Origin of the sequence: Streptomyces sp. AC550_RSS872, assembly GCF_019049285.1 — a bacterium.
Lineage (GTDB): Bacteria > Actinomycetota > Actinomycetes > Streptomycetales > Streptomycetaceae > Streptomyces.
Genome location: NZ_JAGMUL010000091.1, coordinates 93,958 through 151,628, shown reverse-complemented (window position 1 = coordinate 151,628; position 57,671 = coordinate 93,958). Strand labels below are relative to the sequence as shown.

Below are 57,671 nucleotides of genomic sequence, written 5' to 3'. Positions count from 1 at the left end.
CCGGGATCGTCGAGGAGGGGGCAGCCCCTGTCGTCGTACCGCCCGCCGCCGCACCCGTCCTCCCCACCCTCCCCGCCCAGCCCGTCACCGGCGGCCGTACTCCGCGCGGCGCCCGATTCGCCGGAGCCGAGGCGGAGGCCCAACCGGTCGCGGTCACGGTCACCCCCGCGCAGCCGCAGGCCGGGCAGATGGACGTGGCGGATCGGATGGAGGTCATCGAGACCGTGGAGACGCTGGTGCGGCTGCGCGGTCAGGGGCGCAGCGGTGAGGCGCACGCGCTGCTCGTCGAGGCCGCGTACTGGCCCGCCGTACGCATCCCCCTGCTCGCCGCCGAGATGCAGCGCGCCGGGCTTGGGGCCGACTGGGCGACCCTGCTGTGGGAGGCCGCCTCACTGCCGGCCGAGCGGCTCGTGGCCGCCGCCGACGCGCTCACCGCGGCGGGGCGGGCCGAGGACGGGGAGCAGATCCTGCGGCAGGGTGTGGGACGGCCCGCGCACGAGATCGGGCAGGCCGTCGTCGCGCTGGCGGGCGACGGACGGCACCGCGAGGTCCGCGCCCTGCTCGACGCCTACGTCCGCGTCCGCACCCCGGAGGAGGCCGCCCGCAGCGCCGCACCCGACCCGAGGACGCTCGTACCGCTGCTGCTGGCGGCGGCCCAGGGAGTCTCGGACGAGTGCCAGTGGGACCTCGTCCACGCCCTGCGGGTGGCGGGCCACACGGCCTGAGACTCCGGGTGCACCGGGCGTCACACCCCTCCCACCGGCCCCATCAGTCACCCACAGGAGTGTGAAACGCGATCGACTCTGCGGGTTAACGACGATGGTCTTGGCAAGGCTGTTCCAGGGGCTTACTTTCGAGCCTCTACGGCCCCCTCTACGGGCGTAGAGGCTCTGACGTCCCGTCGAAGGAGCAGCTCATGGCCAACGTCGTTCGTGCCGCTCTGGTTCAGGCCACCTGGACCGGCGACACCGAGTCCATGGTGGCGAAGCACGAGGAGCACGCCCGCGAGGCGGCCCGTCAGGGTGCCAGGATCATCGGGTTCCAGGAAGTCTTCAACGCGCCCTACTTCTGTCAGGTCCAGGAACCCCAGCACTACGACTGGGCCGAGCCGGTCCCCGACGGGCCGACCGTGCGGCGGATGCGGGAGCTGGCCCGCGAGACGGGCATGGTGATCGTCGTCCCCGTCTTCGAGGTCGAGCAGCCCGGCTTCTACTACAACACCGCCGCTGTGATCGACGCCGACGGCACCTTCCTCGGCAAGTACCGCAAGCACCACATCCCGCAGGTCAAAGGCTTCTGGGAGAAGTACTACTTCAGGCCGGGCAACGTCGGCTGGCCCGTCTTCGACACCGCCGTGGGCAAGGTCGGCGTCTACATCTGCTACGACCGCCACTTCCCGGAGGGCTGGCGGCAACTCGGCCTGAACGGCGCCCAGCTCGTCTACAACCCCTCCGCCACCCACCGAGGCCTCTCCTCCTACCTCTGGCGCCTGGAGCAGCCGGCCGCCGCCGTCGCCAACGAGTACTTCGTCGCCGCGATCAACCGGGTCGGCGTCGAGGAGTACGGCGACAACGACTTCTACGGCACCTCGTACTTCGTCGACCCGCGCGGCCAGTTCGTCGGCGAGGTCGCCAGCGACAAGACGGAGGAACTGATCGTCCGCGACCTCGACTTCGACCTCATCGACGAAGTGCGGCAGCAATGGGCCTTCTACCGCGACCGCCGCCCTGACGCCTACGAAGGACTGGTGCAGCCGTGACCAAGGATCTGCTGGGACGCCACCGCGCCGTCATGCCCGACTGGCTCGCCCTCTACTACGAGGAGCCGCTGGAGATCACCCACGGCGAGGGCCGCCATGTGTGGGACGCCGAGGGCAACCGCTACCTCGACTTCTTCGGCGGCATCCTGACGACGATGACCGCGCACGCGCTGCCCGAGGTGACGAAGGCGGTGAGTGAGCAGGCCGGGCGGATCATCCACTCCTCCACCCTGTACCTCAACCGGCCGATGGTCGAACTCGCCGAGCGCATCGCCCAGTTGAGCGGAATCCCGGACGCCCGCGTCTTCTTCACCACCTCCGGCACCGAGGCCAACGACACTGCCCTGCTGCTCGCGACGACCCACCGCCGGAGCAACACGATCCTCGCGATGCGCAACAGCTACCACGGGCGCTCCTTCAGCGCGGTCGGTATCACCGGCAACCGCGGCTGGTCCCCGACCTCGCTGTCGCCGCTCCAGACGCTGTACGTCCACGGCGGGGTGCGCACGCGTGGGCCGTACGCGCACCTGAGCGACGAGGACTTCATCGCCGCCTGCGTCGAGGACCTGCGGGACATCCTCGGTCACACCCGTCCGCCGGCCGCGCTGATCGCGGAGCCGGTCCAGGGCGTCGGCGGCTTCACGTCCGGGCCGGACGGGCTGTACGCCGCCTTTCGCGAGGTCCTCGCCGAGCAGGGCATCCTGTGGATCGCCGACGAGGTGCAGACCGGCTGGGGCCGCACCGGCGACCACTTCTGGGGCTGGCAGGCGCACGCGCGGTCCGGTCCGCCGGACATCCTCACCTTCGCCAAGGGCATCGGCAACGGCATGTCCATCGGCGGGGTCGTCGCCCGCGCCGACATCATGAACTGCCTGGACTCCAACAGCATCTCCACCTTCGGCGGCACCCAGATCACCATGGCGGCCGGCCTCGCCAACCTGTCGTACCTGCTGGAACACGACCTCCAGGGCAACGCCCGCCGGGTCGGCGGGCTGCTCGTGGAACGGCTGCGGGCCGTCGCGACGCATGTGCCGCACGTACGGGAGGTGCGCGGCCGGGGCCTGATGCTGGGCGTCGAGATCACCCGGCCCGGCACCGACGAGGCCGACCCGGCCGCCGCGTCGGCCGTGCTGGAGGCGGCCCGCGAGGGCGGCCTCCTCATCGGCAAGGGCGGCGGCCACAACACCACGTCCCTGCGTATCGCCCCGCCCCTGTCCCTCACCGTCGCGGAGGCCGAGGAAGGCGCCGCGATCCTCGAGAGCGCTCTGAGGAGCATCTAGGCATCCAGCAGGACCCGTTCGAGTACCCGAGTTAGGGAACGTCGCCATGGTCACCACCTCCGAGCCCCTGGAGCCTTCGGAAGCCTCGGAACCCGCCCTGTCGGTCCGGCAGGTCCTCACCCTGGAGCGGGTGCTCGCCGGGGAGCCCGAGGTGGTGGCCGGCGCCGGTCAGCTGGACCGGCCGGTGCGCTGGGTGCATGTCGCCGAGGCACCGGACGTCGGAGTGATGCTCAGCGGCGGCGAGATGGTGCTGACCACCGGGGTGCTGCTCGCCGGGGACGAGGACAAGCAGGCCGAGTACATCCGGTCCCTGCACCGGGCGGAGGCCGCGGCCGTCGTCCTGGGCCTCGGCCGGGCGTTTCCCGCGCCGCCGGACGTGATGCGCCGGGCCGCCGAGCGGTGCGGGCTGCCCATGGTCGTCCTGCACCGGCCGTTCCCTTTCGCGGAGCTGACCGAGGAGGTCCAGTGCCGGCTCGTGCGGCGGAAGTTCGCCGCCGTGAGCCTTTCGGAGTCCGTACGGACCGCGCTCACCGGACTGATCACCGCGGGCGCCCCGCTCCAGCGGCTCCTCGACGAGATCGCCTCGCACAGCGCCTGCCCCGTGGTCGTCACCAACCTCGCCCACCGCGTCCTCGCCACGGCGGGCGAGCGGTCGGCCGTGGACGACGTGCTGCGCGACTGGGAGCGCATCGCCCGGCAGGCCGGCGGCCGTGAGGGCGACGGCTGGATCCGCGCCGAACTCGGCGGACGCGGGGAGCGGTGGGGCCAGATCATGCTGTGCGGATACCGCGGCGACACCGCCACCGGACGGCTGCTCGCCGACCGCGCCGCCGAGGCCCTGGTCCTGCACCGCATGCTCGGCGGCACCTCCGCGCACACCTGGGAGGAACAGTCCGCGCAGAGCCTGCTGACCGACCTGGTCAGCGGGGTCGTTCCGGCGCGGCAACTCCTGCCACGCGCGCGTGCCGCCGGACTGCCGGTGAACCGGCGCACCTTCGTGCCGCTGGTCGTGCGGGACGGCGAGGCGGACCGACTGGAGCGTGTGCTGCGGCTGTTGGGGCTGTCCGGGATCGTCGCCGAGCTCGCCGACGGAGCCACCGCGGTGCTGCTCAGCCTCGCCCGGGACCAGGACGCCGCCGTGCTCGCCGCGAACTTCGCGGACCGGGTGCGTACCGAGTCGGGAAGCGCCCGGACCGTCGTGGCCGCCGCCGACGCCCGTACCGCCTGGGACGACGTGCCCGCCGGACTGCGCGAGGCCCAGCATGTCGCCGACGCTGTCGCCGACTCCTCGGCCGCCCTCGACCTCCCGGCCGTCGTACGCCTCAAGGACGTCCATCTGCGCGGCCTGATCCGCCTGTTGCGGGACGACCCGCAGGTGCAGTCGTTCGCGGAGCGCGAGCTGGACGGGCTGCTCTCCGGAGCGGACGAGGATCTGCTCGCCGTCCTGCGGACCTATCTCGCCTCCGGCCGCAACAAGTCCCGCACCGCCCAGCTCCACCACGTCTCACGGCCCGCGCTCTACCGCCGCCTGGAGGCGATACAGGGGCGGCTCGGCGTCGACCTCGACGACTTCGAGCAGGCCGCATCCGTCCACATCGCACTCCTCGCGCACGACGCGCAACAGGGCTGAAACCTGCCACGACCTGGGAAAACGGCGGTGAAACATGGGATCACGACAGGGTGACACCGTGGCACGCCACACGCCCTCAGACGTGACACCGTGCAACTCAAACCGCCGCTTTGGACTTCCTAGCCTTCTCGCACACCGAGCGACCGGAGGTCCCGATGAGCCGAGTGATTCGTGCCGCCCTCTTCCAGACCGCCTGGACCGGCGACAAGGAATCCATGATCCAGGTACACGAGCAGGCGGCCCGCGACGCGGCCGCCCAGGGTGCTCAAGTCCTATGTTTCCAGGAGCTGTTCTACGGGCCCTACTTCTGCCAGGTCCAGGACAAGGCGTTCTACGAGTACGCCGAGCAGATCCCCGAGGGCCCGACCGTCCGCCGCTTCCAGGCGCTCGCCAAGGAACTCGGCATCGTCCTCGTCCTGCCGATGTACGAGGAGGAGCAGCCGGGCGTCCTCTACAACACCGCCGCCGTGATCGACGCGGACGGCTCGTACCTCGGCAAGTACCGCAAGACCCACATCCCCCAAGTGCAGGGATTCTGGGAGAAGTTCTACTTCCGCCCGGGGAACAGCGGCTGGCCCGTCTTCGAGACGGCCGTCGGGAAGATCGGCGTCTACATCTGCTACGACCGTCACTTCCCGGAGGGCTGGCGGGCGCTGGGCCTGGCCGGTGCCGAGATCGTGTTCAACCCCTCGGCGACCTCCCGCGGCCTCTCCCGCTATCTGTGGCAGCTGGAGCAGCCGGCCGCGGCCGTCGCCAACGAGTACTTCGTGGGCGCGATCAACCGGGTCGGTGTGGAGGACCTCGGCGACAACGACTTCTACGGCACCACGTACTTCGTCGACCCGGAGGCCCAGTTCGTCGGCGAGGTGGCGAGCGACAAGGAGACCGAACTGGTCGTACGCGACCTGGACCTGGCCAAGCTGCGGGAGGTCCGCGACCGCTGGCAGTTCTACAGGGACCGCGCGCCGGGGGCGTACGGCCCGCTGACAGCACCTTGAGAAGGAGCCGTACGAGGCAACGCCGCCAGGGGCAACGCCGCCAGGGCGCGGGGAACTGCGCGACCAGCCCCACACGACCGCCACTTCGAACACCACGAGGAGCGACCACGACATGACCGGCCGAACAATCATCCGCGGCGGCCTCGTCATCACCGCGTCCGACGAGATCCACGCCGACGTCCTGATCGAGGACGGCCGCATCGCCGCCCTCGCGGCGACCGGCACCCCGGCTGCCGAGGCCTTCACCGCTGACCGGACCATCGACGCCACCGGAAAGTACGTCATCCCGGGCGGCGTAGACGCCCACACCCACATGGAGCTGCCGTTCGGCGGCACCTTCGCCTCCGACACCTTCGAGACCGGCACCCGGGCCGCCGCCTGGGGCGGCACCACCACGATCGTGGACTTCGCCGTGCAGAGCGTGGGCCACACCCTGCGCGAGGGCCTCGACGCCTGGCACGCCAAGGCCGAGGGCAACTGCGCGATCGACTACGGCTTCCACATGATCGTCTCCGATGTGAACCAGGAGACGCTCAAGGAGATGGACCTGCTGGTGGAGGAGGGGGTGACCTCCTTCAAGCAGTTCATGGCCTACCCCGGCGTCTTCTACTCCGACGACGGCCAGATCCTGCGTGCCATGCAGCGCTCCGCCGAGAACGGCGGCCTGATCATGATGCACGCCGAGAACGGCATCGCGATCGACGTGCTGGTCGAGCAGGCGCTGGCCCGCGGCGAGACCGACCCCCGCTACCACGGCGAGGTCCGCAAGGCGCTGCTGGAGGCCGAGGCCACCCACCGGGCCATCAAACTCGCCCAGGTCGCCGGCGCTCCCCTGTACGTCGTGCACGTCTCGGCCATGGAGGCAGTGGCCGAGCTGGCGCGGGCGCGTGACGAGGGGCTGAACGTCTTCGGCGAGACCTGCCCGCAGTATCTGTTCCTGTCCACCGACAACCTCGCCGAGCCGGACTTCGAGGGTGCGAAGTACGTGTGCTCGACGCCCCTGCGGCCCAAGGAGCACCAGGCCCAGCTGTGGAAGGGGCTCAGGACGAACGACCTCCAGGTCGTCTCCACCGACCACTGCCCCTTCTGCTTCGTGGGCCAGAAGGAGCTGGGCCGAGGGGACTTCTCGAAGATCCCCAACGGCCTTCCCGGTGTCGAGAACCGGATGGACCTGCTCCACCAGGCCGTCGTCGACGGTCACATCTCGCGCCGCCGCTGGATCGAGATCGCCTGTGCCACACCGGCCCGGATGTTCGGTATGTACCCGAAGAAGGGCACCATCGCGCCGGGCGCGGACGCCGACGTCGTGATCTACGACCCGCAGGCCGAGCAGGTCATGTCCGCCGTGACGCACCACATGAACGTCGACTACTCGGCGTACGAGGGCAAGCGGACCACCGGCCGGGTCGAGACGGTCCTCTCGCGCGGCGAACCCGTCATCACCGAGCGGGAGTACACCGGGCGCGCCGGGCACGGCGTCTACACCCCCCGCTCCACCTGTCAGTACCTCAACTAGGAGCGGAGCCCATGGACTTCGGACTCGTCCTGCAGACCGACCCGCCGGCCTCGCGGGTCGTCAGCCTGATGAAACGCGCCGAGCGCAGCGGGTTCAGCCACGGCTGGACCTTCGACTCGGCCGTGCTGTGGCAGGAACCGTTCGTCATCTACAGCCAGATCCTCGCCAACACCCAGAAGCTCAAGGTCGGCCCGATGGTGACCAACCCGGGCACCCGCACCTGGGAGGTCACCGCCTCCACCTTCGCCACCCTCAACGACATGTTCGGCAACCGCACGGTCTGCGGCATCGGCCGCGGCGACTCGGCCATGCGCGTCGCCGGCCGCAAGCCCAACACCCTGGCCCGCATCAGCGAGGCCATGAAGGTCATCCGCGCCCTCGGCAGCGGCCGGGAGGCCGACCTCGGCGGCGGCACGGTCGTCAGGTTCCCCTGGATCAAGCCCGGCGCCGAACTCCCCGTATGGATGGCGGCGTACGGCCCGAAGGCCCTGAAGATGACCGGCGAGGAGGCCGACGGGTTCATCCTCCAGCTCGCCGACCTCTATCTGACCGAGTACATGGTCAAGGCCGTGAAGGACGCGGCGGTCGCGGCCGGACGTGACCCGTCGGACGTGAAGATCTGTGTCGCCGCTCCCGCGTACGTCACCGAGGACGACTCGCCCGAGGCCCTGGCCCACGCCCGGGAGCAGTGCCGTTGGTTCGGCGGGATGGTCGGCAACCATGTGGCCGACCTGGTGTCCAAGTACGGCGAGCACTCCGCCGCCGTTCCCGACGAACTCACCGAGTACATCAAGGCGCGTGAGGGGTACGACTACTCCCACCACGGACGCGCCGACCATCCGGACACCCAGTTCGTGCCCGACGAGATCGTCGACCGGTTCTGTGTCATCGGCCCGGTCGAGAAGCACATCGAGAAGCTGAACGCGCTGCGGGAGCTGGGCGTCGACCAGTTCGCCGTCTACGACATGCACGACGCGCAGGAAGCGGTGATCGACGCGTACGGTTCGTCGGTCATTCCGGCCGTCAACAACTCCTAGCGTTCCAAAGCGAGTTCAGGCGCCGCACCACGCGGCGCCGCCCAACCCGACCCCCCACCTTGTCACCCTCCCCGCGGTCCCCGGCCTCCCCGCCACCCGCCCCGGGGAGGGAGGCGGGTCCGGGGAGGGGCGGGTGCGTTCCCGCACCGCCCCGCCCCGGACCCGCCCAAGGCCCCCGCACGGCCTATCCCTTCCGTCCCGTACGTCGATTGGCCTGCTCATGACCGACACAGTCCCCACGGGGTCACCGATAACCCAGTCCGCCGACACCGGCGGACGTATCGAACTCGCCCCCGAGGCCTTCCCCGCCGACAGCCCCTTCGCCAACGAGGACCTGCGTCCCGTCCCGGTCGCCGAGCGCAAGTGGACGACGTACAACTTCGCGGCCCTGTGGATCTCCATGGCCCACTGCATCCCCAGCTGGACCCTGGCCTCCGGCCTGGTCGCGCTCGGCATGGACTGGAAGCAGGCCGTCTTCACCATCGCCCTGGCCAACGTCATCGTGCTGCTGCCGATGCTGGCCACCGGGCACGCCGGGCCCAAGTACGGCATCCCGTTCCCGGTGCTGGCGCGGGCCTCCTTCGGGCTGCGGGGCGCCAACATCCCGGCGCTGATCCGGGCGGCCGTGGCCTGTGGCTGGTTCGGCATCCAGACCTGGATCGGCGGCAGCGGCATCTTCGCGCTGGGGTCCAAGCTCACCGGCGGCGGCTGGGAGAACGCCGGGAAGATCGCCGGAAACCCGTGGCCGCTGTGGCTGTGCTTCCTCCTGTTCTGGGCGTTGCAGATCGCGATCATCTACCGCGGAATGGACTTCCTGCGGCACTTCGAGAACTGGGCCGCGCCCTTCGTGATCGTCGGCGCGTTCGTGCTGCTGATCTGGATCGCGGTCAAGGCGGACGGGTTCGGCGCGCTGCTGGACCAGCCGTCGAAGCTGGGCTGGGGTGCCGACTTCTGGCCGGTCTTCTTCCCGTCCCTCATGGGAATGATCGGCTTTTGGGCCACTTTGTCGCTCAACATTCCCGACTTCACGCGCTTCGGTGCCAGCCAGAAGGCGCAGACCTGGGGCCAGTCCCTCGGCCTGCCCACGACGATGACGCTCTTCGCGATCCTCGCCGTGCTGGTCACCTCCGGCTCCGAGGTCGTCTACGGCGAGGCGATCTGGGACCCGGTCGCCCTCGCGGCCAAGACGGACAACGCCTTCGGGCTGCTCTTCGCGCTGATCATCGTCCTTGTCGCGACCGTTTCCGTGAACATCGCGGCCAATGTCGTCTCACCGGCGTACGATCTCGCGAACCTCGCGCCGAAACTCATCAACTTCCGTACGGGCGCGCTGATCACGGGGGTCGTCGGCATCCTGATCTTCCCGTGGAAGCTGATCTCGACGCCCGAGTTCTACATCTTCACCTGGCTCGGCGTGGTCGGCGGCCTGCTCGGCACCGTCGCGGGCATCCTCATCGCCGACTACTGGATCGTCCGCCGTACGGTGCTGCACCTGGCCGACCTGTACACGCCCGGCGGACGCTACTGGTACTCGTCCGGCTGGAACTGGCGCGCGATCCTCGCCTTCCTGGTCGGCGGCGTGCTCGCGGTCGGCGGCTCGTACTCGGGCGTCGGTGCCGACGGGGCGAAGACCGGGCCGTTCCCGACGGACGGGCTGATCCCGTTCCTCAAGCCGCTGGCCGACTACGGCTGGGCGGTGGGCCTGGGTGCCTCGCTGGTGCTGTACGTGGTGCTGATGGCCGGCCACCGCGAACGCGTCGCGGCCTGAACCGGACCGGCTGGGGAGGACGGTGAGGACGGTCAGCCCGTCTGGCCGTCCTCCAGGGCGGCCACCGCCTCCCGGGCCGCCTTGATCGCACCCTTGTTGATCTCGTCCGTGTCGGGCGCCTTCTTCGACTCGAAGTCACTGCCGCTGTACGTGATGGAGACCAGAGCGTTGGACACGCGGACCAGCACCATGCCCTCGCGGGTCTCCTGCTTGTCCTCGGTGGTGAGGTTCACGACCGAGTACCCCGCGTCGCCGATGCCGGGGACGTCGCCGCCGCCGCTGCGGTCCGCGACGCGCTCCTGGTAGGACTTCTGGGCCGCCTCGTCCGACTTGGTGATCTCGAAGGACACGTCCAGCCACCGGTAGTCGTAGCCCTTGAGCGCGTTCCACGAGCAGGTGCGGCGCAGCGTGGAGTCGGTCGACGGGATCTCCTTGCCGGCCGTCTTGGCGCCCGGGACGAGCGCCTTTATCGACTTCGAGCCCAGACTGCCACAGGGCGCGGGAGCGGCGGCATAGGTCTTCGACACGGCCGCCGTCGCGGGGGCCTTGGACGACTCGTCGCCGCTCTTCTGCGTCCGCTGGTCTTCGGCCGCCGGGGTCGCGGCGAACGGTCCGGACGACAGCGCCCAGCCCGCCGCGGCGAGCACGACGACGGGCGACAGACGCGCGGTGAGGGCGAGCGGCAAGGGCAGAGAACGCACGGCGCACTTCTCGTGGGGGACGGTGCGGAAGGAGTCCGCACTGCGGACGGGACGCCAGTGTCACATGACTCCCGGTGGGGCGGAAGTGCCAACTCACTCCGTGCTGACGCCATTACGGAAGGGCCGCAAGAGGGCGGCAATTACGGGGGTCCTGGGAGAGTTACGTGGCCTCCTGGATGATTTGGGCGCAGATAGCGCTTTCGATGCGATCCACCGCCACCAAGGCGCCGTACGCGACGAGATGCACCAGACAGTGGTCGGTGTGCTCCGGCCGACGCCACGCCGTCACGTCCTCGTCGGTGATGCGGTACGGCGCGAGGGCGGCCGGCAGCGCCAGGCGCGCCCCCGGACGCTCCCGGCGGTCCGGGAACCCGTCCCAGGCGAGCGGCGGATGCGACCCGTCCCAGTCCTGGAGGGTCTGCTCCACCAGGTCGTGGTCGTCGGCGTCCAGCGGACCCGCGCCCCGCATCGCCGCCCTGAGCAGCGCCGCGTACGCGATGCCGACGGGTGTGCCCTGCGCCCAGGCGGGGGCCTCGCCGGGGTCGACGGGGTCGAGCAGCTGGAGGGAGGTGCCGGGACGGGCAGGGCGGCGCACGGTGCGGGCGAGGGTGCGCCCCGCGAGGCTGCGGACCGCACGGAATCGCTGGGCGCCCGCCGGCAACAGGTTCTCGGTCAGCAGGGCCGACGCGGTCCGGTTGATGAAGTGGAAGGTGAGCGCGGTGCCGAGATAGGCGGGCGCGTGCTCGCGCGGGAAGGGATACGGCTCCAGGGCAGCGCCCGGCACACGCGTGTGCTGCCCCCACGCGAGCACCCGCGCGTGCTCCTCGGTCTCCGGCCGCTCCCCGCGGGCCAGGCGTTCGGCGAGCGTGTGGTCGCCGGTGGCGTGCAGGAGCACGGTGTGCGCGTCCACGCAGAACGGGCACTTGTTGGCCATGGACACCCCGAGGGCCGCAAGTTCCTTGCCGGTCCGGCTGCCTGCCCCCGCGATGAGCGACTCGCGCAGCAACGCCCAGGTGGGGGCGAGGAGTTCGGGGGCGGAGGACAGGACCACGAAGGTGACGGGTTCGGAGATGCCGAAGTCGAGGGCGATCTGGGCGTACACCTCGGCGACGGTGCCGGTGGCCGACCTGGGCGGGAGTGGTTCGGTGCAGCGGAAGGGTGTGGTCATGGGCAGCAGCGTGCGCCGCCGGGGCGGCCCGGGTCGTCGTACCGCCGAAGACAGTCGGCGCTGCGACGCCGGGGCGGGCCGGTGCCCGGCACTACTCCACCGGGAGTAGTCGCAGAGCCGTCCACAGGGCTGACGTCGCTGTCGGTGGGGCCGTCTACTGTGCGGGCATGAGCGGGTACCGGATCACACGTGAGCGGTTCGCCGACCTGACCGTCGCGGTCGTGGTCGGCGTGATCACCGTGCTCGCCGCCGTCGCGGACGACCGGGCGGGGCTCGTGGACTGCGCGCTGATCGTGGCCGGTTCGCTGGCCCTGGCCGCGCATCGCACCGCCCCGCTCGCGGTCCTCGCAGTCACCACCGCCTGCCTGCTCGCCGACGTCGTCCACGCCGGACCCGCCGCCGGGCTGGCCGTCCCGGTCGTGGGCGCGGTGCACACGGCGTCCCGGACCGGACACCGGGGCACGGCAGCGGCGGCGGCCGCCGTCTTCCTCGGCGGGTACGCGGCGGCGGGCTCGGCGACCTCGGGCATCGTCCGCGAAACACTGCTGCTCGCCGGCTGGTTCCTGTGCGCGGTGGTGACGGGCCTCGCCGACCGCAACTGGCAGGCGTATCTGCGCCAGACCGAACAGCGTGCCCTGGAGGCCGAACGCACCCGGGAGGAGGCGGCGTTGCGCCGGGCGGGCGAGGCCTCCGGATAGCGAGGGAGCTGTACGACTCCCTCACCCACAGCATCTCCATCGTCAAGCTCCCGGCGGGCGTGGCCGTGCATCTGGCCCGCAAACGCGGCGAGGAGGTGCCGCCCGCCCTGCTCGCCATCCAGGAGGCGAGCGGCGAGGCCATGCGCGAGCTGCGCGCCACCCTGGAGGTGCTGCGCACCGACGAGCCGACGGGCACTCCCGCGCTGCTGGTGGAGCGGGCGCGGGCGGCCGGACTGGCGGTCGATCTGACGGTGACGGGGGAGGAGCGCCCGCTGACGGCGACGGTGGACCGGGCGCGATGTATCGCATCGTCCAGGAGGCGCTCACGAACGCGGCACGGCACGCGGGACCGGCGAAGGTCAGCGTACGACTCGCTTACGGGGACGGTGACTTGACGGTACTTGTCGAGGACGACGGTGCCGCCGACCCGTCCCGTCCGCCCACGCCCGGCATCGGCCTGACCGGCATGCGCGAACGCGTCACGGCCCTCGGCGGCACCCTGGACGCCGCCCCGCGCGAGGAGGGAGGCTTCGCCGTACGGGCGCGGCTGCCGCTGGGGGAGGCGGGATGACGGACGGCGTGATCAGGGTGGCGCTCGTCGACGACCAGGCGTTGATGCGGGCGGGCTTCAGGGCCCTGCTGGAGGCCGAGGACGGCATCGAGGTGGTCGGCGAGGCGGCGGACGGCGAGCGGGGCCTGGCGCTGGTCCGCGCCCAGGTGCCCGACATCGCGCTGATCGACGTACAGATGCCGGTGATGACGGGCATCGAGGCGACCCGCCACATCGCCGCCGACCCGGCCCTGGCCGGCGTCCGCGTGGTGATCCTCACCAATTACGGGCACGACGAGTACGTCTTCGAGGCTCCCCCAGAGGGGGCACCCCCAGCGGGCCGGCGCGAGTGGCTTCCTGCTGAAGGACACCGATCCGGCCGACCTGCTCCAGGCGATCGAGGTGGTGGCGGGCGGCGAGGCACTCCTGTCCCCGGCGGTGACCCGCACCCTCATCGGCGAGTTCGTCTCCCGCCCACCCGACCGGGCAACCGCCCCCGGCCTGGAGTGTCTGACCCGCCGCGAACGCGAGGTGACGGCGCTGGCGGCGCGCGGACTGACCAACGAGGAGATCGCCGAGCACATGGTGATCAGCCCGTTCACCGCGAAGACCCACGTCAGCCGGGCGATGACGAAGCTGGGGGCGCGCGACCGCGCCCAACTCGTCGTGTTCGCCTACGAGTCGGGGCTGGTGGCGCCGCGCAGTACCGACGCGTCGGCGTGCTGAGGCCGTGCTCCGTGCCCGTCGCCGAACGCCGCGAGGATCCGCTCGGCGGCGAGCGTGGCCGTCAACTCACCGTCCCTGACCCGCTGTTCGAGCCCCGGGGTGACCGCCCGCACCGACGGGTCGGCGTGCAGCCGGCCGAGGAGTTCGTCGCGGACCATGGTCCAGGTCCAGTCGACCTGCTGGTCGCGACGCTTGGCGGCGAGGCGGCCCGTGGAGTCGAGGAGGGCCCGGTGCTGTTCGAGGCGGTCCCAGACGGTGTCCAGGCCGATCGACTCGCGACCGCTGCAATGCAGGACGGGCGGTGTCCAGGCGGCGTCCTTGCCGTGCATCAGCCGGAGCGCGCCCGACAGTTCGCGCGCGGCGGCCTGGGCGTCCCGCTCGTGCGGGCCGTCCGCCTTGTTGACGGCGAGCACGTCGGCGAGTTCCAGGACGCCCTTCTTGATGCCCTGGAGCTGGTCGCCGGTGCGGGCCAGCGTGAGCAGCAGGAAGGAGTCGACCATGTTCGCGACCGCGGTCTCCGACTGGCCGACCCCGACCGTCTCCACCAGCACCACGTCGTAGCCCGCGGCCTCCATCACCACGATCGACTCACGGGTGGCCTTCGCGACCCCGCCCAGCGTGCCGGCGGTGGGGGAGGGCCGGATGAAGGCGGCCGGGTCGACCGCCAGGCGCTCCATCCGCGTCTTGTCACCCAGGATCGACCCGCCCGTACGGCTGGACGAGGGGTCGACGGCCAGGACCGCGACCCGGTGGCCGAGCCCGGTGAGCATCGTGCCGAACGCGTCGATGAACGTCGACTTGCCGACCCCCGGCACCCCGCTGACGCCGATCCGCCGCGCATTCCCGCTGTGCGGCAGCAGCTCGGTCAGCAACCGCTGGGCCAGTGCCCGGTGCCCGGGCCGGGTGGACTCGACGAGGGTGATGGCGCGGGCGACGATCGCCCGCTTCCCGTCGAGTACACCCTTCACATACGTATCGAGTTCGATCGCCATGGGACTCAGATGCCGTGCCCGAGGTCGGCCGCCAGCCGCTTGACCAGGTCGTAGGCAGCGTCCGGGATCACCGTCCCGGGCGGGAAGACGGCCGCCGCACCCATCTCCAGCAGCGTCGCCACGTCCTGCGGCGGGATCACCCCGCCGACCACGATCATGATGTCCTCGCGGCCCTCCTCGGCCAGCGCCTCCTGGAGCGCCGGTACGAGGGTGAGGTGACCGGCGGCCAGCGACGACACCCCGACGATGTGCACGTCGGCCTCGACGGCCTGGCGGGCCACCTCGGCCGGGGTCTGGAACAGCGGGCCGACGTCGACGTCGAAACCGAGGTCGGCGAAGGCGGTGGCGATCACCTTCTGGCCGCGGTCGTGGCCGTCCTGGCCCATCTTGGCGACCAGGATGCGCGGACGGCGGCCCTCGCTCTCCTCGAAGGCGTCCACGAGGGTGCGGGTGCGGTCCACGGACGGGGACTGGCCTGCTTCGTTGCGGTACACGCCGGAGATCGTACGGATCTGGCTCGCGTGCCGCCCGTACACCTTCTCCAGGGCGTCGGAGATCTCCCCGACCGTCGCCTTCGCGCGGGCCGCGTCCACCGCCAGCTCCAGCAGGTTGCCGTCGCCGCCGGCCGCCCGGGTGAGCGCGTCCAGCGCGTCCCGGCAGGCGGTCTCGTCCCGCTCCTCGCGCAGCCGCCGCAGCTTGGCGATCTGCTGGGCGCGCACGGAGGAGTTGTCGACCTTGAGCACCTCGATCTGCTCGTCGCTGTCGACGCGGTACTTGTTCACACCGATCACCGGCTGGCGACCGGAGTCGATCCGGGCCTGGGTGCGGGCCGCGGCCTCCTCGATGCGCAGCTTGGGGATGCCGGCGTCGATCGCCTTGGCCATGCCGCCCGCCGCCTCCACCTCCTCGATGTGCTGCCAGGCGCGGCGCGCGAGGTCGTACGTCAGCTTCTCCACGTAGGCGCTGCCGCCCCACGGGTCGATGACCCGGGTGGTGCCGGACTCCTGCTGGAGCAGCAACTGCGTGTTGCGGGCGATGCGCGCCGAGAAGTCGGTCGGCAGGGCCAGCGCCTCGTCGAGGGCGTTGGTGTGCAGCGACTGGGTGTGGCCCTGCGTCGCCGCCATCGCCTCGACACACGTGCGGGTGACGTTGTTGAACACGTCCTGCGCGGTCAGTGACCAGCCCGAGGTCTGCGAATGGGTGCGCAGGGAAAGCGACTTGGAGTTCTTCGGGTCGAACTGCTTGACCAGCTTGGCCCACAGCAGGCGCGCCGCGCGCAGCTTGGCGACCTCCATGAAGAAGTTCATGCCGATCGCCCAGAAGAACGACAGCCGGGGCGCGAACGCGTCCACGTCCAGGCCGGCCTCGCGGCCCGCGCGGATGTACTCCACACCGTCCGCGAGCGTGTACGCCAGCTCCAGGTCGGCCGTCGCACCGGCCTCCTGGATGTGGTAGCCGGAGATGGAGATGGAGTTGTAGCGCGGCATCCGCTGCGAGGTGAAGGAGAAGATGTCGGAGATGATCCGCATCGACGGCTTCGGCGGATAGATGTAGGTGTTGCGGACCATGAACTCCTTCAGAATGTCGTTCTGAATGGTTCCGGCCAGCTTCTCGGGCGGTACGCCCTGTTCCTCCGCCGCCACGATGTACAGCGCGAGCACCGGCAGCACGGCGCCGTTCATCGTCATCGACACGCTCATCCTGTCCAGCGGGATCCCGTCGAACAGCTGCCGCATGTCGTAGATCGAGTCGATCGCCACGCCCGCCATGCCGACGTCACCCGTCACGCGTGGGTGGTCGCTGTCATAGCCGCGGTGGGTGGGCAGGTCGAAGGCGACCGACAGGCCCTTCTGACCGGCCGCCAGATTGCGGCGGTAGAACGCGTTGGACTCCTCGGCGGTCGAGAAGCCCGCGTACTGGCGGATCGTCCAGGGCTGGTTGACGTACATCGTCGGGTACGGGCCGCGCAGATACGGGGCCATACCCGGGTAGGTGCCGAGGAAGTCCAGGCCCTCCAGGTCACGACCCGTGTACAGCGGCTTGACCGCGATGCCCTCGGGGGTCTCCCACAGCGGTTCGTCGCCGCCGGTGGCCTGCTTGACGGCCGTACGCCACTCGTCGGCGCCGCCTCCGGTGGCCGGGGTCCCCAGTTCGATCCCGGAGAAGTCGGGGATTCCCATCAGGACACTCCCATGCGGTCGAGGGTGGCAGACAGCACGGCGACGGCGTCACAGCCCGCGAAGACGTAACTGTCGACATCGGTGTACTGCCCGGGCCGGCCCGCGAGGAACACGTGCGCGGCGCCCGCCGACCGGAAGCCGGCGGCCACGCTCGTGGCCTGCTCCTCGTACAGGGCGTCGCTGGAGCACAGGCACACCTCGGTGGCGCCGCTCTCCTCGAAGGTGCCCTCGGTGACGGGCTCGATGCCGCCCGCCTGGAAGAGGTTCGAGGCGAAGGTGAGGCGCGCGGTGTGCGCGGCGGCCGGGCCGAGCGCGGCCAGGAAGATCCGGGGCCGCGAGCCGGTGGCGGCCAGGTGGGCGTCGGAGCGGGCGCGCAGGGCCTCGTAGGCCTCGTCGCGGCGGACCCGGGGGAGGCCGCCGGACGGGGGCTCGGGGGCGGGCTCGCGCTCCACGGGCGGCTCGGAGAGGTGCGGGAACTCGCTGACACCGGTGACGGGTTCGCGCCGCTTGGCCAGCTTGCCGGTGCGCGCCTCCCAGGTGTCGGCCAGGTCCTGACGCAGCTGACCGGAGCGCAACACGGCCGCCTGGCCGCCCGCCTGCTCGATCCGCTGGAAGAACTCCCAGCCCGCGCGGGCGAGTTCGTCGGTGAGGGACTCCACGTACCAGGAGCCGCCCGCCGGATCGATCACCCGGGCGAGATGCGACTCCTCGATGAGGATGGTCGAGGTGTTGCGGGCGATACGCCGCGCGAACGCGTCCGGCAGCCCGAGTGCGTGGTCGAAGGGCAGCACGGTCACCGCGTCGGCGCCGCCGACCCCGGCGGCCAGCGTGGCGACCGTCGTGCGCAGCATGTTCACCCACGGGTCGCGGCGCGTCATCATCACCGGCGAGGTGACGGCGTGCTGCACCTGCCCGCTCGGCGCCCCGCACACCTCGGTCACCCGCGCCCACAGCCGGCGCGCGGCCCGCAGCTTGGCGATGGTCAGGAACTGGTCGGCCGTGGCCGCGTACCGGAACTCCAGCTGCGCACAAGCCTGTTCGACCGTCAGCCCCGCTTCGGTGAGCTCACGCAGACAGGCCACACCGGTCGCCAGCGAGCAGCCCAGCTCCTGGGCGGCCGAGCCACCGGCCTCGTGATACGGCAGCGCGTCCACGGTCAGCGCCCGCAGCCCCGGATACTCCTCGGCGCACAGCCGCGCCAGCGAGGCGACCGGCGCGAACGCCGAGGACCTGCCGGTACGGGCCTCATGGCCGAGCGGGTCCCCGCCGAGGTTGCCGCGCGCCGCCTCCTTGGCGACGCCCCGCTCCTCGTACAGCCGCAGCAACTCGCGTGCGGCGGGCTCCACGTCGGCTCCCGCGTCGAGGGCGACGGGGGCGAGGTCGAGATAGACGCCGTCCAGGACCCGGCCGAGCGAGGAGACCGGGATGCCGCCCTCGCCGACGACCAGCCAGAGCGAGGTGACGCCGTTCTCCAGGTCCGCGAGCGCGACACCGTCCGCGACCGCGGTGTGCCGCTGCCGCAGATCCCAGCCGCCTGCCGTGTTCCCCTCGGCGCGAGAGCCGCGGACGAACGGGGCGAACCCGGGCAGGCCGGGGTCGGGCGCTGCGTCGCGCGCGGTGAACAGCGGACGGGTACGGAGCCCGTCCTCCAGAGCTGTGGACAGAGCTTCTTCCGCTGCCATGCCCGAGACGTCCTTGCCCGACTTGCGCAGCACACCTTCCACCAGGTGTTGCCACTGCTCATGGGTTGCGTCAGGGAACTCGGCGGCCAGCGAGAGCCCGTCGTCAGGCAGGACCGTCATGCTCGGATGCTAGGTCAGATCGACAAGGGAGTAGCAGGGGGCACGGCTGTGACCTTTCCCTCTCCGACGCTGTGACCCTGGTCTCCGGGGTGTCCCGGGCCGTGCTCTGGGGTGTTCGGGGTCGTGCTGTGGGGTGTTCGGCGTCGTGTTGTGGGGTGTTTCGGGGTCGTGCTGTGGGGTGTCCGGGGCCGTGCTCTGGGGTGTCCGGGGCCGTGCTCTGGGGTGTCCCGGGCCGTGCTCCGGGGCTCGGCGATGCTCGCCGGTGGGCCCGGTCTCATGCTTGGCCCGACACGAGTTCCACCATTGTCACATCCGAAGGCGCCCCCACCCGGGTCGGCGGGCCCCACGCGCCCGCGCCTCGGGACGGATACAGGTGCGTGTCGCCGTACCGTTCCAGCCCCGCCACCGCAGGGTAGAACCGGGCGATGAACGCCCTCGCCAGACAGCCGGTGAGCGTCCTTCGCCGAGCGCACCGGTCTTGATGTCCCACCATGAGCTGTCGCGACGGCGCGCCGTCGACCGGCTGCACCGGGTCCTGAGGGCCATGACTCCCACGCTCACCGCGGCGCCCTCGGCTTCGGAGGCCCAAGAACGGCTGACCGGTGTCAGGGCAGGTCAGAGCGCAGCCAGCTGTTTCAGAAGGTTGGTACTGTCCGCATCCAACGGAGAAACGGGGGGGGAGATGATCATGGAGTCGGCGCCGTCGAGTCCTCCGAGCCGCAGGTTCGGAGGAACTGGCCTTGCCGTCCTCTTCGGTGGGCTGACCGCGGTGGTGTCCGTTGCTGCGGTGGGGAGGGCATGGGCTGCTTGTGACATCGGCGCCAACGCAGCAGCCAACAGCATGACCTTGCTGTTCCTTGCGCCTCTCATATGGATCGCCGCCGCGGTTCCGTGGGTGATCCTGCACAAGACCCTCGGAAGACGGCATCGCAGGACAGCCCTGATTACAGGACTCATCTTCACGCTGTGGTTCACCTGGTTCCTCGTCACCTGGCTCGGCATTCCGGAGTCCTACCCAGCCCCGTTGTGCCCGGGCAACGTCCCGCCCTGGTGGCCCAGCTTCATCCCGACATGACTGGGCTGGGGCGGGACTGCTGATGGGCGCACCGCTGGGCCGTGACCGCGACAGCGAGAAGCGGGCGCCGCGCTCGACACGCCCGCCGCACAGCCGAGTTCCCCTGCCCAGGCCACGCCCGCCGCACACGGGCCGGGAAGGTACACGTCTTCAAGCCAGGCACGTCCTACCCCTGCAAGGTCCACACGGCCGACGGCCCGGACGGCGGTGTCCTGGTCGCGGGATACAGCGCGACACGCACGCCGGGGGCCTGCCCGGCTCCTCAACCGCTACTGCCGCACGATCGCCGCGTCAGCGGTCAAAACCCCTTGCGCAACAAGTGGGTGACCGCCTGTCCGTCAGCCGTGGTGAAGGTGCCGTTCGGGGTATGCCCGAGTGCGGTGCCGAGGGCGCCCACGTGCAGATCGACCACCGCTTCCACCAGATCGGCGAGTACACAGACCGTGCCGCGGCCCTGTCGCCAGCCCACCACACACAGGCCCAGGCCGATGATCGCCGCGGGCCACCAGATCAGGCCCACCAGCACGTACAGCACACCCCATCCCACCCGTCGGGCAGCGCCGGCGAAGTCGCTCTGTGCCAGGACAAGCGGACCACGCGCCTCCTCGGGCAGCAGCAGCCACAGCCGGGGCCAGGCACTGGCCAGGTCCAGGTCGTAGCAGGCCTGCACCCGTACCGCCGCGGCGAGCATACGGTCGCCGATCCACGTCGGCCGGGCCGGCTCGGTCAGCGCAATCCGGTCGCAGGCGCGAGCCAACGCCTGGATGTCCGGAAGCGGTCCGGTCTGCGGGTCGGGGGAGCGCAGCCGCCGCGCCTTGTCCCGGAGTGCGGTCTCGTACGTGTCCATGGCGGCGTCCCACCGTCGCCTCCGACGCCGGGTCAACGCCCCGCCGAGCCTGCCCCAGTCCTGGGTCCACACCACGACGACCAGCCGCTCCAGGCTCCGCGCGGTCTCCGTCGCGACGACGCTGGACAGCACGACACCCAGCGCGACCAGCAGCACAGAGCCGTTGTCCCGGGTCAGTGGCCCGGTGGCGAACCGGTTCAGTTCCTGCCCCAGCAGCTCCATGTCCGACCAGTGGCTGTGGCCGAGCCGCACCGCCATCACACCCACGGCCACGAACACGACGCCGGGCAGCACCAGTCCGGCGAGCCACCGCTCTGCCAGCTTGCCGCCGAGCGAGGTGATCAGGGTGTTCATCGGTCCATCCGAAACCGGGGCAACGGGCATTCCCACACCGCGCAGACCGGCGACGCACCGGTGCCCGGTCGCGGTATCTCCACCCGGTCGCACAGGCCGCCGGGACAGACGTGAACCACCTCCGGGCGCCGGCCCTGGAGGCCGGGCAGCGGAAGGTAACGGGGCCCTCGGGAGGTCGTGTCGCCGCCGACCAGCCCTCTGGCACGCATCAGTTCGGTCACCTCGGCGAGCACGGCGTCCACGTCCTCGTCAGGCAGCGTCCGGTCTCGCAGCCTCGCCAGGACCTGTGCGGGGTCCGGCCCCAGCAGGTCGCTCACCTGAGCGATGTCCGCGCAGATGCGGGACAGCCGATTCGCCCGATCGCTGTCGAGTCGCCTGTCCGGCACTGGGCTCGATTGGCTCATTGCGAGATGACCTCCCCCGGGGCCAGGACGTGGCTGGCAGTCTGAGCAAGAGTAGTAGCGGGGAGGAGTGTCGGTGAATCACTATTCGGGGGACCCCGTCACCCACTGGCGTCACGCCGTGGCCGGATATCCGCCCGGTGACGGGCGACGGGCCGTGGTTCAGGCCGAGTTGGGAGCCGCGCTGCTGGGCAGGTACCGCGCGGTCCAGGCGCAGGAGGACCTGGTCGAGGCCATTGCCGTGCTGGAAACCGCGATCCGCGCCATGGCCGGCACCTCGCTGGCCAGGGAACTGAACACTGCGGACGGCGTGCAGGCCGTGCTCGCATTCGCCGACGCGCTGATGGCCAGGGCCCGAGTGGGCGGTGATCCGCATGACCTCGACATCGCCGAGCAGTACCTGCGGTTCGCGGAAGACGTCTCCACCGACCACGCGCGCGACGCGCTGCTGATGCTGAAGACCTGCCAGGTGTACCAGGTCAGACACGAGTTCGACGGTTCGGTGGACACGCTCTACGGGGCCATGTCCTACGCCGGTATGGCCGAGCGCTGGATCAGTGAGGAACACCGGGCCGTTCTGCACGGTGTCCATGCGGAGGCCCTGCTACGCGCCTACCGGCTCACCGGTGTCGAGGACTATGTCGACGAGGCGATGGAGCTGTTGTCCTCGGTGACCACCACGGGCCCCAACCAGGAGCAGATCGTCGTACTGATGGCGAACTGCCTGCTGGCCAGAGCACAGGGAACCACCCACACCGACGACGTCGAACGGGCCGTCGCGCTGCTGCGGCGGCACACCCCGCTGACCAACGGGCCGCGTTTCATGACCGGTCAGGCCTTGCTCGTCCTGTTCGAGCGTACCGGGCGGGGCGAGTTGCTCGAACAGGCTTGGCAGTCCTTCCTCTCCGTGCTGGACACAGTGCCGGAGCAGCATCCGGAGCATCGGAGGGCGCTCGTCAACCTGTCCACGGTGGCCGTGAAGACCCACCAGCTGACCGGTGAGATCGCTCCCCTGGAACTGGCGATCGGATTGCAGCGCAGGGGCCTTGCGCTCTCCGTGCGAACCGAGACCGAACATGCCCTCTACCTGGACCAATTGGGCTACAGCCTGCGCAAGCTCTACGAGGCCACGCAGGAGCCCGCCTACCTGGAGGAGGCGATCACTCTGTTCCGGTCGGCGAACGACGCCCTGCCTCATCGTGACCCCCAGCGCGTCGCCACCGGACTGTCCCTCGCCCAGGCGTTGCGTGCGACCTACGTGCGCACCGGTGACCCAGCCTGCCTCACCGAGGCCGCGGAGCGAGCTCTCGCCGCGGGACGCACCGAGTCGGGCCCGGTGCCGACTCGGATCCAGGTCTTCGACAAGGCGGCGCATTCGCTGGCCGCACTGGGCCAGTGGGCTGCCGCGACGGACGCCTTCGACGAAGCCATCGCGCTGCTGCCGCGGCTGGCTTCTCGGGGACGCACCCGCCACGACCAGTACGCCGACCTCGGCTCGGCGGCCGGGCTGGCCGCGTCTGCCGCGTCCTGTGCGGTGAACGCCGGGCAGCCGGAGCGAGCGCTGGAGCTACTGGAGCGGGGCCGGGGCCTGTTGCTGAACCAGCGGCTGACGCCAGGTGGTGAGCTGGCCGCACTCCAGCGCGCCGACCAAGGCCTGGCGGTCGAATTCCAGCGGATGCGCCGGGACTTCGAAGCACCCACACCGGACCGGCCCAGAGCCACCACCTTCGGCCGGGACCGGGAAACCGAATGGAACGTCCTGCTCGACACGATCCGTGCTCTGCCCGGCCTGAGCGACTTCCTGAGCCCGCCCAGCGCACGTCGGCTGCTCGACCAGTTGAGCGAGACCGTGGTGATCCCGATCCCGAGCGAGATGCGCTGTGACGCACTCATCCTGCGCAACCACCGCGCGGAGGTGCTGCCACTCCCCGAACTGTCACTGACCGACGCGATGGCGAACCTGCGGCTGCTGGAGGAGGCCACCACCACGTCGCACGACCCCACGGCGGACGCCCGGAGCCGAATGCGAGCCCAGACCGTGCTCACGGAAGTACTGGACTGGTTGTGGCGCACCCTCGTGGGACCGGTTCTCGACCGGCTGGACGCTCACAGCGCAGCCGGTCAACTCCCACGCGTGTGGTGGTGTCCGGTCGGCCCTCTCGCCTTCTTCCCGCTGCACGCCGCCCAGGCCGACACCGGAGAATCCACCCTCGACCGGGTGGTCTCCTCCTACACCCCGACCGTGACCGCGCTTGCCCGGATGCGCAACGGGACGCGGGTGACCCGGTCCGACGGCCGGTCCTGCGTCGTGGCGATGCGACACACTCCTGGCGGGCCGGGCGCCCTGCCCGCCGCCGAGCGCGAGGCGGCCCTGGCGGCGCGAGCACTGCCCCAGGCATGGACCGGGCTGGACGAGACGGCCACCCGGCGGCAGATCCTGGAGCGGCTGGCCGGATCGAACTACGCGCACTTCGCGTGCCACGCGGTCGCCGACCCGCTGGACCCGGCGCAAGGGAGGCTGCTCACCCACGACCACCAGGACACCCCTCTCACCGTGGCCGACGTATCCGAACTCGATCTGGTCGCCGAGCTCGCGTTCCTGTCGGCCTGCGCGACCTCCCAAGCCCCGCTGACCCTGGTCGACGAGTCACTGCACATCACCGGTGCCTTCCAGCTCGCCGGATTCCGGCACGTCATCGGCACCCTGTGGGAGATCGACGACGCGATCTCCCTCGAACTGGCCACCGCCTTCTACGAGCGCGGCAATCCGGGTGACGCGGCGGCGTACGCGCTGCACTCGGCCGTGCGTGGCCTTCGGGACCGCTATCCCCTGGTACCGACGCTGTGGGCTGCCCACATCCACAGCGGCGGGTGACCGCGGACCGTCAACGGTTACGCCGGACCACGGTGCGGGCCCTCTCGGTTCTGGGATGACCCGGGCCATGCACGCGCTCGCACCCCGCCAGTGCGGCTCGTGCCTCCTGACCTGCCCGGGGGGCACCCGCCTCGGTCAGCAGCTCGGCGAACAGGATGCGCATGTCCAGCGTCGAGGGGTGATCGACGCCCCTGCCCCGTTCGCTGTCCGGCAGAGTGGCCGCCAGCAGCTGGGTCGCCTCGTCACTCCTGCCGACTCCTGCCAGTGCTCGGGCCAGGGAGTGCCGGGCATGCAGGCTCACCTCGTCGGTGTCGCCGACCGCGCGTCCCGCGTCCTCTGCCAGCGCCTGGGCGGCGTCGACCGCCGCAGCCGCCCGGCCCGAGTCGAGGAGGATGACCAGAAGGTTGCTGCGGGCTTGGAGCGCCAGGGGACTGACGGGACCCAGCGTCCTGCTCATCCGCTTGATCACGGCCCGCATGGCCCGCTCGGCCTGGTCGCTCCTGCCCAGCATGTGCTGGACTCCCGCCAGCTTCATCTGGCTGGACAAAGTGTGTGTGTCGTCCTTGCCCAGTGTCCGTGTCAGACCATCGGCGACCTGCCGCAAGATCGGCTCGGCCTCACCGCTGCGACCCAGCTCTGTCAACAACCAGCCCAGGTTGTCGCCGCTGAGTAACGTCTCTGCGTCGGATTCCCCCAGCACGCGGCGACGCGCCTCGTAGACCCCTCGCTGAACACGCTCCGCTTCGGCGAGTGAGCCACGCTGCCAGAGTGCGAAGGCCAGACTGTGCTTGCTGCGCAGGGTGTTGGGATGCTCTGGCCCCAGCGTCGCACTGCGCAGCGCGACGATCTCCTGGTAGACGGCCACGGCATCGTCGACATTGTTCTCCCGCATCAGCTCCTGCGCATAGCGGGATCTCACCTCCAACGTCCGTTCGTCGGTCGCGCCGTACTGCTCCACGTAGGCCGAGTACTGCATCCCGACGGCGATCGTGCCGCCCACCTTCTTGGTGGCGACCGTGCGCCCGCCCTGTGTGATCGTGATTTCGAGGGTCGGCCCGGCCGGCGGCGACTGCCGTGCCGGCTCGCCATCGTGCTTGCGGTGACGCTTGAACCACCTGCCCAATGCACCCACCCCCGCCCCGCATCGGCAACCTGACGGCCCGCCACAAGTGAGACTACTCACCGAGACAGAGCCTCGCGCCTGCTCGATGCAGGAGGCAAGGCGATTCAAGCCACCAACCTCGTCCTCGGGCCGGACGAGGAGTTCTACGGGGCGAGGAGCCGTCGCATCAGGATCGGGTGTGCGTGGCGGGCGGCGGACAGTGCGTCTGGTGCGCAGTCGATCCCGGTCGGTCGATATCTCGAGAAGTGTCGACCATGACGTTCCTTTCGGGCCGCGTCAGGTGAGTTCGGACGCGGTCGGCGCATCGTCCGGTTGGGGTGACTGCGCGCGCATGGCGTTGCCGGTGGCCGGCCTTCCGGAGTCGTCGAGATCGCGGTCTGCGATGCGCTGCATGTGCCGTGCGAAGACGGTCTCGGCGTCGGGGTTCATGCGGATGAGCGCGACCATGCCGGTGACGATGACGTCGCAGATCTCGGATTCGACGTCCTGCCAGGTGTGGGAGTGGCCCTTGCGCGGGTTCTGCCCCGTCACCCCGATAACGGCTTCGGCGACCTCTCCGGCTTCCTCCTGGATCTTGAGCAGTTGAAGGAGAATCCGCTGCTCACGGGGGAGCGTGGAGTGATCTTCGAGGAGGCCCGCGAGGCGGGCGATGGTCTTCCAGCTGTCTGTCATGTGCGTCCAGATTCTGTTGTCGTGTCGTGTCGTGTCGTGGGGCGGGACGGGTCAGCGGTCCTTGGCCAGGGCGACGAGTTCGGCGAACTGGCCCCCGGCGCTGACCAGGTTCTCGTACGTGCCTTCTTCGACGACTCTGCCCCTGTCCATCACGAGGATGCGGTCGGCGAGCCGGGTGTTCTCCAACTGGTGGGTGACGACGATCGTCATGCGCTGCGGGGCCAGGCGCTTGATCTGAGTGAAGATCGCGTGCTCGCCGCGGGCGTCCATCTGCGAGGTGGGTTCGTCCAGGATCATGAGCGGCGTGCGGCGGTACAGCGCGCGCCCGCACACGAGCCGCTGCCACTGGCCTCCCGACAACTCGGCCCCACCCCACAGCTCTCGGGCGAGCAGGGTGTCGAGTTGCCGGGGCAGCTTCTCGATCTCCTCGCGCATGCCGACGGCGTCGATGGCGTCCCAGACGAGCTCGTCGTCGTGCGTCAGGGGCTGGCCCAAGGTGATGTTCTCGCGAGCCCGCAGCGGCCAGCACGCGAAGTTCTGCGGCACGAGCGAGGTGCGCCTCCACACGGCGTCGGGGTCCGCATCGGCGAGGTCGACGCCGTCCCACAGGACACGTCCCTTGTCGGCGAGCACGATCCCGGTGATGAGCCTGGTGAGGGTCGACTTGCCGGAGCCGTTCGCGCCGACGACGGCCAGGATCTCGCCGCGGCGCAGGGTGAGGGAAACCCCCGCGACGGCCGGGTCCTCCTTGCCGGGGTAGTGGTAGACGGCCTCCTCGATCCGGATCTCGTCGATGCGCTCGGGAATGGTCAACTCCCCTCGCTTCGGGGCGCGTTCATGTGCCATGCCGAGAAATGCCCGCATATCGGCGAGGTAGAGCGACGTGTGGAACAGGGCGGCGCCATTGATGACGACCTGGGACAGCGCGGCCAGGGCGGTCTGGACGGCGACCACAGCGGTGGCCGCGACGGGCAGGGCGATGCGTCCGGTGATGGCCAGCCAGGCGAGGGTGGCCCAGGTGCACATCAGGAAGAAGCCGCCCAGGGCGCTGGTGGACAACTGGATACGCAGCATCTGCGGCGCCGCTTCGAGGGTGCGGCGGTCGATGCGGTCGGACAGGGCCCGGTACCAGTAAATCTGGTAGCCGGTCATGCCGTTGGCGCGGATCTCGTCGCCGAAGCGGGAGTGGGTGGTCCACGACCGCATCATGGCGCGCACGTTGCGGTCACCGAGGTTGAGGAAGTGCGTCCGGTAGTCCACGCGGGCAGAGAGCACGGCCCCGACGCCGGCGGGCAGCACCGCCAGGAGAAGCACCGGCAGCATCAGCGGGTGCAGAGCGGTGATGACCCCGCTCGCGGCGATCATGCGGATCATGGCGGACATGAACCGCTGCGCGTCCTGCACCATCAGCCGGGTTCTGGTGACGCCGATCTCTGCGGCCTCCTGCTGGTCGGCGAACCCGTCCTGCCCGTACGCGGACGACTCCACCCGCAGCACGGCGGCGACGAGTGCGACGTCGGCATCGGTGGTCAGCACAGGAGTGATCCGTCCGTCCGCATAGGAGGACAGAAGGCCGCAGATTCGGCCGACGCCCGCGGCCAACGTCACCACGACCAGGGCAGGCACGGCGCCGTGCAGACGTTCGGACACCGTGCCGGGGTCGAGGATGTGCGTCATCGCACGGGCGGTGCAGGCGAGGACGACGGCGGCCGCGATACCGGTGAGCGCCTGGCACACGAGGAGCAGTACAGACCCCGCCCGGTCGACGGCCCACGCTTTGCGCGCGGTGTGGGCGAGCACGGCGGGAAGGCGTCGGCACATGGCCCCGAAACTGGCGCCTTCCAGCGGGTTCTTGCCGAACTTGCCCTCGAACGTGATGGCCGCCGGGGGCGGAGGGGGAGGTGTCTCGGGGGTTGAAGTCGAGGCGTCGGTCACAGTCACCTGGTCCCTCCTTGGGGTGGTGCCGCACCTGGATGGCTCGGCGGTGCACGGCATAACGACGCGGATCAGGATTCGAACGCGCTCGATTCCGGACGCGCCGGGGCCCTTGAAATGCAAGGGGCCGAACGCGTGGCCGCCGTGCTGGGGCCGCTCTCGGGTGGCCGGGATTGGCCGAATCGCCGACGTTTGAAACGCCTGTGACGAATGAGGTTTCGCCAAGCGGCTGGGGGCGTCGGTCAGGTCGAACTGCTCCAGCAGCTCGGTGGCACGCAGCTTGGCCCGCTTGACGCCGAGGTGGAAGAGCCGGCCGAACATCTCCAGGTTCTGCCGGCCGGTCAGGCATTCGTCGCCGACCATCACTCTCGACCGCTACGCGCACTTCATGCCCGAGGCGGGGAAGAAGGGGCGCAGGGTGATCGATAGCCTGCCGGGGGAGTGAGCGGAGGAGAGCTCCGGCCCGGACTCCCCGGATTCTCCCCAAGTCCGATCCCGAGCGCAGTTCCGACCGGCCGACGCGCGTAAACAGCGAGGTGAGAGCCCACATGTTCACGACCCGCCCCACCCTCCAGGGCACCTTCGGCATGGTGTCCTCCACCCACTGGCTCGCCTCGCAGTCCGCGATGGCCGTGCTGGAACGCGGGGGCAACGCCTATGACGCCGCCGTGGCCGGCGCGTTCGTGCTGCATGTCGTCGAGCCGCATCTCAACGGACCGGCCGGTGAGGTACCGATCCTCATCGCCCCGGCGGGCGGCGAGGTGCGCGTGCTGTGCGGGCAGGGCGTGGCACCGGCCGGGGCGACCGTCGCGCACTACCGGGGGCTCGGGCTGGACCTCGTGCCCGGCACGGGACCGCTCGCCGCCGCCGTGCCCGGCGCGTTCGACGCCTGGATGCTGCTGCTGCGGGACCACGGCACGCAGACGCTCGCCGAAGTGCTCCAGTACGCCATCGGCTACGCCGAGGACGGGCACGCGCCCGTGGAGCGGGTCGGTGAGACCGTCGAGACCGTGCGGGAGCTGTTCGAGACGGAGTGGACCTCGTCGGCCGAGGTGTATCTGCCCGGCGGGAAGGCGCCCCGGCCCGGGGAACTGTTCCGCAACCCCGCCCTCGCCGCCACCTGGAAGCGGCTGCTCGACGAGGTCGCCGGTGCCGGGGGCCGGGTCGCGCAGATCGAGGCCGCGCGGGATGTGTGGCGCACCGGATTCATCGCCGAGGCCCTCGTGCGGCAGGCCCAGCGGCCCACTCTGGACACCAGCGGTGAGCGCCACTCCGGCACGCTCACGGCCGCCGACCTCGCCGGCTGGTCCGCCGCCTACGAGGCGCCGGCGACGTACGACTGGAACGGCTGGACCGTGTGCAAGGCCGGCCCCTGGAGCCAGGGCCCGGTCCTCCTCCAGCAACTCGCGCTGCTCCCGCCCGAGTTGCCCCGGTACGGGTCCGCCGAGTACGTCCATCTGCTGATCGAGGGCTGCAAGCTGGCCATGGCCGACCGGGAGGCCTGGTACGGCGACGCGGCCGAGGTACCGCTCGCCGAGCTGCTGTCGGACCGGTACAACGCGGCCCGGCGGGAACTGGTCGGCGAGAAGGCCTCCCACGAGCTGCGGCCCGGCAGCCCGGGCGGCCGCGTCCCGCGACTGTGCGCCCACGCGCGCGTGGTGGCCTGCGACGAACCCGGCTTCGACGTGATGGGCGTCGGCGAGCCGACGGTCGCCAAGAGCCCGACGTCACCGGTGCCGGACGAGCCCGACGTCTCCGCCGACGGCGGCACCCGTGGCGACACCTGCCACCTGGACATCGTCGACCGCTGGGGCAACATGATCGCGGCCACCCCGAGCGGCGGCTGGCTCCAGTCCAACCCCCTCGTGCCCGAACTGGGCTTCCCGCTCGGCACCCGGCTCCAGATGGCCTGGCTGGAGGAGGGCCTGCCGAACTCGCTGACGCCGGGACGGCGGCCCCGTACGACGCTCACGCCCTCGATCGCCCTGCGCGACGGCGTGCCCGTGATGGCCTTCGGCACGCCCGGCGGGGACCAGCAGGACCAGTGGCAGCTGCACTTCCTCCTCGCGGTCGCCCTGCGCGCCCCGGTCCGCGCGGGCCTCGACCTCCAGGGCGCCATCGACGCGCCGAACTGGCACAACGACAGCTTCCCCGGCTCCTTCTACCCCCGCGGGATGCGACCGGGCAGCGTCACCGTGGAGTCCCGTACGCCCGTCGAGGTGGTGGAGGAGCTGAGGCGGCGCGGGCACGAGGTGACCGTCGGCGACGCCTGGTCGGAGGGGCGGCTGTGCGCGGTCGCGAGGGACCCGGAGACCGGGGTGCTGTCGGCGGCGGCGAATCCCCGGGGGATGCAGGGGTACGCGGTCGGGCGCTGAGGGCAGGCCTTGGACCCCGACAGGACAGGCCTCGGCCCCGAAAGGACAGGCCTCGGACGCCGAGATCCGGTGTCTGACCTGCTGATATCCGCCCCTCATGTTCACGCCGACGCCATCCGCCGGCCATCCGGCGGGCGGGGATTGTCAGTGGGGCGTGCTCTCATGGAGGGGTGATCAAAGACAACGAAACCATCGACGAGTTTCTCGCCCAGCACGCGGCAGACGTGGAAGAAGCGGTCCGTAAGGCGGCCGCGGCCGAGATCATGCCCCGCTTCCGGCAGCTGGCCGACCACGAGGTCGACCAGAAGGCCGGACCGCACGACCTGGTGACCGACGCCGACCGGCTCGCCGAGAAATACCTCACCGAAGTGCTCGGCGCGCTGCTGCCCGGCTCGGTCGTGGTCGGCGAGGAGGCGGTGGACGCCGATCCGGCGTCGTACGAGGCGCTCCAGGGCGATGCCCCGGTCTGGATCGTCGACCCCGTCGACGGCACCCGCCAGTTCGTGCACGGCGACCCCGGCTTCTGCACGCTGGTCGCGCTCGCACAGCGCGGCGTCCTGCTCGCCTCCTGGACCTACGCCCCCGCCCGCGACCAAATGGCCACGGCCATACGGGGCGGGGGCGCCCACCTCGACGGCGTGCGGCTGCGTTCCGGCGCACCGGAGCCCGGCCGGGACCTGGACGTCGCCACCTCGCACCCGGACTACACGACCGACGCACAGAAGCGCGAGCTGCTGGGCCTGTGGACCGACGGGGTCAGGCCGCGCCCCTGCGGCTCGGCGGGGCTGGAGTATCTCGCCGTCGCCCGGGGCGAGTTGGACGCGACCGCGTTCAGCTGGGAGCTGGCCTGGGACCACGCCGCGGGCATCCTCCTGGTCGAGGAGGCGGGCGGCGCCCACCTGACCCGCGCCGGCGAGCCCTTCCGTATCACCGGCGGCAATGTCCTGCCGTTCACGACGGCCCGGGACGCGGCCACGGCTCGCCGGGTGCGGGAGCTGCTGTCGGGCGCAGCCTGATCTGGGGACGGCCCCCGCCGACGCGCAGGTCGACCACCTCGAACTCGGCGGGGGTGCCCTCCGCGGGCCACTCGCACTCCGCCCCCAGCAGCACCGAGGCGTCCACGAAGCCGGCGGCGGGCAGACCGACGTCGACGAAGACCCCCGTGACACCGGGGCCCCACGGCGAGCGGGCGAAGGTCCCGGTCAGGCGCGTCCCGACCGGCAGGGGACCGGTGTCATGGCGGACGTGGCACTGACGGAAGGACCGGGCACGGCCCCACGCCACATCGAACTCCCGAGCGTCGACCGACCGGGCGCCCGGCGGCTCCGCGACCGGTGCGCGCACCGGCACCCCGTACACGGTCTCGTACAGCCGCACACCCCACTCCCCGCACGCCTGCCGTGTTCGCGCCACCTCGACCGGCTCGGCTGCCACCACGGGCACGGAAGCAGGCCCCCGGAAGGTGATCTGCCGCAACACCTGACCGGCTCCCCCCAGCTCGAACCAGTGCCACAGCTCGTCCTCGGGCACAGGGAAGCGGAAGCGGCGCGTCACCCGGCGGACTTTACCCGCGCCCCTGCGCTGTCAGTGGCCCGGCATATCCTGATCCTTCAAGGCCATCGGCTGACGAAGGAGTCCGAAGGTGCCGTCGATGCTCGATGCGGTCGTGGTGGGTGCGGGGCCGAACGGACTGACCGCTGCCGTGGAGCTGGCCCGCCGCGGCTTCTCCGTGGCCGTGTTCGAGGCGCGTGACACCGTCGGCGGCGGAGCCCGCACCGAGGAGCTGACCCTCCCCGGCTTCCGGCACGACCCGTGCTCCGCCGCGCATCCCCTGGGCATCAACTCGCCCGTGTTCCGCACCATGCCGCTCGACCGCTACGGGCTCGACTGGCTGCACGCCGAACTGCCCATGGCGCACCCCTTCGCCGACGGCACCGCCGCCGTGCTGTCCCGCTCCGTCGCCGAGACCGCCGCCTCCTTCGGCCCGCGCGACGCGGGGACGTACCGCAGGCTGGTCGCGCCGTTCCTGGCCAAGTGGGACACACTCGCCCGCGACTTCATGTCCCTGCCCCTCACCGCGTTGCCACGCGACCCGGTCACCCTCGCCCGGTTCGGCCTCCTCGGGCTGCCCCCGTCCACGTGGCTGATGCGCCGCTTCCGCGACGAGCGGGCCAAGGCCCTGTTCTCCGGCCTCGTCGCGCACGTCATGGCCCCGCTCGGCGGTTTCGCCACCGGCGCCATCGGCCTGGTCTTCGCCCTCGCAGCCCACGCCCGCGGCTGGCCCGTGGCCCGCGGTGGCTCCCAGTCGATCTCCGACGCCCTCACCGCGTATCTCGAGGACCTCGGCGGAACCGTCCACACCGACTACGAGGTCAAGCGGCTCGACGACCTGCCGCCCGCGCGCGCGTACGTCTTCGACACCTCACCCACCGCGCTGGCCCGCATCGCAGGCCTCGGCCGGTACTACGAGGGCTACCGCTACGGCCCTGCCGCCTTCAAGATCGACTACGCGCTGGACGGCCCGGTGCCGTGGACCGCGCCGGAGGCCCGGCGCGCCGGCACCGTGCAGATCGGCGGGGACCGCGCCGAGATCGGCACCGCGCTGCGCGCCGCGTCCCGGGAGGGCCGGGCACCCGACAAGCCGTTCATGATCACGGTGCAGCCCAGCCTCGTCGACCCCACGCGGGCCCCCGAGGGCAGGCATGTCTTCTGGGCGTACGGCCATGTGCCGAACGGCTGGACCGGAGACCTCACCGACGCCCTCGAACGCCAACTGGAGCGCTTCGCCCCGGGGTTCCGCGACCGCGTCCTCGCCCGCGCGACCGCCGGCCCGGCCGAACTCGCCGCCCGCAACGCCAACTACGTCGGCGGCGACATCGCCTCCGGTGCGGCCTCCGGCCTTCAGCTCCTGCTCCGGCCCAAGCTGTCGCTCTTCCCCTACGGCACCCCGCACCCGGCGGTCTTCATCTGCTCCTCGGCGACCCCGCCCGGGCCGGGCGTGCACGGGATGTCAGGGCACAACGCGGCCAAGGCGGTGTGGCGTCGGCTGCGGCAGGAGCCGTGAGACCGGTCAAACGGTCCACGTGTACCGGGAGTTCGGGTTTCACGGTAAGGGAATTCTGTGTCCTCTTTGTCACTCCTATTTCCGGACGATGGGTTCCTGATGCTCAACAGCCGCGAGTAGGGTGCCGCCCATGAAAGATCGGAAAGCGGTTGCCCGCTTCGAATGCCGGTCTGCCGTCCGCCTCAGCGACCTCGCCCTGCTCGTCAGAGCGCCGGCCGCGCTGAGTGTGCCCGGTGACGTGATCGCGGGAGCGGCCGCCGCCGGACGCCCGCTGGGCGCCCGTACCTTCGGAGTGATCGCTTCCTCCGTCTGTCTCTACTGGGCCGGCATGGCCCTCAACGACTATGCCGATGCCGCGGTGGACTCCGTCGAGAGGCCGGGGCGACCTGTGCCGTCAGGGCGCGTTCCGCGTCGTACGGCGCTGGCCGTGGCCGGGTCGCTGACCGCGGCGGGGCTCGGTCTCGCCGCCGCGGCGGGGGGTCGGCGCAGTGTGGGTGTCGCGCTTCCCCTGGCCGGGCTGGTGTGGGCGTACGACCTGAAGCTCAAGTCCACGCCGGCGGGGGGCTTCGCCATGGCGGGTGCCCGGGTGCTGGATGTGCTGGCCGGGGCCGCGGTGCCCGGGGCCGGTGCGGAGTCGGTCGGTGCTGCGCTGCGGCGTGCTGCGGTGCCCGCCGGGCTGGTGGGTGTGCACACCGGGACGTTGATGGCACTCAGCCGGCATGAGATCGGCGGGGCGCCGGTGCGGGTGCCTTCGGCGACGCTTGCCGTGTCCGCGTTGACTGCCCTGGCTGCGGGGGCCGTTCCGGTCGAGCAAGGCGCCTCAGGGGGTGCTGCGAAGGGTTGCCGAGCGGCTGCGGCGCCGTCTGGGCTTGTCGCGCAGTTCCCCGCGCCCCTTAAGGGCGTTGCTGTGGCGGCCCGCTCCAAGAAGCCGCGGAATATCGTCACCGCCGCCGGTGCCCTTGCCTATCTCGGTACCTATGGTTCCGCTCAAGTCCGTGCCGTGCGGGAGCCGTCGGGGGAGAACGTGCGGCGGGCCGTGGGGGCCGGGATTCTCGGGCTGATGCCCTTGCAGGCCGCGCTGACCGCGCGCGGTGGGGCGCCGGGTGTCGCCGCGGCGCTCGGTGTGATCCATCCCCTCGCGCGACGGCTCGCCCGGCGCATATCGCCCACCTGAGACCCACCACACGCTCCGTGTGAGGAACCCGCACCATGAGACCTCCCCCCAGTGCTCCCTCCACCTCTCCCGCCACACCGCTCAGGTTCGGCTACGGCACCAACGGCTTTGCCCACCACCGGCTCTCCGACGTCCTCGTCGTTCTCGCCGACCTCGGCTACGACGGCGTCGCGCTCACCCTGGACCACGGCCATCTCGCCCCGTACGCCGACGACCTGCCCCGACGCGTCAGCGACCTCGCGCGGCAACTCGCCCGGCACGGCCTGGACGTGACGGTGGAGACCGGTGCGCCGTACTTCCTCGACCCCTGGGGCAAGCACCTGCCCACGCTGATGTCCGACGGCTCCGAGCCGAGGGTCGACCTGTTGCGGCGCGCCCTGCGCATCGCGGCGGACCTCGGCTCGCCCACCGTGCATCTGTGCAGCGGCCCCGCGCCGGACGGGCTGCCGGAGCGGGACGCGTGGAAGCGGCTCGTGGCCGGTGTCGAGACCGTGCTGGAGACGGCGGAGACGTACGGGGTGGCGCTGGCCTTCGAGCCGGAGCCGTACATGTTCGTCGACACCGTGGAGCGCTGCCTGCGGCTCGCCCAACTGGTCGACGGGCACGAGCTGTTCGGGATCACCCTGGACATCGGTCACGCGCACTGCGTGGAGAGCCGCTCCGTGCTCGACTGTGTGCGCGACGCGGCGCCGCTTCTGCGCAATGTGCAGATCGAGGACATGCGGCGCGGCATCCACCAGCACCTCGAATTCGGCGTCGGCGAGATCGACTTCCCGCCCGTCCTGCACGCCCTGCGGGCGATGCACCACCGCGGTCTGGTCTCCGTGGAGATCCAGGGCGGCTCGCTCGACGCGCCCGACGTCGCCCGCCGCTCGATCGAGTTCCTGCGCGCTGCCGGCTAGGGGGTGTACCCCCTCCCGCTCTCCTTCTAGCCCCACCCCTCCCACCTCGCAGAGGGTGTTCCTCCATGGCTGTCCCGACCGCGCCTCCGCCGCGGCCCCGCCGAACCCCCACCCCGCCCTGATCGCCGTACTGGACCCCACGGCCCGCGCCTGGCTGGACCAGAGCCTCGCCAAGGTGACGGCCGAACCCGCCGCCGTACGACGGCTCATACCCGCCGCCCGAGGGCGCTGCGGACCCGGCCGTGTACGCCGACCCCGACGCCCTCGACGTCCGCCGGGGCCCGCACCGAACTCCGGCTCGGTCCGTCCACCCTGTTCCGCAGGTTTCCGTCCCTGCGCATGACGGCCCCGCCCGAGTCGCTCGCCCTCTCGACGAGTACGGTCCACGGGGTGCGCTCGCTGCCGGTCGCCTGGCAGTGAACCTGCGGAGGCCGGGCTGACCTGCTATAGAGGCAGCCATGACCACCATCAGGCTCGTCCAGGGCGACATCACTCGGGAGAGCGCCGACGCGATCGTCAACGCCGCGAACTCCTCCCTCCTCGGCGGGGGAGGCGTGGACGGCGCGATCCACCGCCGCGGCGGCCCCGCCATCCTCGACGAGTGCCGCAAGCTGCGCGCCTCCCGGTACGGCAAGGGCCTGCCCACGGGGCGGGCGGTCGCCACGACGGCGGGGGAACTGGACGCACGCTGGGTGATCCACACCGTGGGCCCGGTCTTCTCCGCCGAGGAGGACCGCTCGGACCTTCTTGCCTCCTGCTACCGGGAGGCCCTGCGCGTCGCCGACGAACTCGGTGCCCGCAGCGTCGCCTTCCCGGCGATCTCCACCGGCGTCTACCGCTATCCGCTGGAGGACGCCGCGCGCATCGCCGTGGAGGCGGTGCGGTCCGCGGAGACCGACGTCGAGGAGGTCCGGTTCGTCCTCTTCGACGAGCGGGCGTACGAGGCATTCGCGGCGCAGGTCCGCTGACCGGCCTGCCGAGCCTCGCCGAGGTCGCCGCTCGCGTGTGCGCGCCGGGCCTGACCACCGTGGAGGGATGACGGCCTCGCTGGACGTGCTGGTGGTGGGCGCGGGCCCCACAGGGCTCGCGCTCGCCGCGCAACTGCGCGAACACGGCACCGGGTTCCGTGTCGTCGACCGCTCACTCGACCGGGTACACGAGTCCCGGGCCCTCGGCATCCAGCCGCGCACCCTGGAGGCGCTCCATCGGGGTGACCGACACCCCGTCGACGGATCTTCCGCACCGTCTCCGAACTCGGCATCCACTACCGCCGCAGCCCCGTCTCGACGACGGCCGCCCGGCCGCCCCGCCATGGCCCCCGGGCCGGGGACCGCCTGCCCGACCTGCCGCGCGGCCTCCGGACACGGATCGCCGGCCCTGGCTGGCACCCGCTCCTGACCGGGCCCCGCGCCTCTGGCCCGACCAGCGGCTCGCCCCGCTCCTGGCCGGCCGGGCCGACCTGATCACCGTGCACCGCCTCGGCGACCGGGGACCCTGGCCGCTGCCGACCGGAGCGACGTGACCTCCGGGGTGAACGGCTCCCGGCGTTGATCCGTACCACCTCTCGTGCAGTCACAGTCACACCGAGGAAGCTTCGTGCAGTCACACCGAGGACGCATCCGCCGCAGCGCCCGTATCGCGACCGCGACCGCCGGTCTGGCCCTTGTCCTGTCGACCACCGCGTGCGGCGGAGGCGAGGACGGGGCCGCCGCCACGAAGAGCAGCCCGTCGAACGTCTCCGCCACCGTGGCCGGCGTCGTGGCCCCGGCCAAGGTGGAGGTGATCGCCGGCCTGACGGGCTGCAAGGTCAAGATCCGGACCGACGCGGACGAACTGCGCGAGGGGGTCTGCCACACCAAGGAGGGCGACTACCTCATCACGACGTTCCCGCAGGAGAAGTTCAAGCTCACCTGGCTGGACGCGGCCGCCGTCTACGGCGGCGAGTACCTCGTCGGCACCCGCTGGGTCGTCAGCGCGAAACCGGCGTTGCTGGAGCAGCTACGCGCCCGACTGGGCGGGAAGATCCAGCAGTTGCGGGGCGTGGGTCCGACTCCGGGCCCGACGGCGTCGTGACGACCGGGCTCACTCGGCCGCGTCGCTGATGCCCAGCCGCAGATGCTCCACGTGGTACACGGCCTGGTCGAGCAGCTCGGCGACATGGTGGTCGTGCAGTGCGTAGACGACCGAACGGCCGCGCCGCTCACCCACCACCAGGCCGAGGTTGCGCAGCAGGCGCAGCTGGTGCGAGCAGGCGGACTGCTCCATGCCCACCTCTGCCGCGAGCTCCGTGGCCGGCAGCGGCCCCTCGCGCAGCCGCGCCAGGATCAGCAGACGGGACGGCGTGGAAAGGGCCTGGAGGGTGGTCGCTACTTTGGCCACGTTGGCCGCGTCCAGACGTACACGCTCCGGGGCGTCCTGCGCGGTGGTGACGGCTCCATGACCCATGTGGGTATCTTACTCATCGTACGCGAACACATGAATGATTCTTCATGTGGGACACCCGAGGTCGCATGAGGCGATCCGGCGGCTCCCAGCGCAGACGAGGTTGATGTCGGATACTCGCCAGCCCTCGTCGCCCCACGTAGCCGATGCTGGACACATGCAGAAGGGGATGCACACCGACACCGAGCGCTGCGTGCGCGCCGTCCAGTCCAAGGACGCCCGTTTCGACGGCTGGTTCTTCACGGCGGTCGTGACGACCGGGATCTACTGCCGGCCCAGCTGCCCGGTGGTCCCGCCCAAGCCGGCGAACATGCGGTTCTTCCCGAGCGCCGCAGCCTGCCAGCAGGCCGGGTTCCGGGCCTGCAAGCGCTGCCGCCCGGACACGAGCCCCGGCTCCCCGGAGTGGAACCAGCGCGCCGACCTCGTGGCCCGCGCCATGCGGCTGATCGCGGACGGCGTCGTGGACCGCGAGGGCGTGCCCGGCCTCGCCGCCCGGCTCGGCTACAGCACCCGGCAGATCGAACGCCAACTCCTCGCCGAGCTGGGCGCCGGCCCGCTCGCCCTGGCCCGCGCCCAGCGCGCCCAGGCGGCCCGCCTCCTCATCGAGACGACGCCCCTGCCCATGGCGGACATAGCCTTCGCGGCCGGTTTCGCCTCCATCCGCACCTTCAACGACACCGTCCGCGAGGTCTTCGCCCTCGCCCCGACCGACCTGCGCGCCCGCGCACCCCGCAGCACCCCGGGCACCCCACCGAACACCGCGGGCGCCCTGACCCTCCGCCTCCCGTTCCGTGCCCCCCTCAACCCCGACAGCCTCTTCGGCCACCTCGCCGCGACCGCCGTCCCCGGGGTCGAGGAATGGCGGGACGGCGCCTACCGGCGCACGCTCAGGCTGCCGTACGGCCACGGCCTCGTGTCCCTGTCACCCCAGCCCGACCACATCGCCTGCCGCCTCACCCTCGGCGACCTGCGCGATCTGACCGTCGCGATCAGCCGGTGCCGCCGGATGCTCGACCTGGACGCCGATCCGGTGGCGATCGACGACCAGTTGCGCACGGATCCCGTGCTCGCGCCTCTGGTCGACAAGGCGCCGGGCCGCAGGGTGCCGCGCACGGTCGACGAGGCGGAGTTCGCCGTACGGGCCGTGCTCGGCCAGCAGGTCTCCACGGCCGCCGCCCGCACCCATGCGGCCCGTCTGGTCACCGCCCACGGCGAGCGCATCGACGACCCCGAAGGCGGCCTCACCCACCTCTTCCCGGCCCCCGAGGCGCTGGCCTCCGTGAACCCGGAGTCCCTGGCGATGCCCCGCACACGCCGCACGACGTTCACCACCCTGGTACGTCAACTGGCCGACGGCGAGGTGCGTTTGGGCCCCGACAGCGACTGGCCGGAGACCCGGACCCGCCTCCTGGCCCTCCCCGGATTCGGGCCCTGGACCGTCGACGTCATCGCGATGCGTGCCCTCGGCGACCCCGATGCCTTCCTCCCCACCGACCTCGGAATCCGCCGCGCCGCCCAGGAGCTGGGCCTCCCCTCGACCCCGGCGGCCCTCACGGCCCGGGCGGCCGCCTGGCGCCCCTGGCGGGCGTACGCCGTCCAGTACCTGTGGGCGACGGACAGCCACCCGATCAACTTCCTCCCCGTGTAAGGAAAGTCAGTGAAACAGCACACCGTGATCGACAGCCCCTACGGCCCGCTCACCCTCGTAGCCGAGGACGGCGTCCTGTGCGGCCTCTACATGACCGAGCAGCGCCACCGCCCGCACGAGGAGACCTTCGGCACTCGCGACGACTCCGTCTTCGACGAGACCACGGACCAACTGGAGGCGTATTTCGCAGGCGAGTTGAAGGACTTCACGGTCGAACTGCGCCTCCTCGGCACACCGTTCCAACGCCGCGTCTGGGAGCAACTGCGCAGGATCCCGTACGGCGAGACCCGCTCCTACGGCCAACTCGCCGACGCCCTGGGCAACTCCGGCGCCTCCCGCGCGGTCGGCCTCGCCAACGGCAAGAACCCGATCGGCATCATCGTCCCCTGCCACCGTGTCGTCGGCGCGAACGGCAGCCTCACCGGATACGGCGGAGGCCTGGACCGTAAGAAGCGCCTGCTGGACTTCGAGAGCGGGACGGCCCTGTTCTAGGGCCCGTCGGCGAGTTCGCGCAGGAGCCTCGGCAGCGCCGTGCCGATGGGTTCCCGTACGACGTCGTCGGCGCGGTCGTCGTACGGCGTCGGCTCGGCGTTGACGATGACCAGCCGGGCACCGTGGTCGGCGGCGACGCCCGCGAGGCCGGCGGCGGGCTGCACCTGGAGGCTGGAGCCGACGGCGATGAACACCTGGCAGGCCTTGGTGATCGCGACGGCCTCGCCGAGGACCACGGGATCGAGCCGCTCGCCGAACATCACCGTCGCGGACTTCAGGATCCCGCCGCACTCCAGGCACGGCGGATCCTCCTCACCGGCCTCCACCCGGGCGAGGGCGTCCTCCATCGGCCCGCGCGCATGGCACTTCGTGCACAGCACACTGCGCGCGCTGCCGTGCAGTTCGAGCACCTTGCGGGCGGGCATCCCGGCGAGCTGGTGCAGCCCGTCCACGTTCTGCGTGATGACGCGCACCGGCACCCCGGACCGATCCAGCTCGGCCACCGCCCGGTGCGCCGCATTGGGCTCGGCCTTGAGCGTGCGGTTCCCCCGCCGCATCTGCCAGGAGCGCCGCCGGATCTCCGGATCACCCATGTAGTACTCGTACGTCACGAGCTTCTCGGCCTCGGGATCGCGCCGCCACAGCCCGTTCGGGCCGCGGTAGTCGGGGATCCCCGAGTCGGTCGAGATACCGGCGCCGCTGAGGAGGGCGACGAGGGGCTTGGTCATGCTGCCGAGAGTAGGACGGCGCCGTTCAGGCGGCGAATGGATATTCGACCCGCCCGGTGGGGGCGGGCAGCCCTCAGGACGCCGTGGAGCTCCTCGTCCGTAACCACATCACGCGCGGCCACCGCACCGAGGCCCGGGTCGCCGAACGCGACGACGCGCTGCGCGCGGTGGATGCGAAGCCCCGGGCGTCCCGCTCAGGGCGCCGGGCGGATGACCGGTGATCTCCTCGCCCGCAACGAGCCGCCAGGGCAGCAGCTCCTCCTCCTGCAACCGGATCGCCTCAACTTGTAACGGCGCGGGCCTGTTGCGGAGGCCGGATGGGTGGCCGTACCGCAGCATGCGGCATGACGCTGGAAGGCTACGGAACGTCTCCAGGATCCGTAGGGCCACGCAAGCGCCGCGCTGGACCGTGGCGGCGCAGCGTCCGACGTAAGGGACCGTAGTCCCTCGTCGTCGGTCCGTGGGCATGGCCGACACGTTCGAGGAAGGGACTGGGCCTTACCGTCTGGCTTCGGCCCCGAGTTCCGCCAGGCGGGTCAGGGCGGGCAGAGCCGCGGCGATCGCCTGTCGTTCCGTGGACGTCAGCTGGGCGATCAGCGGGATCAGGTGACGGCCCCGGTCCTCGTGCCGGGCCTGGCCGATCTTCCGGCCGTTTTCGGTGATGCGGACGAGGACGGCGCGTCCATCCGTCGGGTCGGGGCGGCGTTCCACGAGACCGTCGCGCTCGAGCCGGGTGACCAGCTGAGTGAGCCCTGGCTGGCTGATCTGCTCGGTCGTGACGAGTTCGGTCAGCCGCTTCGGACCGCTGACGGCCAGCGTGTCCAGCACGGACAGCGTCGTGAACGACAGCTTCTGCACCTCGGGAAGCCGGATGTAGTAGCGGTTGAAGTTCTCGATCGCCCTGGTGAGGTCACCGACATCCAAGTCGGTGTTGCTGTCGGCACGCTGAGTAGAAGTCACCCTGGAAATGTATCGCAACCTTATATAAGCTCCCGATCGATCGCGTGCTTGCGTCTCGTCCAGGCGCGCGGTCTGCATCGCACCTCGGCGCAACGGCGCGTCAGTGGACTTGTAGAGCGCTAGGTGAGGAACACGCCAATGACTGTGCGAATCGGCATCAACGGCTTCGGGCGCATCGGCCGCAACGTCTTCCGCGCGGCGGCCGCGCGGAGTTCGGAGCTGGAGATCGTCGCCGTCAACGACCTGGGCGACGTGCCCACGATGGCCCACCTGCTCGCCCATGACTCGATTCTGGGGCGTTTCCCCGAGGAGATCACCGCCGAGCCGGACGCGATCCGCGTGGGTGACCGGACGATCAAGGTCCTCGCCGAGCGCGACCCCGGCGACCTTCCCTGGGGCGACCTGGGAGTGGACATCGTGATCGAGTCCACCGGCATCTTCACCGACGCCGCGAAGGCGCGCTCACACGTCGAAGGCGGAGCGAAGAAGGTCATCATTGCCGCTCCGGCCAGCGGCGAGGACATCACGGTGGTGATGGGTGTCAACGACGGTGACTACGATCCCGAGCGCCACACCATCATCTCCAATGCCTCCTGCACCACCAACTGTCTCGCCGTACTGGCCAAGGTGCTGCACGACGCCGTCGGCATCGACACCGGCATGATGACCACGGTCCACGCCTACACGCAGGACCAGAACCTCCAGGACGCCCCGCACAAGGACCTGCGCCGGGCCCGGGCCGCGGCCCTGAACATCGTGCCCACCTCCAGCGGCGCCGCCAAGGCCATCGGCCTGGTCCTGCCCGAACTCGCGGGCAGGCTGGACGCCTTCGCCCTGCGGGTGCCCGTCCCCACCGGCTCGGTCACCGACCTTACGGTCACCACCCGCCGCCGCACCACCGTGGACGAGGTGAAGGAGGCGTACGCGGCTGCGGCCTCGGGACCGTACAAGGGACTGCTCTCCTCCGTGGACGCGCCGCTGGTCAGCACCGACATCGTGGGCGACCCGGCCTCCTGTGTCTTCGACGCCGGGCTCACCCGGGTGTCCGGCCCGCAGGTCAAGGTCGTCGGCTGGTACGACAACGAGTGGGGCTACTCCAACCGTCTCATCGACCTGGCGCTGCTCATCGGGTCGTCTCTGTAGTTCTCGCCGGCCCGTGCACCACCCGCACGTCAGCAACGGTCGTCCGCCGAGCGGCGGCCGCCGCTTCGGCGCGCCCGTAAACCGGCGCGCAGCGCACCCGACGCCGCCGATGCCGTCTGCGTGCCCGGATCCCCGATGAATCCCATGCACGACGCCACGAGGACAGACTGAATGAAGGAACTTCCGAGGTTACCGTTCGACAACCCAGCCGGTCTCGGCATCGCGCCCCAGATGCGCGCACTTCAGCAGGAGGGGCCGATCGCCAGGGTGCGGACCGCCGGTGAAGATGCCTGGCTGGTCACGCGCTACGACGAGGTGAAGGCACTGCTCTCCGACCGCCGACTCGGTCTCAGCGATCCCAAGCCGGAGCGGGCGGCCAAGAACACGGCCAGGATCACCATGATGGCGCTGATGGCCGGGGACGATTACGACACCGAGGCCACCAGGCATCCACAGATGCGTGAGCTGCTTGTGCCCCGTTTCTCCACGCGCCGGATGCGCCTGATGAAGACCCGGATCGAGCATCATGTGGACGAACTGCTCGACCAGTTGGCCGCCTGCACCGCGCCGGTCGACCTGCACCGCGCGTTGTCGTTCCCGTTGCCGACCATGGTGGTCTGCGATCTGCTCGGCGTGCCGTTGGACGACCGGGAGCGGATCGGGCAGTGGGCGCGAGGCACATTCGACCAGAGCGACAGCCAGCACTCGGTGAATACCTTTCAACAGGTTGTCGACTACGTGACGGAACTGGTGGTGCGCAAGCGAACCGAGCCGGGCGACGACATCCTGTCCGAGCTGATCGCCGAGAAGGACGGCACACTGTCCGACGAGTACATTGCCCAACTGGGCTGCGCCGTGCTGTTGTTCGGCTATGAGACCACCATTGTGCGCATCGACCTGGGCGTCCTGCTGATGCTGCGCAATCCGGCCCAGCGTGCCCTGCTGGCCGAGAATCCCGAACTCGCACCGGCTGCGGTCGAGGAGATCCTGCGCCTGGCCGTTGGCGGCAAGGGATCCAATGCGCTGATACCCCGCTACGCGCACAGCGACATCACCGTCGGCGAGACAGTGATCCGGACCGGGGACGCGGTGATGCTGGCCATCGGCGCGGCCAACATCGACGGCCGGGCGTTCCCCAACGGCGACCTGCTCGACCTGACCCGGGACAAGCCCAAGTCACACATGGCATTCGGGCACGGCACCCGGCACTGCATCGGCCGCGTGCTGGCCCGGATCGAGCTGACCGCGGTGTTCGAGCGGCTGTTCCGCAGACTGCCCAACCTGCGGCTCGCGGTACCCGAGGAGTCGCTGCGCTGGCAGGAGCACCGGATCACCGGCGGGTTCGATGAAATCCCCGTCACCTTCTAGGTGGCATTGCACGAGCGAAAACACAGCCGTCCACCGTTCAAGGTCATAGGTGGCATCTACCGCAAGAGCGAAGCCGTCGGCCCGCCCGGACATTTGACGCTCCTTCCCCCACGCACAGACGTCACGAGGACAAGGAACCATGACGGACACTTTCAGCGACTACGTCGACTCCACGCCTCTTCTCGACGACCGTGAGGCTCTCGACCGGTTCTACGACGAGCACGGCTACCTCTATCTGCGCGGCGCACTGGACCGTGAACTCGTGCGGACCGCCGCCGAGCAGATGCTCGGGGGCCTGATCGCACTCGGCCACGCCGCCCCCGGCACCACGCTCGACACCCTCACCATCGAGTCCTTCGAGGCGGTCGACGAGGTGGCGATGCACGACTACGTCAAGTACGACGACCTGTGGAACCACCCCTCGACCCTCAAGCTCTGGGAGAAGGTCTTCGGCGAGCCCGTTTTCGTCTTCAAGTCGACGACGATCCGCTACTACCCCTCCGCCGCGGGCTCCGCGGAGCCGAGCTTCCTGACGCCGCTGCACCAGGACGGTTTCTACATCGGCCCGAACAAGGACTTCCGCACCGCCTGGATACCGCTGCTCCCGACGACCCGCGACATAGGCGGCGTCGCCGTCGCCGACGGCAGCCACAAGAAGGGCCCGCGCGAGCACGTCGTCACCGAGAACTTCCGCCGCTTCGGCCACGCGGTGCGCGGTATCCCGGCGGAGGAGTTCGGCGCGGACGAGCAGCTGCTGTTCTCGCCCATGGAACCGGGCGACGTGATCATCTTCCACGCCTTCATGTGTCACAAGTCCATCCCGAACGTCTCGGTGGACCCGGCCGGCATGCGGATGTCGATGGACACCCGCATCCAGCCCGCGTCCTCGCACCGCGGGTTCAACTCCCTGACTCCCTGGCCGGAGTCCGCGAAGGACGCCTCCAAGGGAATCCTGTCGAAGATCACCGGTACCCCCACCACCACCGAGTGACGTTGTTACTCCGCACCCGCCCCAACCGTCCCCCCACAAACGCCTGGTAGGCAGCGCATGACGAAACGCGAGGGCCTCCCCCCTCTCAAGGAGCCCAACGCGACCCCGGAGCCCTCGGCCGGTACGGAACCGGCCGGCGCGGGGCTCAGCGGCATCGCCCTCGTGGTGGTGCTCATCGGATACGCCCTGTCCATCGTGGACGCCTCCATCGTCAATGTGGCGCTGTCGTCGATCAGTGACGACCTCCACGGCGGCCCCGCCGCACTGGAGCTGGTGGTGTCCGGCTACGGCCTCACCTACGCCCTCGGCCTGGTGCTGGGCGGACGGCTGGGCGACGCCTACGGCAGACGGCGCCTGTACGCCTACGGGCTCGCGGCGTTCACCGTTACCTCGGCGCTGTGCGGACTCGCCCCGACCATCGAGTTCCTCGTTGTGGCACGCCTGTTGCAGGGTGCGGCCGCCGCCATGCTCGTACCGCAGGTGCTGGCGACGATCCAGGCAGCCACCGTGGGCCAGGCGCGCGCCCGGGCGATCGGCCTGTACGGCGCGACCGCGGCTCTCGGCATGGTCATCGGGCAGATCCTGGGCGGGCTGCTGGTCTCGCTGGACATCGCCGGGATCGGCTGGCGGTCGGTCTTCGCGATCAATGTGCCGATCGGAGCGGCCGCGCTGCTGGCCGTCCGGCGCGTCCCCGCGACCAGGGCCGACGCGAAGCCGGGCTTCGACCCACTGGGCACCTTCCTGTTCGGTGTCACCATGGTCTGTGCCCTGGCCGTGGTCGTGGCGGGCCCCGAACTGGACTGGCCGCTGTGGCTGTGGTCGCTGGTCGCGGTCGCCGCGGTGGGGGCGCTGGCGCTGGTACGGGCCGAACGCGGGCTGGAGGCGCGGGGCGGCTCACCCCTGCTGTCCCCGTCGGTGCTGTCCCATAAGGGGATGCGCAGAGGGCTGGCGGCGATGGTGCCGTTCTCGGCCGGCTTCGGCGCCTTCCTGTTCGTCTACGCGCTGATCGCGCAGGGGCACTTCGGCTTCGACGGGCTCGAATCCGGCGGGGGGCTGGCGCCGTTCGCCGTGGCGTTCTTCGCGGTGACGCTGTTCACCCCGAGGATCGCGGCGGCCCTGGGCGGGCGGATCGTCACCCTGGGCGCCCTCGTCCAGAGCGCGGGCCTACTGCTGCTCGCGCTGGTGATGTGGCTGGGCTGGCCGCATCCCTCCCTGGCGCTCGTGCTCGTCGGGATCGGCTTCTACGGCGTAGGCGCGGCGCTGACCGGCCCTACGCTGTTCCGGATGATCCTCGCCGACGTACCCTCCGCGCAGGCCGGCATGGGCAGCGGTGTGCTGGTGACCAGCCAGCAGATGGCGACCGCGCTGGGTGCGACCGTCGGCGGAACCCTCTATGTCTCCCTGGCCGGTTCGCTGTCGACGGCGTCGGCGGCCGTGCTCGTTCTCGCCCTGTTGACATGTTTCTCGGTGACCGTTCTCGTGATCAGTCTGAAGCTCCCCGACCCCAGCTGACACCCGCGCCCTCGAACGGCGCGATCCGATCCAGACCTTCTCGTTGGCAACGGCGCGCCGTCCTTCGGTGTACCCGCGAGCAGAAAGCGGAAGACAGCCAAGTGCACTTACCGACAAGGACAGCCGTGGTGACCGGCGCGGCCAGCGGCATCGGCCTCGCCCTCAGCGCCCGCTTCGCACGGGCCGGCGGCGGCGTGGTCATGGCGGACGTCGAAGGCGACGCACTGCACCGCCGGGCCGCCGAACTCACCGCACAGGGCGCTCAGGTCACCGCCGTGACCGCCGACCTGACCGACCCGGACGCCGTCGAACGGCTCGCGGACACGGCGTTCGACCTGCTCGGCGACATCGACGTGGTGTGCAACAACGCCGGGGTCCTCGGCCCCGTGGGACAGCCCCTGTGGGAGGTGCCGCTCGAGCGGATGCGGCAGGTCTTCGAGGTGAACCACTGGGCGCACGTCCTGGTGGCCCGCGCCTTCGTCCCCCGGCTGCTGGAGCGCGGCCGGCCCGCCCATCTGATCCACACCGCCTCGATGTCCGCCTTCGTCGTCGGCGCGGGCAGTGCCGCCTACGCCGCCTCCAAACACGCCGACCTCGCGGTCGCCCGCAGTCTGCGCGCCGATCTGCGGGGCACCGGGATCCGGGTGTCGGTGCTGTGTCCCGGCCGGGTCGACACCCCCATGGTCCAAGGCCTGACGGCCCCGCGCGGCGCGGGCGGCGACACCTCGGTGAGCGCCGAGGACGTCGCCGGACTCGTGTGGGAGGCCCTGGGCTCCGACCGCTTCTATCTCTTCAGCAACTCCGACGCGCCGCTGCGGCTGCGCGATCAGTTCGACGACGTATGGCGTCATGTTTCCCTTCCGCCCCCTTCCCCCGAGGAGGAGCAGTGGCACGCGCCGAAAGCGACGACCGAAACGATGAAGCACTGACCATCGACCTGGAAGCGGTGAGGGAGAAATACCGGCAGGAACGCGACAAGCGCAGCGTCGGTCGCACCTACCAGTTCGCGCGCGGTGACTTCAGCCGCTACGCGCGAGACCCCTACACCGAACGGCAGGAGCGCGAGCCGCTCACCGACGAGGTGGACGTCGCCGTCGTCGGCGCCGGCATCGGAGGCCTGCTGACCGGCGCCCATCTGCGCAAGGAGACCGGCCTGGAGCGCATCCGGCTGATCGACGAGGCCGGCGACGTCGGCGGCACCTGGTACTGGAACCGCTTCCCCGGCGTCCGATGCGACGTCGAGAGCTACATCTACATGCCGCTGCTCGAAGAGATCGGCACGATACCCACCGAGAAGTACTCCACCGGGCCCGAGATCTTCGCCCACCTCCAACGGATCGCCCACAAGTACGACCTCTACCGCGACGCCCTCTTCCAGACCACCGTCACCGAGCTGCGCTGGGACGAGGCCGCCGGGAAGTGGCTGGTGAGCACCGACCGCGGCGATCTGATCCGGGCCCGGTACGTGGCCATGTCGATCGGTCTGATGCACCGCCCCAAACTCCCCGCGCTGCCGGGCCTGGAGACGTTCGCCGGGCACTCCTTCCATACCAGCCGCTGGGACTTCGACTACACCGGCGGCGACAGCACCGGCGGCCTGACCAAGCTGAAGGACAAGAAGGTCGGCGTCATCGGCACCGGCTCGACGACCATCCAGCTCGCCCCGCACCTCGCCGAGTGGGCCGAGCAGCTCGTCCTCTTCCAGCGCACTCCGGCCGCGGTCGACGTCCGCGGCAACCGGCCCACCCCGCCCGACTGGGCGGACCGCCTCGAACCGGGCTGGCAGCAGCGCCGGATGGAGAACTTCCACGCGCTGACCTCCGGCATCCCGCAGGACGAGGATCTGGTCCAGGACCGCTGGACCCAGACCACGGCCAAGCTGGCCGCGGCGATCCTGCCCACCGGCGACACCGGGGGCGACCCGAAGGAGCGGGCGCTCGCGGCCGAGCGGGCGGACTTCCTCAAGATGGAGGAGCTGCGCGCCCGCATCGACAGCGTCGTCACCGACCCCGCGACCGCCGCCGCGCTGAAGCCGTACTACCGCGTGTACTGCAAGCGGCCCTGCTTCCACGACGGCTACCTCCAGACCTTCAACCGGCCCAATGTGACCCTGGTCGACACCCAGGGGCAGGGCGTGGAGCGGCTCACCCCGGCCGGGGTGGTCGCGAACGGCCGGGAGTACCCGGTCGACTGCCTGGTCTTCGCCACCGGCTACGAGCACGAGTTCGCCGTCCCGTACACCGACCGCGCCGGCTACGACATCGTCGGCCGCGACGGCGTGAAGCTGTCGCAGAAGTGGGCGGACGGGGCGCACACCCTGCACGGACTCCAGGTGAACGGCTTCCCCAACTGCTTCATCCTGTCCAAGGTCCAGGCCGGCCGGCACGTCAACATCGCCTACATGCTGGGAGAGCAGACCCGGCACCTCGCGCACATCGTCAAGTGCGTCGAGGAGCGCGGCCACCAGGTCGTGGAGGCCTCCGAAGCCGGCGAGAAGGAATGGGTCGAGGAGATCCTCCGGCTCGCCTCCAACGACCTCGACTTCCTGGAGAACTGCACGCCCGGCCTCTACAACAACGAGGGCGACCCGAGCGGACTGCCCCTGCTCAACTCCAGCTACGGCGGCGGCTCGGTGGAGTTCGTGAACATCCTCAGGCGCTGGCGCGAGGCGGGCGACCTCGCCGGCCTCGAACTGCGCTGACTGTCCCCACCCTTCTGCGAAAGGCGGCAACGCCCATGGACGTAACGCCGATACCCGGCGCCGCTCTCGGCGCCGTCGTGCACGGCGCCCCTGTCACCGGCGACATGGACAAGGCCCAGTTCGAGGAGATCTGGGCGGCACTCGACGCGCATCTCGTCCTCGTCTTCCGCGGCCACGAGACCCCCTCCGACGAGGAGTTCCTGGCCTTCGGCCGCCGCTTCGGGTACATCCCGAAGACCGGTCTGACCAGCGGCGCCCACCCCGACCACAACGAGATCCTGATCGTCTCCAACCTGGTGGAGGACGGCCACAAGATCGGCGTCGGCGACGCCGAGTGGATGGGCTGGCACACCGACTACTCCTTCCGCCCCCGCGTCTCCCAGGTCGGCTTCCTGGAGGCCGTGGAAGTGCCGTCCTCCGGCGGCGGGGAGACCCTCTTCACCGACATGTACGCCCTGTACGAGTCGCTGTCGCCCGAAGAGCGCCGGCGCCTGCACTCCTACCGTGTCCGCCACGCCCTGCGCACCGGGTACGAGGAGACCATCGAGGAGGAGCTCCAGGGCGAGGTGTCCCTCGGCGAGAGCACCGAACAGATCCAGCCCGAGGACGGCACCTCCACCATCCACCCGCTGATCGCCCGCAATCCGCGCACCGGCCGCCAGTCGGTCTACATCAGCACCCTGAACACCAAGCGGATCGTGGACCTCGCCCCCGACGACAGCCGCAAGCTGCTCGACGAACTGCTGTCGCACGCGGGCAAGCCCCAGTACACCTACGCCCACACCTGGCAGCCCGGGGACATCGTCATGTGGGACCAGCTCGGCACCGTCCACGCCAAGCAGGCCTTCGACCCGGCCGAACGGCGCATCATGCGCCAGGTCGTCAGTATCTTCGACGACCCGACCGACCCCTGGCGTGCGGAGGTCGCCGCATGAGCACCGCCCCCGCCTGCCTCAGCCACAGCCGGGTCACGATCACCCCGGCGCTGCGCGCCGCCGTCGACCGGCTCGACCACCGCTCACGTCACCAGGCGGCCTACCACTTCGGCTGGATCACCGCCGGCGGCGCGCCCACCAGCGCCGACGCCGGCAAGGCCGTACGGCCGGCGCTCGCGCTGCTGTCGGCCGAGGCGGTCGGCGCACCGCCGGAGGTCGCTCTGCCCGGCGCCGTCGCCGTGGAGCTCGTGCACAACTTCTCCCTGGTGCACGACGATCTGATGGACGGCGACGAGGAGCGCCGCCACCGGCGCACGGTGTGGAAGCTGTGGGGTCCCTCCAGCGCCATCCTGACCGGTGACGCGATGCTGGCGCTCGCTCAGGAGGTGCTGCTGGACACCGGGCTGCCGACGGCGGCGCCCGCCGCCCGGCTGCTGGCGCGCACCACCCGGCATCTGATCCGCGGCCAGGTCCAGGACCTGTCCTTCGAACAGCGCTCGCACGTCACGGTCGAGGAGTGCGTCGACATGTCCGCCGGCAAGACCGGCGCGCTGCTGTCGGCGAGTGCCGCGATCGGCGCCGTACTCGCCGGGGCACCGGAGGCGACGGTGGACGCACTGGCGCTCTACGGCGACCAGGTCGGCGTCGCCTTCCAGCTCGTCGACGACGTTCTCGGCATCTGGGGCGACCCGGCCGTCACCGGCAAGCCGGTCCACTCCGATCTGCGCTCGCGCAAGAAGTCCCTGCCGGTGAGCTACGCACTGAACCAGGACGGCCCGCTCAGCGACGAGCTGGCCGCCTGGCTCACCACTCCCGGTGAACCCGACGAGGAGGAACTGCGGCGCGTGGCCGGCCTGATCGCGGGTGCCGGCGGCCGGGACTGGGCGCTGGCGGAGGCCGCCCGCCGGATGGCGCTGGCCGAGGACGCGCTGCGCGGCGTCGAGCTGGACGCCGGTGCGCGGGACGAACTCCTCGCGCTTGGACGGTTCGTCGTCGACCGCGAGGTGTGAGACCGACCGGACCTGATCCCCGTACCCGTATCCCCTTCCTCCCCGTCGTCGGAGCGCCACCCGTTCCGCTCCCACTCCCACCCACGTCAAGGATTTCCCCATGCCCCAAGATGTCGACTTCTACATACCCCTGCCGGGCCGGCAGAGCCCGGATCACGCCCGCGCCGAGGCCGAGCAGCTGGCCTGGCCGCGCTCGCTCGGACTGATCAAGTCCGAGGCGGCGGCCGAGCGTCATCTGCGCGGCGGCTACGCCGACCTGGCCTCCCGCTTCTACCCGCACGCCACCGGCGCGGATCTGGACCTGGGCGTCGACCTGATGTCGTGGTTCTTCCTCTTCGACGACCTCTTCGACGGGCCGCGCGGCGAGGACCCCGAGGAGGCCAAGAGCCTCACCGACGCGGTGGCGGCCGCGCTGGACGGACCATTGACCGCCTCGGCGCCCCCGATCGCACACGGGTTCGCCGACATCTGGCGGCGCACCTGCGAGGGCATGACGCCGGCCTGGTGCGCGCGCAGCGCCCGGCACTGGCGCAACTACTTCGACGGATACGTCGACGAGGCGGAGAGCCGGTTCTGGAACAAGCCGTACGACTGCGCCGCGCAGTACCTCGCCCTGCGGCGGCACACCATCGGCGTGCAGCCCACGGTGGACCTCGCCGAGCGCGCGGGCCGCTTCGAGGTGCCGCACCGGGTCTTCGACAGCGCGGTGCTCTCCGCGATGCTCCAGATCGCCGTCGACGTCAATCTGATGCTCAACGACATCGCCTCCCTGGAGAAGGAGGAGGCCCGCGGTGAGCAGAACAACATGGTCATGATCCTGCGCCGGGAGCACGGCTGGTCCAAGAGCCGCAGCGTCTCCCATATGCAGGGCGAGGTGCGGGCCCGGCTGGAGCAGTACCTCCTGCTGGAGTCGTGCCTGCCGAAGGTCTGCGAGATCTACCAGCTCGACGAGGCCGAACGCGAGGCGCTGGAGCGCTACCGCACGGACGCGGTGCGCCCGGTGATCCGCGGCTCCTATGACTGGCACCGCTCCTCGGGCCGCTACGACGCCGAGTTCGCGCTCGCCGCCGGTGCCCAGGGCTACCTGGAGGAGCTGGGCAGCACCGCCCGCTAGCCGCACCGTGCAGCCGCTAACAGACCAGTGAATACGGGAAGTTGAGAATCGAATGAGCGAGCAGACCACTTTCTCGGCAGGTGCGGCGCCCGGAGCGCTCCCCGTCGTGGGACACGCCCTCCAGATGATGCGGCACCCCGTGAACTTCATGACCTCGCTGTCGGCCCACGGCGATCTGGTCGAGATCAGGATCGGCCCCACCACGGCCTACGTTCCCACCCACCCCGAACTGCTGCGGCACGTCCTGACCAACGACCGCATCTTCGACAAGGGCGGCGTCTTCTACGACCGCGCCCGTGACATCGCCGGCAACGGCCTGGTCACCTGCCCGTTCGCCGACCACCGCCGTCAGCGCCGGCTGATGCAGTCGGCGTTCACCCGCGGCCAGCTCAAGCGGTACGCCGAGGCCATGCACGCCGAGATCGAGGCCACGGCGTCGCGCTGGCAGGACGGCATGGTCGTCGACGCGTTCCAGGAGATGTACGGCATGGCCCTGCGCACGGTCGGCCGCACCCTGTACTCCACCCCGGTCAGCCCGGAGCTGGCGGCGCAGGTGGAACGTTCCTTCGACGTCGTGCTGAACGGTCTGTTCCGGCAGATGTTCCTGCCGGCCTCGATCCGCCGGCTGCCCCTGCCCTCCCAGCGCCGCTACAAGAGCAACCTGGACTTCCTCCACCGGACCACCCAGCGGCTCATCGACGACTACCGCAGCTCCGACACCGAGCGCGACGACCTGCTCGCCGCCCTGATCGCCTCCCGCGACGAGGACGGCGGCCGGCTCGGCGACACGGAGATCCACGACCAGGTCATCACCGTCATGGCGGCCGGCACCGAGACCGTCGCGGGCACCCTCACCTGGGTCTTCTACCTGCTCTCCCAGCACCCGGAGATCGAGGCCGCGCTCTACGACGAGATCGACACCGTCCTCGACGGCCGAGCCCCGCAGTGGGACGACCTGCCGAACCTCTCCCTGGCCGACCGGATCATCTCCGAGACGCTGCGACTGCACCCGCCGGCCTGGCTGTTCACCCGCCTCACCGCCGCGGAGACCGAACTCGCGGGCCGCCGGCTGCCCACCGGCTCCACCGTCGTCTTCAGCCCCGCCGCGGTCGCCCAGTACGAGGACGCCTTCGACAACCCCAAGAAGTTCGACCCCGACCGCTGGCTCCCGGACCGTGTCGCGCCGGCCTCCCGCCACGCCTACGTGCCCTTCGGCACCGGCGCCCGCAAGTGCATCGGCGACCTCTACGCACGCACCGAGGCCACCCTGGGGCTCGCCACCATCCTCGGGCGCTGGCGGGTCACCTGCGAGCCCGGCATGGACATCCGCCCGGTCCCGCTGGCCACCGTCTACCACCCGCGCCGACTGCGCCTGAGGCTGGACACGCGCACCCCGCGCCGGACGACCTCCGCGGTCCCCGCACCGGTCGGGGGTGACGCGACGTGAGCGAAGGGAACGTCGTCCTGGCCCAGCCGCGCGGCTTCTGCGCGGGCGTACGGCGCGCCATCGGCATCGTCGAGCGGGCACTGGACCTGCATGGGGCGCCGGTGTACGTGCGCAAGGAGATCGTGCACAACCACTACATCGTCTCGGAGCTGGAGAAACGCGGGGCGGTCTTCGTCGACAGCGAGGAGGAGGTCCCGCAGGGCGCGGTCTGCGTGTTCTCCGCGCACGGCGTCTCGCCCGGAGTGCGGTCCGCCGCCGCGGGCCGGCAGCTCGAAGTCATCGACGCCACCTGCCCGCTGGTCTCCAAGGTGCACCAGGAAGCGGTGCGCTTCGCCCGGGACGGCCGCGCCATCCTCCTCGTCGGGCACGAGGGCCACGAGGAGGTCGAGGGCGTCCTCGGCGAGGCCCCCGACCGCATCGTCGTCATCGAGACCGAGGACGACGTACGGCGCCTCGGCCTGCCCGACGACACCCCGGTCGCCGTCCTCACCCAGACCACCCTCTCGTTCGACGAGACCGCGAAGGTCGTCGAGGCCCTGCGCGCCCGCTTCACCGACCTGCTCACCCCCGGCGACGACATCTGCTACGCCAGCCAGAACCGGCAGAACGCCGTCAAGGACCTCGCACGCGACAACGACCTGGTCCTGATCGTCGGCTCGCGCAACTCCAGCAACTCGCTGCGCATGGTCGAGGTGGCCCGCGACCACGGCGCCGCCGCCCATCTGGTGCCCGACGAACAGCATCTCGAAGCGGCCTGGCTGGAGGGAGTGTCGTCGGTCGGGATCAGTGCCGGGGCCAGTGCCCCGGAGATCCTCGTCGACGGGCTCGTCGCCCGGCTCGCCGAACTCGGCTTCGACCAGGTCGAGCTTCAGCGGGGCATCGCCGAGGACGTCGTGTTCTCCATGCCCGGCCGGCTGGCCGACCCCGTCACCGGCCGGGTGCCGCAGACACCGCTGGCCGGTGAGGTCACGCCCGCACCCGGTGGGGTGCGATGAATCCACCACTGGAGAAAGAGGGTTGCGCCATGCCACGCCTGGAGGACATCCGGGGGCCTGAGGACCTGCGCGCCCTGTCCCCGCACGCGGCCCGTGCCCTGGCGTCGCAGATCCGGCGGCTGCTGGTGGACACCTGCACCGTCACCGGCGGCCACCTCGGCCCCAACCTCGGGGTCGTCGAACTGTCCATAGCCCTGCACCGCGTATTCGACTCGCCCCGCGACACGATCCTGTGGGACACAGGCCACCAGGCCTACATCCACAAGATCCTCACCGGCCGCACCGAGGCCCTGGCCACGCTCCGCCAGACCGGCGGCATGTCGGGGTATCCCTGCCGTGCCGAGTCCGAACACGACGTCATCGAGAACTCCCACGCCTCGACTGCCCTGTCCTGGGCGGACGGCCTCGCCCGCGCCCACGCCGTCCGCGGGGTGAGCGACCGCGCCGTGGTGGCCGTGGTCGGCGACGGCGCGCTGACCGGGGGCATGGCCTGGGAGGCCCTCAACAACATCGCGGCGGCCCCCGAGCGCCCGGTGGTCGTGGTCCTCAACGACAACGGCCGCTCCTACGCCCCCACCGCCGGCGCCATCGCCGGACACCTGGCCGACCTGCGCGCGGGCGACGCCCCCGGGGCCCTGTTCGAGAGTCTGGGGCTGGCCTACGCCGGCCCGGTGGACGGCCATGACATCGAGGCCGTGGAGACGGCGCTGCACGCGGCCGTCGCCCTGCGCAAGCCGGTGGTGGTGCACTGCGTCACCGAGAAGGGCCGCGGCCATCTCCCCGCCGAGCAGGACGAGACGGACCGCTTCCACGCCGTGCGCGCCGCCTCCGCCAAGAAGGCGGCCGGTACGCCCTCGTGGACGTCGGTGTTCGGCCGTGAGCTCGCCGACCTCGCCGCCGGCCGGCCGGACGTGGTCGCCCTCACCGCGGCCATGCTCGACCCGACCGGGCTGAGCGAATTCGCCCGCCGCCACCCCGAGCGCGTCATCGACGTGGGCATCGCCGAACAGCATGCCGTGACCGCAGCCGCGGGGCTGGCCCTGGGCGGGGTGCACCCGGTCGTCGCGCTGTACGCCACCTTCCTCAACCGGGCCTTCGACCAGCTGCTGATGGACGTGGCCCTGCACCGCGCCCCGGTCACCTTCGTCCTGGACCGGGCCGGGGTGACCGGCGACGACGGCCCCTCGCACAACGGCATGTGGGATCTGTCGCTGCTGAACCTGGTCCCCGGCCTGCGGCTGGCCGCCCCACGCGACGCCACCACCCTGCGCCGCGCCCTGCGGGAGGCCGTGGCCTGCGACGACGGCCCGACCGCCCTGCGCTTCCCCAAAGGCGCCAGCGGCGACGACATCCCGGCCGTCGAAACCTTCGCGGGCATCGACGTCCTGCACCGTGGCGAGCAGCCCGACGTCCTCCTGGTCTCGGTGGGCGCGATGGCCGCCACCTGCCTGGAGGTCGCCGACCGGCTGGCCGCGCAGGGCGTCGGCGTCACCGTCGTGGACCCCCGCTGGGTCAAGCCGGTCGCGCCCGAACTCGTGGGGCTCGCCCTCGAACACCGACTGGTCGCCACGGTCGAGGACAACGGCCGCGTCGGCGGCGTCGGGGCGCACATCGCCCAGGCACTGAGCGACGCCGGAGCGGCCGTGCCGGTCCGTGTCTTCGGTATCCCACAGCGCTTCCTGGACCACGGCTCACGCTCCGACGTCCTGGAGGCCAACGCTCTCACCCCTCGCCATCTCACCCACGCGCTGCTGGAATCCCTGCCCTCCGGATGGCAGGCCCGGCAGGGAGCCACCGCCTCCCTCGCAGTGGGCTGACACCGGGCAACCCCGACGGGCGGTCGGCGCCCACCCGCACGGTGATGACTCCGCCGACCGACCGCTGCCGCGCCTTGTCTCCGGGTGTCCAGCATTTCCACGCCCCTCAACGGCACACAGTCATCAGCCACCGCCCGGTCCGCCCGGACCGGCCGACCTTCTTGGGGAACTGCCATGTCTGTCGCTCTCGGAGTGCCGACGGTGCCGCCGAGGCTGGCCCGACGACGTACCAGCCGTCAGATTCGCGTAGGGACCGTACCCGTGGGCGGCGACGCCCCGGTCTCGGTCCAGTCCATGACCACGACCCGCACGTCCGACATCGGCGCCACCCTCCAGCAGATCGCCGAGCTCACGGCGTCCGGCTGCCAGATCGTCCGCGTCGCCTGCCCGACACAGGACGACGCGGATGCCCTGGCGACCATCGCCCGCAAGTCGCAGATCCCGGTGATCGCGGACATCCACTTCCAGCCGAAGTACGTGTTCGCCGCGATCGAGGCGGGCTGTGCGGCCGTACGCGTCAACCCGGGCAACATCAAGCAGTTCGACGACAAGGTCAAGGAGATCGCGCGGGCCGCCAAGGACCACGGAACTCCGATCCGGATCGGCGTCAACGCGGGCTCCCTGGACCGCCGTCTGCTGGAGAAGCACGGCAGGGCGACTCCGGAGGCGTTGGTCGAGAGCGCGCTGTGGGAGGCGTCGCTCTTCGAGGAGCACGACTTCCGGGACATCAAGATCTCGGTCAAGCACAACGACCCCGTCGTCATGG

Annotated in this window: 48 protein-coding genes and 3 pseudogenes (1 of these 51 running past the window's edge); 36 read left to right on the top strand and 15 right to left on the bottom strand. The window is 70.9% G+C overall.

Going from position 1 to position 57,671, the window contains the following annotated elements; translation table 11 throughout:
- From KUM44_RS29350 to KUM44_RS29315, 8 genes are all read left to right on the top strand, one after another.
- Positions 1–725: the 3' end of a hypothetical protein gene (locus KUM44_RS29350; RefSeq protein WP_217212699.1), read on the top strand. Its footprint begins 907 nt before the window's first position; only the last 725 of its 1,632 coding nucleotides appear in the window; the start codon falls outside the window, past its left edge; its stop codon occupies positions 723–725.
- 191 nt (positions 726–916) lie between these two features.
- Positions 917–1,759, top strand: a complete 843-nt coding sequence (locus KUM44_RS29345; protein ID WP_217212697.1) for a nitrilase-related carbon-nitrogen hydrolase — start codon at positions 917–919, stop codon at positions 1,757–1,759.
- Positions 1,756–3,039 carry an aspartate aminotransferase family protein gene (locus KUM44_RS29340; RefSeq protein ID WP_217212695.1) on the top strand — a complete coding sequence of 428 codons (1,284 nt, stop codon included), beginning with the start codon at positions 1,756–1,758 and terminating at the stop codon, positions 3,037–3,039. The genes KUM44_RS29345 and KUM44_RS29340 overlap by 4 nt, the downstream gene beginning before the upstream one ends.
- Before the next feature lie 46 nt (positions 3,040–3,085).
- Positions 3,086–4,669, top strand: coding sequence for a PucR family transcriptional regulator (locus tag KUM44_RS29335; RefSeq protein WP_217212693.1), 1,584 nt, complete (start codon positions 3,086–3,088; stop codon positions 4,667–4,669).
- Positions 4,670–4,824: 155 nt separating this feature from the next.
- The gene (locus KUM44_RS29330) at positions 4,825–5,667 is read left to right on the top strand and encodes a nitrilase-related carbon-nitrogen hydrolase (RefSeq protein WP_062716579.1); all 843 of its coding nucleotides are present in this window, start codon (positions 4,825–4,827) and stop codon (positions 5,665–5,667) included.
- A 112-nt stretch (positions 5,668–5,779) separates the two neighbouring features.
- Positions 5,780–7,183, top strand: a complete 1,404-nt coding sequence (gene hydA, locus KUM44_RS29325) for a dihydropyrimidinase (protein ID WP_217212692.1) — start codon at positions 5,780–5,782, stop codon at positions 7,181–7,183.
- 11 nt (positions 7,184–7,194) lie between these two features.
- On the top strand, positions 7,195–8,220 hold the full coding sequence (locus tag KUM44_RS29320; RefSeq protein WP_217212690.1) for a TIGR03842 family LLM class F420-dependent oxidoreductase: 1,026 nt from the start codon (positions 7,195–7,197) through the stop codon (positions 8,218–8,220).
- 220 nt (positions 8,221–8,440) lie between these two features.
- Positions 8,441–9,988, top strand: coding sequence for an NCS1 family nucleobase:cation symporter-1 (locus KUM44_RS29315; protein ID WP_217212688.1), 1,548 nt, complete (start codon positions 8,441–8,443; stop codon positions 9,986–9,988).
- Between the two features lie 32 nt (positions 9,989–10,020).
- Here KUM44_RS29315 and KUM44_RS29310 read toward each other — a convergent pair whose 3' ends face one another.
- Both KUM44_RS29310 and KUM44_RS29305 read right to left on the bottom strand, forming a co-directional pair.
- Positions 10,021–10,689: a hypothetical protein gene (locus KUM44_RS29310; protein ID WP_217212686.1), complete on the bottom strand. Its 669-nt coding sequence runs from the start codon at positions 10,687–10,689 to the stop codon at positions 10,021–10,023.
- Between the two features lie 160 nt (positions 10,690–10,849).
- Positions 10,850–11,857 (bottom strand): carboxymuconolactone decarboxylase family protein, encoded by a 1,008-nt coding sequence (locus KUM44_RS29305; RefSeq protein WP_217212684.1) that lies wholly within the window; start codon positions 11,855–11,857, stop codon positions 10,850–10,852.
- A gap of 167 nt (positions 11,858–12,024) precedes the next feature.
- Between KUM44_RS29305 and KUM44_RS29300 the strand changes: the two are divergent.
- Together KUM44_RS29300 and KUM44_RS29295 are read left to right on the top strand one after the other, a co-directional pair.
- Positions 12,025–13,126, top strand: a pseudogene (locus tag KUM44_RS29300) (sensor histidine kinase).
- Positions 13,123–13,831: pseudogene (locus KUM44_RS29295) on the top strand (response regulator). Before KUM44_RS29300 ends, KUM44_RS29295 begins: the two co-directional pseudogenes overlap by 4 nt.
- On the opposite strand, the gene meaB reads toward KUM44_RS29295, so the two are convergent.
- The 4 genes and pseudogenes from meaB to KUM44_RS45840 form a co-directional block, all read right to left on the bottom strand.
- On the bottom strand, positions 13,780–14,823 hold the full coding sequence (gene meaB, locus KUM44_RS29290; RefSeq protein ID WP_217212682.1) for a methylmalonyl Co-A mutase-associated GTPase MeaB: 1,044 nt from the start codon (positions 14,821–14,823) through the stop codon (positions 13,780–13,782). The pseudogene KUM44_RS29295 and the gene meaB overlap by 52 nt on opposite strands.
- Positions 14,824–14,828: 5 nt before the next feature.
- Entirely contained in the window at positions 14,829–17,003 is a 2,175-nt protein-coding gene (gene scpA / locus KUM44_RS29285) for a methylmalonyl-CoA mutase (protein WP_217212681.1), read from the bottom strand.
- The gene (locus tag KUM44_RS29280; RefSeq protein WP_217212679.1) at positions 17,003–18,805 is read right to left on the bottom strand and encodes a methylmalonyl-CoA mutase subunit beta; all 1,803 of its coding nucleotides are present in this window, start codon (positions 18,803–18,805) and stop codon (positions 17,003–17,005) included. Before KUM44_RS29280 ends, scpA begins: the two co-directional genes overlap by 1 nt.
- A 274-nt stretch (positions 18,806–19,079) precedes the next feature.
- A pseudogene (locus KUM44_RS45840) lies at positions 19,080–19,217 on the bottom strand (metallophosphoesterase); the annotation flags it as partial.
- Positions 19,218–19,493: 276 nt separating this feature from the next.
- Between KUM44_RS45840 and KUM44_RS45835 the strand changes: the two are divergent.
- A complete protein-coding gene (locus KUM44_RS45835; RefSeq protein WP_254390264.1) occupies positions 19,494–19,880 on the top strand; it encodes a hypothetical protein in 387 nt (128 codons plus the stop codon).
- 298 nt (positions 19,881–20,178) lie between these two features.
- On the opposite strand, the gene KUM44_RS29270 is transcribed toward KUM44_RS45835, so the two are convergent.
- Both KUM44_RS29270 and KUM44_RS29265 read right to left on the bottom strand, forming a co-directional pair.
- The gene (locus KUM44_RS29270; protein ID WP_217212677.1) at positions 20,179–21,081 is read right to left on the bottom strand and encodes a hypothetical protein; all 903 of its coding nucleotides are present in this window, start codon (positions 21,079–21,081) and stop codon (positions 20,179–20,181) included.
- Positions 21,078–21,485: a hypothetical protein gene (locus tag KUM44_RS29265; protein WP_217212675.1), complete on the bottom strand. Its 408-nt coding sequence runs from the start codon at positions 21,483–21,485 to the stop codon at positions 21,078–21,080. The genes KUM44_RS29270 and KUM44_RS29265 overlap by 4 nt, the downstream gene beginning before the upstream one ends.
- A gap of 73 nt (positions 21,486–21,558) precedes the next feature.
- Between KUM44_RS29265 and KUM44_RS47300 the strand changes: the two genes are divergently transcribed.
- Entirely contained in the window at positions 21,559–24,357 is a 2,799-nt protein-coding gene (locus KUM44_RS47300; protein ID WP_217212673.1) for a CHAT domain-containing protein, read from the top strand.
- A gap of 10 nt (positions 24,358–24,367) precedes the next feature.
- On the opposite strand, the gene KUM44_RS29255 is transcribed toward KUM44_RS47300, so the two are convergent.
- The 3 genes from KUM44_RS29255 to KUM44_RS29245 form a co-directional block, all read right to left on the bottom strand.
- Positions 24,368–25,480 (bottom strand): tetratricopeptide repeat protein, encoded by a 1,113-nt coding sequence (locus tag KUM44_RS29255; RefSeq protein ID WP_217212670.1) that lies wholly within the window; start codon positions 25,478–25,480, stop codon positions 24,368–24,370.
- A gap of 276 nt (positions 25,481–25,756) precedes the next feature.
- Complete coding sequence (locus KUM44_RS29250) at positions 25,757–26,152, bottom strand: MazG-like family protein (RefSeq protein WP_254390263.1); 396 nt, start codon at positions 26,150–26,152, stop codon at positions 25,757–25,759.
- 51 nt (positions 26,153–26,203) lie between these two features.
- Entirely contained in the window at positions 26,204–28,087 is a 1,884-nt protein-coding gene (locus tag KUM44_RS29245) for an ATP-binding cassette domain-containing protein (RefSeq protein WP_308402759.1), read from the bottom strand.
- A 548-nt stretch (positions 28,088–28,635) separates the two neighbouring features.
- Here KUM44_RS29245 and KUM44_RS29240 point away from each other — a divergent pair.
- Positions 28,636–30,462, top strand: coding sequence for a gamma-glutamyltransferase family protein (locus tag KUM44_RS29240; protein ID WP_217212668.1), 1,827 nt, complete (start codon positions 28,636–28,638; stop codon positions 30,460–30,462).
- Positions 30,463–30,632: 170 nt separating this feature from the next.
- Positions 30,633–31,478: an inositol monophosphatase family protein gene (locus KUM44_RS29235; protein ID WP_217212666.1), complete on the top strand. Its 846-nt coding sequence runs from the start codon at positions 30,633–30,635 to the stop codon at positions 31,476–31,478.
- Here KUM44_RS29235 and KUM44_RS29230 read toward each other — a convergent pair.
- Positions 31,414–32,016: a hypothetical protein gene (locus KUM44_RS29230; RefSeq protein ID WP_217212664.1), complete on the bottom strand. Its 603-nt coding sequence runs from the start codon at positions 32,014–32,016 to the stop codon at positions 31,414–31,416. The two genes, KUM44_RS29235 and KUM44_RS29230, sit on opposite strands and share 65 nt — an antisense overlap.
- Before the next feature lie 97 nt (positions 32,017–32,113).
- Here KUM44_RS29230 and KUM44_RS29225 point away from each other — a divergent pair, with 97 nt between their 5' ends.
- From KUM44_RS29225 to KUM44_RS29200, 6 genes are all read left to right on the top strand, one after another.
- Entirely contained in the window at positions 32,114–33,526 is a 1,413-nt protein-coding gene (locus tag KUM44_RS29225; protein WP_217212662.1) for an NAD(P)/FAD-dependent oxidoreductase, read from the top strand.
- A 130-nt stretch (positions 33,527–33,656) separates the two neighbouring features.
- On the top strand, positions 33,657–34,700 hold the full coding sequence (locus KUM44_RS29220; RefSeq protein ID WP_217212660.1) for an SCO3242 family prenyltransferase: 1,044 nt from the start codon (positions 33,657–33,659) through the stop codon (positions 34,698–34,700).
- 35 nt (positions 34,701–34,735) lie between these two features.
- The gene (locus KUM44_RS29215) at positions 34,736–35,602 is read left to right on the top strand and encodes a sugar phosphate isomerase/epimerase (RefSeq protein ID WP_217212658.1); all 867 of its coding nucleotides are present in this window, start codon (positions 34,736–34,738) and stop codon (positions 35,600–35,602) included.
- A 458-nt stretch (positions 35,603–36,060) separates the two neighbouring features.
- Positions 36,061–36,570, top strand: a complete 510-nt coding sequence (locus KUM44_RS29210) for an O-acetyl-ADP-ribose deacetylase (protein WP_217212656.1) — start codon at positions 36,061–36,063, stop codon at positions 36,568–36,570.
- 67 nt (positions 36,571–36,637) lie between these two features.
- Positions 36,638–37,000, top strand: coding sequence for an FAD-dependent monooxygenase (locus KUM44_RS45825; RefSeq protein WP_254390262.1), 363 nt, complete (start codon positions 36,638–36,640; stop codon positions 36,998–37,000).
- 198 nt (positions 37,001–37,198) lie between these two features.
- A complete protein-coding gene (locus tag KUM44_RS29200) occupies positions 37,199–37,675 on the top strand; it encodes a hypothetical protein (RefSeq protein WP_308402754.1) in 477 nt (158 codons plus the stop codon).
- Positions 37,676–37,684: 9 nt separating this feature from the next.
- Here KUM44_RS29200 and KUM44_RS29195 read toward each other — a convergent pair whose 3' ends face one another.
- Positions 37,685–38,047 carry a metalloregulator ArsR/SmtB family transcription factor gene (locus KUM44_RS29195; protein WP_217212654.1) on the bottom strand — a complete coding sequence of 121 codons (363 nt, stop codon included), beginning with the start codon at positions 38,045–38,047 and terminating at the stop codon, positions 37,685–37,687.
- Between the two features lie 166 nt (positions 38,048–38,213).
- On the opposite strand from KUM44_RS29195, the gene KUM44_RS29190 reads away from it, so the two are divergent.
- Complete coding sequence (locus tag KUM44_RS29190) at positions 38,214–39,692, top strand: AlkA N-terminal domain-containing protein (protein ID WP_217212809.1); 1,479 nt, start codon at positions 38,214–38,216, stop codon at positions 39,690–39,692.
- Between the two features lie 9 nt (positions 39,693–39,701).
- A complete protein-coding gene (locus KUM44_RS29185) occupies positions 39,702–40,184 on the top strand; it encodes a methylated-DNA--[protein]-cysteine S-methyltransferase (RefSeq protein WP_217212651.1) in 483 nt (160 codons plus the stop codon).
- Here KUM44_RS29185 and KUM44_RS29180 read toward each other — a convergent pair.
- Positions 40,181–40,912, bottom strand: coding sequence for a Sir2 family NAD-dependent protein deacetylase (locus KUM44_RS29180; RefSeq protein WP_217212650.1), 732 nt, complete (start codon positions 40,910–40,912; stop codon positions 40,181–40,183). The two genes, KUM44_RS29185 and KUM44_RS29180, sit on opposite strands and share 4 nt — an antisense overlap.
- Before the next feature lie 56 nt (positions 40,913–40,968).
- Here KUM44_RS29180 and KUM44_RS29175 point away from each other — a divergent pair, with 56 nt between their 5' ends.
- Positions 40,969–41,133 carry a hypothetical protein gene (locus KUM44_RS29175; protein WP_217212648.1) on the top strand — a complete coding sequence of 55 codons (165 nt, stop codon included), beginning with the start codon at positions 40,969–40,971 and terminating at the stop codon, positions 41,131–41,133.
- A gap of 277 nt (positions 41,134–41,410) precedes the next feature.
- On the opposite strand, the gene KUM44_RS29170 is transcribed toward KUM44_RS29175, so the two are convergent.
- Entirely contained in the window at positions 41,411–41,872 is a 462-nt protein-coding gene (locus tag KUM44_RS29170; RefSeq protein ID WP_308402753.1) for a MarR family transcriptional regulator, read from the bottom strand.
- Between the two features lie 138 nt (positions 41,873–42,010).
- Between KUM44_RS29170 and gap the strand changes: the two genes are divergently transcribed.
- The 13 genes from gap to KUM44_RS45815 all read left to right on the top strand — a co-directional run.
- Positions 42,011–43,015, top strand: coding sequence for a type I glyceraldehyde-3-phosphate dehydrogenase (gene gap / locus KUM44_RS29165; protein ID WP_217212643.1), 1,005 nt, complete (start codon positions 42,011–42,013; stop codon positions 43,013–43,015).
- Positions 43,016–43,186: 171 nt separating this feature from the next.
- On the top strand, positions 43,187–44,383 hold the full coding sequence (penM, locus tag KUM44_RS29160) for a pentalenolactone synthase (RefSeq protein ID WP_217212642.1): 1,197 nt from the start codon (positions 43,187–43,189) through the stop codon (positions 44,381–44,383).
- A gap of 139 nt (positions 44,384–44,522) precedes the next feature.
- Entirely contained in the window at positions 44,523–45,374 is an 852-nt protein-coding gene (ptlH, locus tag KUM44_RS29155) for a 1-deoxypentalenic acid 11-beta-hydroxylase (RefSeq protein WP_217212640.1), read from the top strand.
- Between the two features lie 57 nt (positions 45,375–45,431).
- Positions 45,432–46,886 (top strand): MFS transporter, encoded by a 1,455-nt coding sequence (locus KUM44_RS29150; protein WP_217212639.1) that lies wholly within the window; start codon positions 45,432–45,434, stop codon positions 46,884–46,886.
- 128 nt (positions 46,887–47,014) lie between these two features.
- Positions 47,015–47,815, top strand: a complete 801-nt coding sequence (ptlF, locus tag KUM44_RS29145) for a 1-deoxy-11-beta-hydroxypentalenate dehydrogenase (protein WP_308402752.1) — start codon at positions 47,015–47,017, stop codon at positions 47,813–47,815.
- A 17-nt stretch (positions 47,816–47,832) separates the two neighbouring features.
- Entirely contained in the window at positions 47,833–49,587 is a 1,755-nt protein-coding gene (gene ptlE, locus KUM44_RS29140) for a neopentalenolactone/pentalenolactone D synthase (RefSeq protein ID WP_374202085.1), read from the top strand.
- Positions 49,588–49,622: 35 nt separating this feature from the next.
- The gene (gene ptlD / locus KUM44_RS29135; protein ID WP_217212634.1) at positions 49,623–50,522 is read left to right on the top strand and encodes a neopentalenolactone/pentalenolactone F synthase; all 900 of its coding nucleotides are present in this window, start codon (positions 49,623–49,625) and stop codon (positions 50,520–50,522) included.
- Positions 50,519–51,532 (top strand): polyprenyl synthetase family protein, encoded by a 1,014-nt coding sequence (locus KUM44_RS29130; protein WP_217212632.1) that lies wholly within the window; start codon positions 50,519–50,521, stop codon positions 51,530–51,532. Before ptlD ends, KUM44_RS29130 begins: the two co-directional genes overlap by 4 nt.
- 100 nt (positions 51,533–51,632) lie before the next feature.
- Positions 51,633–52,646, top strand: coding sequence for a pentalenene synthase (gene ptlA, locus KUM44_RS29125; RefSeq protein WP_217212630.1), 1,014 nt, complete (start codon positions 51,633–51,635; stop codon positions 52,644–52,646).
- 52 nt (positions 52,647–52,698) lie between these two features.
- Positions 52,699–54,093, top strand: a complete 1,395-nt coding sequence (gene ptlI / locus KUM44_RS29120) for a pentalenene oxygenase (protein ID WP_217212628.1) — start codon at positions 52,699–52,701, stop codon at positions 54,091–54,093.
- Positions 54,090–55,088, top strand: a complete 999-nt coding sequence (locus KUM44_RS29115; RefSeq protein ID WP_217212626.1) for a 4-hydroxy-3-methylbut-2-enyl diphosphate reductase — start codon at positions 54,090–54,092, stop codon at positions 55,086–55,088. The genes ptlI and KUM44_RS29115 overlap by 4 nt, the downstream gene beginning before the upstream one ends.
- 29 nt (positions 55,089–55,117) lie before the next feature.
- Positions 55,118–56,905 carry a 1-deoxy-D-xylulose-5-phosphate synthase gene (locus tag KUM44_RS29110; RefSeq protein WP_217212624.1) on the top strand — a complete coding sequence of 596 codons (1,788 nt, stop codon included), beginning with the start codon at positions 55,118–55,120 and terminating at the stop codon, positions 56,903–56,905.
- Between the two features lie 174 nt (positions 56,906–57,079).
- On the top strand, positions 57,080–57,671 hold a 592-nt coding region (locus KUM44_RS45815), incomplete at its 3' end, for a flavodoxin-dependent (E)-4-hydroxy-3-methylbut-2-enyl-diphosphate synthase (RefSeq protein WP_254390261.1).

What these genes read in the sequence shown, in the direction of transcription:
- meaB (WP_217212682.1), bottom strand. Translation starts at nt 14,823, where the DNA reads ATGGCGATCGAACTCGATACGTATGTGAAGGGTGTACTCGACGGGAAG.
- gap (WP_217212643.1), top strand. Translation starts at nt 42,011, where the DNA reads ATGACTGTGCGAATCGGCATCAACGGCTTCGGGCGCATCGGCCGCAAC.
- KUM44_RS29305 (WP_217212684.1), bottom strand. Translation starts at nt 11,857, where the DNA reads ATGACCACACCCTTCCGCTGCACCGAACCACTCCCGCCCAGGTCGGCC.
- KUM44_RS29195 (WP_217212654.1), bottom strand. Translation starts at nt 38,047, where the DNA reads ATGGGTCATGGAGCCGTCACCACCGCGCAGGACGCCCCGGAGCGTGTA.
- ptlH (WP_217212640.1), top strand. Translation starts at nt 44,523, where the DNA reads ATGACGGACACTTTCAGCGACTACGTCGACTCCACGCCTCTTCTCGAC.
- hydA (WP_217212692.1), top strand. Translation starts at nt 5,780, where the DNA reads ATGACCGGCCGAACAATCATCCGCGGCGGCCTCGTCATCACCGCGTCC.
- KUM44_RS29210 (WP_217212656.1), top strand. Translation starts at nt 36,061, where the DNA reads ATGACCACCATCAGGCTCGTCCAGGGCGACATCACTCGGGAGAGCGCC.
- KUM44_RS29320 (WP_217212690.1), top strand. Translation starts at nt 7,195, where the DNA reads ATGGACTTCGGACTCGTCCTGCAGACCGACCCGCCGGCCTCGCGGGTC.
- ptlI (WP_217212628.1), top strand. Translation starts at nt 52,699, where the DNA reads ATGAGCGAGCAGACCACTTTCTCGGCAGGTGCGGCGCCCGGAGCGCTC.
- KUM44_RS29335 (WP_217212693.1), top strand. Translation starts at nt 3,086, where the DNA reads ATGGTCACCACCTCCGAGCCCCTGGAGCCTTCGGAAGCCTCGGAACCC.
- KUM44_RS29215 (WP_217212658.1), top strand. Translation starts at nt 34,736, where the DNA reads ATGAGACCTCCCCCCAGTGCTCCCTCCACCTCTCCCGCCACACCGCTC.
- KUM44_RS45835 (WP_254390264.1), top strand. Translation starts at nt 19,494, where the DNA reads ATGGAGTCGGCGCCGTCGAGTCCTCCGAGCCGCAGGTTCGGAGGAACT.
- KUM44_RS29250 (WP_254390263.1), bottom strand. Translation starts at nt 26,152, where the DNA reads ATGACAGACAGCTGGAAGACCATCGCCCGCCTCGCGGGCCTCCTCGAA.
- KUM44_RS29225 (WP_217212662.1), top strand. Translation starts at nt 32,114, where the DNA reads ATGCTCGATGCGGTCGTGGTGGGTGCGGGGCCGAACGGACTGACCGCT.
- KUM44_RS45825 (WP_254390262.1), top strand. Translation starts at nt 36,638, where the DNA reads ATGACGGCCTCGCTGGACGTGCTGGTGGTGGGCGCGGGCCCCACAGGG.
- KUM44_RS29150 (WP_217212639.1), top strand. Translation starts at nt 45,432, where the DNA reads ATGACGAAACGCGAGGGCCTCCCCCCTCTCAAGGAGCCCAACGCGACC.
- scpA (WP_217212681.1), bottom strand. Translation starts at nt 17,003, where the DNA reads ATGGGAATCCCCGACTTCTCCGGGATCGAACTGGGGACCCCGGCCACC.
- KUM44_RS29265 (WP_217212675.1), bottom strand. Translation starts at nt 21,485, where the DNA reads ATGAGCCAATCGAGCCCAGTGCCGGACAGGCGACTCGACAGCGATCGG.
- KUM44_RS29190 (WP_217212809.1), top strand. Translation starts at nt 38,214, where the DNA reads ATGCACACCGACACCGAGCGCTGCGTGCGCGCCGTCCAGTCCAAGGAC.
- KUM44_RS29220 (WP_217212660.1), top strand. Translation starts at nt 33,657, where the DNA reads ATGAAAGATCGGAAAGCGGTTGCCCGCTTCGAATGCCGGTCTGCCGTC.
- KUM44_RS29240 (WP_217212668.1), top strand. Translation starts at nt 28,636, where the DNA reads ATGTTCACGACCCGCCCCACCCTCCAGGGCACCTTCGGCATGGTGTCC.
- KUM44_RS29180 (WP_217212650.1), bottom strand. Translation starts at nt 40,912, where the DNA reads ATGACCAAGCCCCTCGTCGCCCTCCTCAGCGGCGCCGGTATCTCGACC.
- KUM44_RS29130 (WP_217212632.1), top strand. Translation starts at nt 50,519, where the DNA reads ATGAGCACCGCCCCCGCCTGCCTCAGCCACAGCCGGGTCACGATCACC.
- KUM44_RS29270 (WP_217212677.1), bottom strand. Translation starts at nt 21,081, where the DNA reads ATGAACACCCTGATCACCTCGCTCGGCGGCAAGCTGGCAGAGCGGTGG.
- ptlA (WP_217212630.1), top strand. Translation starts at nt 51,633, where the DNA reads ATGCCCCAAGATGTCGACTTCTACATACCCCTGCCGGGCCGGCAGAGC.
- KUM44_RS29345 (WP_217212697.1), top strand. Translation starts at nt 917, where the DNA reads ATGGCCAACGTCGTTCGTGCCGCTCTGGTTCAGGCCACCTGGACCGGC.
- penM (WP_217212642.1), top strand. Translation starts at nt 43,187, where the DNA reads ATGAAGGAACTTCCGAGGTTACCGTTCGACAACCCAGCCGGTCTCGGC.
- KUM44_RS29315 (WP_217212688.1), top strand. Translation starts at nt 8,441, where the DNA reads ATGACCGACACAGTCCCCACGGGGTCACCGATAACCCAGTCCGCCGAC.
- KUM44_RS29280 (WP_217212679.1), bottom strand. Translation starts at nt 18,805, where the DNA reads ATGACGGTCCTGCCTGACGACGGGCTCTCGCTGGCCGCCGAGTTCCCT.
- ptlD (WP_217212634.1), top strand. Translation starts at nt 49,623, where the DNA reads ATGGACGTAACGCCGATACCCGGCGCCGCTCTCGGCGCCGTCGTGCAC.
- KUM44_RS29330 (WP_062716579.1), top strand. Translation starts at nt 4,825, where the DNA reads ATGAGCCGAGTGATTCGTGCCGCCCTCTTCCAGACCGCCTGGACCGGC.
- KUM44_RS29110 (WP_217212624.1), top strand. Translation starts at nt 55,118, where the DNA reads ATGCCACGCCTGGAGGACATCCGGGGGCCTGAGGACCTGCGCGCCCTG.